Below are 57671 nucleotides of genomic sequence, written 5' to 3'. Positions count from 1 at the left end.
TAACTCACAGGCGCTGAGCACCTCCTCGAGTTTTTGCGCTGCCGGCTTCATTAATTCAGAATGGAACGGTCCGCTTACTTCTAATGGGATTGCCCGTTTTGCTCCGTTGTTTTTCGCTTCCTCTGAAGCCAGCTCCACGCCTTTTGCCGTTCCGGAAATTACGATCTGGCCGGGGCAGTTCAGGTTGGCAAGCTGTACGAGATGACCGTTTTCCGTCACTTGATCCGTCACCTTTTTCAAGGACTCCGCATCCATTCCGAGAATAGCTGCCATGGCGCCTTCTCCGGCCGGCACGGCTTCATTCATGAATTCTCCCCGTTTTCTTACCGTGTGAACGGCATCTTTAAATGTCATCGCTCCCGCCGCAACAAGCGCCGAATATTCTCCGAGGCTGTGTCCGGCGGTGAAATCAGGGGTGATGCCGAATTCTTTAAACTTTTCCAATACGGCAATGCTCGTTGTCAACAGCGCAGGCTGCGCATTGTATGTAAGGGTTAATTCTTCAGCGTCGCCTTCAAAAATGAGCGAGCTCAGCTTTGTTTCAAGCGTTTCGTCCGCTTCATCAAAAATACGTTTTGACACTTCTTCGCGTTCGTACAGGTCTTTTCCCATACCGATATATTGTGATCCCTGTCCGGGAAATAAAAATGCAATCTTACTCATGATGCGGTAACCTCCAGACTACTCATCTGTTTTTTCTTCTTTTACTTCTTCTTCTATAAATGCGGCCACGTTTTGGCTGACCATTTCTCTCGCCTGGCGCAGCGCATGGTAAACAGCGCGTGCGTCAGAAGAGCCGTGCGCTTTAACGACGGGCGCTTTCAAACCGAAAAGACTCGCCCCGCCGTACTCAGAATAGTCCATTTTCAGTTTCATTTCCATCAGCTTCGGCTTCAGCACTCCCGCTGCGAGCTTAGAAACAAAACTTGAAGTCAGTGTATCTTTCAGCATTTTGAAAATCGATAACGCTGAACCTTCCAATGTTTTCAACGTGACGTTGCCCGTAAAGCCGTCTGTGACGATGACGTCAGCAGCGCCTTCGAGCAAGTCTCTCGCCTCAACGTTTCCGACAAAATTCACGTTTGTTTCTTTTAATAGTTCAAACGTCTTTTTTGTCAGGTCGTTTCCTTTCTTTTCTTCCGTGCCGACATTTAACAATCCGACGCGGGGCGAGCTGATTCCGAGAACCTGCCGGGCATATACAGATCCCATAATTCCGTACTGGACGAGATGCTCCGGTTTGGCATCGACATTGGCTCCCACGTCCAAAAGAAGGAAACCGTCGCCTGAAACGGTCGGAAGCGTCGGCGCAAGCGCAGGCCGGTCGATTCCTTTAATTCTGCCGACGATAAACAGTCCCGCTGTCATGAGTGCACCCGTATTCCCCGCTGAGATGCAGGCGTCCGCTCTGTTTTCAGCCACTTCCTGCGCCATCAGCACCATAGAAGAGTTTTTCTTTCTGCGTACGGCGCGGACCGGTTCATCCGTCGGTTCAATCACTTCATCGGCGTGCAACACAGTGATGCGGTCTGATGTTGTTGGCAAGTGTGATTCTATCGTTGTCTTGTCACCGACCAGCGTAATATGAAGATCGTCAAATGCCTCAATACTCTTCATTACTCCGTCAATAACAGCTTTGGGTGCGTTGTCGCCCCCCATTGCATCTACAGCTATTCTCATGCATGCTCCACCTTTATGATTGTTTTGAACGGTACATGTCAAAGCTGCCGGAGAACACGACTTCTTCTCCCACATAGCTGTTGACTTCAACTACCGTTCTGCCTTTTTCTTTTTCGACTGCCGTCACTTTGGCTTTCGCAACGACGCGCTCGCCTTCTTTCACCTGTCTTGTAAAGCGGATATTTGCGCTTGCGGTCAGCGCCAGCTCATCATCAATGACGGCTACGGCGAGTGAGTTCGCCTGCGCAAACAAATGATGCCCCCGCGCAATTTGATTGCGGCTGAAGACATGCTCGCGTCTTACTTCTAATATGGAAATGGCCTGGCCGTCAAGCTCCAGATCAATAATTTCACCGATCACTTCGTCTAAAGACAGTGATTTCACTTCATCATCAAGCGTTTGTTCTGCCACGTTTTTAATTCTTTCCCTCAGCTCCGGTATTGAGAGCTCTAAGCGGTCTAAACGGATCGTCTGAATGCTGACGCCGAATTTCCCCGCTAATTCTTCATCTGTGATGAAGGGTGTCGATTTGATCGTCTGCTGCAATAATTTTTGGCGTTCTTTCTTGCTTCTTCTCATCTGTAAACACCATCCGGACAATTAAGACTAGGTACTAATAGTAGTATATAATCTCATAGTTTGGAATGCAATGATTGTTTTTTGAAAGCCGCCGAATTTTGCAGAATCAGCTTAATTTCTCCCCTTCCAGGACGCCGCTTGAAAGTAATTGACCGCGCAGCATGCGGTATTCGTCATCTTTCCAAAAAGCCTCTGAAGACACCAGATTGGCCGCATCCTGGCGGGCCGTTTCCAAAGCTCTGTAGTCATGAACCATATCCGCCACCTTGAACTCGGGCATACCGCTCTGTTTTTTTCCGAAGAAATCACCGGGGCCGCGCAGTTCAAGGTCCTTTTCAGACAGTTCGAAGCCGTCGTTTGTCTCCGACATGATTCTCATCCGTTCCTTCCCGGTTTCGGATTTCGGATCTGCCATCAAGATGCAGAAAGATTGGTGATCTCCCCGCCCGACCCGGCCGCGGAGCTGATGGAGCTGAGATAACCCGAAACGGTCGGCGTCATAGATGACCATAATCGTCGCATTCGGCACGTTCACGCCGACTTCTACGACGGTTGTTGACACAAGTACCTGACATTGATTGGCGCTGAATTCTCTCATCACCTGATCTTTTTCATCAGAATGGAGCTTCCCGTGCATCAGGCCGACATTCCATTTACCGCGGTAAACGTCAGACAGCATGTTATATACGTCAATCGCATTCTGTACATCCAGTTTATCCGACTCTTCAATGAGCGGGCAGATAATATAGGCTTGCCTTCCCTGCTTCAGCTCTTTTTCTATAAAAGCCAAAATCCGCTCCAGCATGTCGTGTTTCACCCAATACGTTTCGATTTGTTTTCGCCCCGCGGGCATTTCATCTATCACGGAAACATCCATTTCTCCGAAGACGGTAATGGCCAGCGTTCTCGGAATCGGAGTAGCTGTCATAAACAGCACATCCGGATCCTGACCTTTATTCTTGAGTTTTTTGCGCTGTTCGACCCCGAACCGGTGCTGCTCGTCCGTAATAACAAGGCTCAGCGCTTTGAATTCCACTTCATCCTGGATTAAAGCATGGGTCCCTACTAAAATATCAATCTCTCCGAGAGCAAGCCGCTCCAAAAGCTCCCTGCGCCGCTTTCCTTTGACAGAACTCGTCAAAAGCGCGATATTTACATCTTCATTTGCAAACAACGATACGAGAGAATCCGCATGCTGTTCGGCCAGAATTTCAGTCGGCACCATTAATGCCCCCTGATACCCCGACAAAATCGCAGCGTACAAAGCGATGGCGGCGACGGCCGTTTTCCCTGATCCGACATCACCTTGCAGCAGACGGTTCATTCGGTAAGGGGATGTCATATCAGCGGTAATTTCCCGAAGCACACGCGTCTGTGCGGTCGTGAGCGAAAACGGCAGGCTGTCTGTGAAAGCGGCGAGCTTTTCAGCAGGAAACACATGGCTGATGCCTTTTGACTGTTCCCTTTCCGCTTTACGGAACGCCTGCATTTTCAGCTGAAATAATAAGAATTCCTCGTAAACAAACCGGCGTCTTGCCTGCTGTAACGATTCCCTCGTTTCAGGCTGATGCATCGTCTGCAGGGCATGTTTGTAATCAGGCAGCTTGTAGCGGATTCTCAATTTTTCAGGAAGCGGATCGGCCGCACTGTCCAAATGATGCTGCAGCGCTTCCTTAATAAACCGTCTCATCATTTTTACGGTGACGTTTTCTTTAACGGAATAAACAGGCTCAATGCTTTTATCTTCTTGATGAGGACCGTTTTTTAATTCCTGCACGGAAACGGTCTGTCTGTGTTTATCCCATTTCCCTGATATCGTGACGACAGAACCTAACGTCAGTTTCTTTTTTAAGTAGGGACGGTTAAAGCAGACCGCGGTAATTAAATAATTGCCGACAAGCACTCTGAATGTCAGCCTGTTTCGTTTTTTGCCGTAATAGGTAAGAGAAGGTTCTGAATGAACCTTCCCTTCTACCGTCACTCTTTCTTCATGTTTTACTTCTTCTAAATCCCTCAGCTCATAGTCGTCATAACGGTAAGGGAAATAATTCAGAAGATCAGAAATGTCATAGATACCAAGTTCGTGCAATGTTTTTTCTGTTTCCGGCCCAATGCCCTTAATTTCCGCTATACTAGTTTGCTGATGGTGTGTCACTTGATTTCAGCGCTCCTCCGAAAATTTTTTTCTCTAATTCTCTTCCCGTCGGTGTCGCGGCTAAACCGCCTTGTCCGGTTTCACGCAGTGCTGTCGGCATTGTCTGGCCGATTTTGTACATCGCGTCAATCACCTCATCGCAAGGAATGCGGCTTGTAATCCCGGCCAGCGCCATATCCGCCGCGATCATTGCGTTGGATGCTCCCATTGCGTTTCGTTTGACACACGGCACTTCTACCAATCCGGCGACCGGGTCACATACGAGACCGAGCATATTTTTCAGTGTAATCGCCATTGCTTCCGCTGATTGCTGAGGCGTTCCGCCCGCCATTTCCACAATCGCAGCCGCTGCCATGCCTGATGCTGACCCGACTTCCGCCTGACAGCCTCCTGCCGCTCCTGAAATACTCGCATTATTTGCTACGACAAAACCGAACGCGCCGGCTGTAAACAGAAAACGGATCATTTGTTCTGTCGTAGGGTGCAGCTTATGCTTTACGGCGAATAACGTTCCCGGCACGACCCCGGCAGAGCCGGCGGTCGGTGTAGCGCAGATCGTTCCCATCGCCGCATTGACTTCATTTGTCGCCACAGCTTTAGAAACGGCGTCTAAAATCAGATTGCCCGACAGGCTTCTTCCCGATTGGATGTATGCCTGAAGTTTCACGGCATCTCCGCCTGTTAAACCGGTCTGACTCGTGACGCCCTTCAGCCCTTTTTCAACAGCTGCTTCCATGACGGAGAGATTGCGCTCCATTCCTTGAAAGATTTCTTCCCGCGTTTTTTGCGTCACTTCCATCTCTTGCGTGATCATCACTTCCGAAATCGGAATTTGTTTTTCTTGAGTGATTTCTATTAACTCTTTTACATTACGAAACATGTCATTTTCCTCCTGACTTTTTAGTCAGCTATCTTAGTAACCTGTATAATATTAGGAAGTGTTGAAAGCTCGTCAAGCACTTCTTCTTCAATATTCTGATCGACCTCAATCGTCATCAGCGCAAGCTGGCCGACGTCCTTACGCGCCACTTCCATATGTCCGACGTTGATGGAGAATTTCGCAAGCACATTGGCAACGCCTGCAATCGTGCCGAATTTATCATTGTGAACGACTAAAATAGCCGGATGGTTTCCGGACAGACGCAGCTCAAAGCCGTTGAGCTCCGTGATTTCTATTTTTCCGCCGCCGATGGAAATACCGGTAAGGGCAAGCTCTCCCTCCTCATCAGAAATGACGATACGCGCCGTATTCGGATGAACGGGCACGGCATCCTCTGTACGGAACTCTACATATATGCCCTTCTCTTCCGCAATTTGAATCGCTGTTTTAATCCGCTCATCAAATGTATCAAAATCAAGCAGGCCGCCGATAATCGCGACATCAGTGCCGTGACCCTTATACGTCTCCGCAAATGATCCGTAAAAAGACACAACGATCCGGCGGGGCTCCCGCCTGAATAAGCTTCTGGCCACTCTGCCGATCCGGGCGGCGCCTGCGGTATGTGAACTGGACGGACCGATCATTACCGGGCCGATAATATCAAAAACGCTTCTATACTTCATGCTGGTTTGCTCCTCCTTAACATCACTTCATTCAGCGCTTTTCTTTAGACTAATTGAACATTTCTCAATTGGCAAGCAGGCACACTGCCGCACTGCCGCAGGTAAATAAAGGCATAAGAATAGAAGGGCCTGATAAGCCCTTCTATTCTGCCGCAAATATATATGGATACAGAGGCTGTCTGCCGTTATGGATTTCAACCTCGATATCTTCACAGACGCTTGCAATATACTCAGCGAGTTTCTCAGCTTCTTCTTCGGGCGCGTCCTCTCCGTACAAAATGGTGACGATTTCATCTTCTTCCCCGATCATTTCATCCAGCAGCAGTTTCGCCGCACTTATCCGATCTTCGGCGCTGCCGATAATTGAACTGTTTAAAATGCCGATAAAATCACCTTTTTTAATATCTTTGCCGTCGATATGGGTGTCTCTGACTGAATATGTCACCTGTCCGCTTTTCACATTCCGGATGGCCTCAAGCATATTAGCTTCATTTACGTCAGCCGGCTGGTCAGGGTTAAACGCAAGCAGGGCAGTCATGCCTTGAGGGACCGTTTTTGCCGGAATGACAATGACATTTTCTTCCGCCACGCTCGCCGCCTGATTGGCAGCCATCACAATATTGGAATTGTTCGGAAGAATGAAAACCGTCTCCGCATTGACAGACTGAACGGCTTCAACAATATCTTCCGTGCTCGGATTCATTGTCTGGCCGCCTTCGATTACGTGTGAAGCGCCGATGCTCGTAAACAATTCAGAAATGCCCTCTCCCATTGCCACAGTCACGATGCCAAAAGGCTTGCGGGCTTCTTTCATAACGCCGGCCGGCTTTTTTTCATCATGTTCTTGGCTGATGATTGAAGTATGCTGTTCCCTCATGTTTTCAATTTTAATTTTAATCAAATCGCCGTAACGCTGTGCGAGATTGAGTACGTTCCCTGGTTCTTCGGCATGAATATGAACTTTCGCAAGAGTATCATCAGCCACGACCAGCAATGAATCGCCGAAACGGCTCAGTTCGTTTCTGAACGTCTCTTCCTTGAACGTCCGTTTATCTTGATCCAGCCTCACCATCACTTCCGTACAAAATCCGAATTCAATGTCTTCTGTACTCAGCATGCTCTGCGCGCTTTTATGATGCTCGGCATTCACCATATCATCGAGTGCCGGAAGAACCGCTTTTTTCGGTACGGCCTCTCCTTTTAAAGCAGCCAAAAAGCCTTCATATACACAAAGCAGACCTTTTCCGCCGCTGTCAACGACACCGACGTCCTTTAAAACAGGAAGCAGATCCGGCGTACGGTTCAGCGACGCTTCCGCTTCTTCAATAACGGCCTCCATGACCGAAATAATGTCGGTTTCTTCTTTGGCCGAGGCGACCGCTTTTTTAGCCGCATCCTTGGCCACGGTTAAAATCGTTCCTTCAACCGGTTTCATGACCGCCTTATATGCCATATCCACTCCCGCTTGGAGTGCTGCGGCAAATTCTTGGGCGTCTATTTGGTTTTTGTTTTCAATGCTCTTTGTGAAACCTCTGAACAATTGGGACAATATCACCCCTGAGTTTCCTCTCGCTCCCATAAGCAGGCCTTTTGACAGGGCGATGCCGACTTTGCCGATGTCGGGTGAGTCAATGTGCTCTACCTCTCTTGCACCGGATGACATCGATAAATTCATATTTGTTCCGGTATCGCCGTCAGGCACGGGAAACACGTTCAGCGCATCCACCGCGGACGCGTTTTGAGACAATGTCTCAGCCCCCGCCAGAATCATTGCCGCAAAAGCTCTCCCATCTAAGTTTCGTCTAGACAATACTCATCCTCCTCACTACGGGTTCGTTACTCGTACGCCTTGGACATAAATATTTACAGAATCAACTGCAAGTCCGATTGTTTGATTTACTGTGTATTTTACCTTCGTCTGAACATTGTGGGCTACTTCGGATACTTTAGTGCCGTAGCTGACAATAATGTACATGTCGATATGTATTTGTTCGGCTTCCTGACGGACATGTACGCCTTTTGCGAAGTTCTCTCTCCGGAGGATTTCAGACAAACCGTCTTTAATCTGGTTTTTTGAGGCCATCCCCACTATTCCGTAACAGTCAATGGCAGCGCCTCCGGCAACCATTGCGATGACTTCGTTGGATATATCAATCTGTCCGTATTTTGTCTTCATTTCAATGGACACACAGGTTCCTCCTTCAGATGCATAGAGTTATCATTATTCTACTATATGTATCCCATTATGAAAAGAAAAGATACAGACAGCGGCCTTCAGCGCGGAAATGTGATTGGTTTTACATGTCAAGTGATTTTTCTTGAAAGTAAGGGAAACAATAGTTGCAAACGGTTTTTAGCTGTGGTAAATTATTTAAAGTATTGTATAACGAAAGCATCTGAGACACTATGTTTGAAAAGATGTTTCGCGCAGTTAGGAGGGAAACAAATGGCACGTAAATGTTTTATTACAGGTAAAAAAACAAAAGCCGGAAACAACCGTTCTCACGCAATGAACGCTTCTAAGCGTACTTGGGGCGCCAACCTTCAAAAGGTCCGCATCCTTGTTGACGGCAAACCTAAAAAAGTGTATGTATCTGCCCGGGCTTTAAAATCCGGTAAAGTTGAGCGTGTATAAGCAAAAATGAACGCCTGCCCTTTTATGCGGCAGGCGTTTTTTATGCGTTCAAAGAGGGCAATTTCAGCTTCTTGGGCTTACTCTTTTCTAAATGAGCCCAGCATCGCCCGGACAATTCCTCCTAAAAACTTCGGCAATTTAATGGTATAAAATTTCATTTTGTCCCCTCCTATAAGTCCCGTATCCGCTGCGTTCATCACTTTAGGATTCATGGTTTTTTCCGCATATGGCAGAAGCCGCTTTTCTAATCCGCGCTCCTTACCATTATTAATATGCCTTTTGCAAACGAAAAAGTACCTCGTGAATGAATGAGTTCGTTACTAATACATAGTGTGGAACCCAGAGGAATATGACAATTATCAAGGGGATATTTAAAACCGTCGAGTGTCAGGCCGTCTGCCGCTTCCGTAAACGGAATGAAAGAAATATAGCGTCTGCTCGCTTTTTCTTCAATTGTATAACGGCCGGGCCCGAACATCTGAATGTCATTCTGCCGGTCGATCAGCTTGAGATCGGTATTCTTATGTAAGGCTTTATAAAGCAGCTGGATGTTCCCTAAAAAGTGATCGGCTCTTCCGCCCGTCACACCGAATATCCGAATGGTTTCCGGTTCTTTTTGTAAAGCCCAGTCAAGGGCGAGTTCAAGATCGGTATAATCTTTTTCCGCCTGATACACATGGAGGGCCGGCGCCGCTTTTTGAATCTGCATGAGCTCCTCTTCCGTAATGCTGTCAAAATCACCGAAAGCTTCCTGCGGAATGATTCCGGCTTCCAAAAGAGCAACCGTCCCTTTATCGACTCCGACCCACGTCGTATCTCCGTCAGTGTATTCGGATAGATCGGGAATAAGCTCCCGCGGGCCGCCCGCAACGATATTGATTGTCTTCATATGTTTTCCTCTCTCTTAGACGCGAAAAGAGCCGGCGGCTTTCACCGGGCTCTTTTTCAGCATGTTTATTACGCGTTTCGGATGTCAGCGATGGCTTTTTTCCGATCCGGCTGATTATATACGGCAGACCCGGCAACAAGCAGATTGGCGCCCGCTTCAGTGCATAAAGGGGCTGTTTCTTTATTAACGCCTCCGTCCACTTCGATTAAAAGCTCAGACAGGCCTTTCTCCTCAGCCAGCTGTTTGACCTGACGGATTTTCGGCAGAACCGAATGAATGAAGCGCTGTCCGCCAAAACCGGGGTTAACCGTCATTAACAGCACAAGGTCAAGCTCCTCGATCACATGTTCAATCATTTGGACGGGCGTATGCGGATTGAGCACAACTCCCGCTTTTACCCCCTGCTCTTTTATCAATTGAATGGTCCGGTGAAGATGCGGACACGCCTCAGCATGAACAGAAAGGATGTCCGCACCGGCTTTTGCGAATGCCGGGATGTAGCGGTCCGGGTTTTCAATCATAAGATGGACATCCAGCGGCAGATCAGTCACCGGACGGACGGCTTCAACGATAAGCGGCCCGATTGTAATGTTAGGGACGAAATGGCCATCCATGACATCAATATGGATATAGTCCGCCCCTCCTTTTTCCACGTCTTTAATTTCCTCGCCCAGTGAAGCAAAATCGGCGGAAAGAATTGATGGCGCAACCTTAATCATATTAATACCTCGGCTTTCTCTCTTTTATTTCCTGCATAAATTCTTTGTAATGCTCATAGCGGTACGGCTGAATCTCTCCTTCTTCCACCGCTTGCTTTACCGCGCATTTCGGCTCTTTAAGATGCAGACAGCCTCTGAATTTGCAAGAGGCGCTTATTTCTCTGATCTCAGGGAACGTGCTGCCCAGTTCTTCTTCCTCAATGCCGGTAAATTCAAGCGAACTGAACCCCGGAGTATCCGCAACCAGACCGCCTGATGTATGAATGAGCTCCACATGGCGCGTCGTATGTTTTCCGCGTCCCAAATGCGTGGAAATCTCGTTTGTTTTCAGCTCAAGCTCCGGGCTGATCGCATTTAAAAGCGAAGATTTTCCGACTCCGGACTGACCGGCAAACACCGTTGTTTTGTTCTCGAAGTGTTTCACAATGCCTGTTAAACCGCTGTTTTCTTTTGATGACGTCACATATACGTCATAACCGATCGCCTGATAGTCTTTCACGTAAGAAAGTATCGCCTCTTTCGATTCCCCTTCTGCAGCTAAGTCCATTTTGGTTATGCAGATGATCGGGTGAATACCGTTGGCTTCCACAAGGACGAGAAAACGGTCCAATAAAGACGTGCTGAACGCCGGCTGAACGGCAGAAAAGACAAGAACGGCCTGATCGACATTTGAAATCGGCGGCCTGATCAGCTCGTTTGTTCGTTCTTTGATTTCCAGCAGGTAGCCTTCTTTATCATTTTCAGCCTGATAAACGGCATAATCGCCGACCAGGGGCGTTATTTTATTTTTTCTGAAAATGCCCCGGCCCCTGCATTGAATGATCTTGTCCTGTGATTCATCCAAGACATAATAGAATCCGCTTAACGCTTTTATAATTTTGCCCTCAGGCATAGGGTCCCTCCTTGTCAGTCATTATCTTTCGGGTATTCAATCGTTTTGTAGCTGACGACTTTATGATCCACCATCACTTGATAATACCCCTTCTGTCCCTGATCAATCTTCAGTTCAATTGTTTTTTCAGTCGGCTCTTTTATTTTAAATGAGTCATACGTATCAGAGATGCTGTGGTCCTTATCATCGATGGCGATTTGCACTTCAAGCTCGTCCCCTTCATGTTCGGGTTCGTAAGGAATGCTGATTTTTTCTTTTACCGTTTTCGCCGGTTTTTCTTCAGGTCCGAGCGAGAACGTCACTTCAACATTACTTCCCGGCTTAACCGCAGTGCCGGCTGCCGGCTCTTGCTTCATAACTTGTCCTTCCGGCACGTCATCTGAATGGGCTTGTTTTTCAACAAGCTGCAGGCCGTTATCTTCAAGATACCCTGAAGCCGCTTCTTTGCTGTAAGTCTTTAAGTCCCTCAGCGTAACGTCCGCCGGGCCGAGGCTGACCGTTAGATTGACTTCATCGTCGCTTGCGACCATGTCGGTGCCGGCTGACGGGTTCTGATCAATTACGGTGCCGGCCTCGCTGTCATCGTTCTCTTCTTTGACATTGACATGTTTGAAGCCTTTTTCCTTCAGCGCTTTTTTTGCGTCGCCGATCTGCCGCCCTTTCACGTCGATCAGCTGGGTTTTCGGTTTTCCGATGCTTTTGTACAGTTTTACAGAAGAGCCTTCTTTAACGGTAGACCCCGCTTTTGGGTCCGTTTTGACCATTAATTCCTCTTCTATTTTTTCATCTTCAATGTCCGTTATATCAGGATCCGCCCGGAGCCCGTTCTTTTCAAGCAGGGCTTCCGCTTTTTCGTACTTCATGCCCCGTACGTCGGGGACGCTTACATCTTTAGGCATAAATAAAGACGGAAACACGGTGACCGCAAGAATAGCCGCCATAATGAAAATGAAACAGACGGCCAGCAAAACCCACGGCCATTTCCGTTTTTTCTTTTTGGCGGGCTGCTGTTCCTTATCATCCGTCTCCCCCGGCGTTTCCGCCTGAGGCGCGGCTTTTGCGCCGTCAGTAATAACGGGAATGGCTTTTGTCATTTCCTCATCATCCTGCACGGAAAATTTTTGTTCATTCAGCCTGCCGGCGTCAAAAGCCGTTCTGATGTCCGCTTCCATGTCCTCGGCGCTTTCATAGCGGTGAAACGGGTCTTTAGCGGTTGCCTTTAAAATAATGTTTTCGACGCTCTGCGGAATGGAAGGGTTCCACTTTCTGGCGGAAGGCGTTTCTGTTTGCAGATGCTTTAGCGCTATACTGACGGCTGATTCTCCGTCAAAAGGGATTTCACCTGTTAAAAGCTCAAACAGCACGATGCCGAGCGCGTAAATATCTGATTTTTTCGTTGCCAGACCGCCTCTCGCCTGCTCCGGAGACAAATAATGAACCGAGCCCAGCACAGAATTCGTATGTGTGATTGTCGTAGACGTAAGCGCTGTGGCGATGCCGAAATCCGTCACCTTGATATGCCCTAAATGATCTATCAATATATTGTGCGGTTTAATATCCCGGTGCACGATATGGTTTTGATGGGCATGGGCGATGGCCGAGACGATCTGCTCCATAACGGACAGCGCTTCTTTCGGATGGAACGGTCCGTGTGCGTTTATGTATTCCTTTAATGTCATGCCTTCCACATATTCCATGACAATGTAATAAATATCGCCTTCCTCCCCGATATCGTAAATACTGACGATATTCGGATGATCGAGGCTTGATGCCGACTGTGCTTCTCTTCTGAAACGCCTGATAAAATCAATGTCATTCACAAAGTCAAACCGCAGAATTTTAATTGCGACTTCACGTTCGAGAATGATGTCCTCAGCTAAAAAAACGTTTGCCATTCCGCCGCCGCCAATGGGCCGGAGGATATGATAACGCCCGCTGATCCGCTTGCCGGTTAGCACTTGTCTTCACCCTCTTTTGCATCTGCGGAAAACTCAATCAACACAGCCGTGATGTTATCTTCGCCGCCGTTTTGATTCGCTTTGCTGATGAGAAGGTCTACTTTTTCCTGAGGATCAGATTCGGCTTGAAGCATTTGTTTGATCTCGTGATCTTCTATTTTATTTGACAGTCCGTCAGAGCATAAAAGCAGCTGATCGCCGTCAGACAGTTCAAAAGAACGGGCGTCGGGACTGATGGTTTCATCTGTCCCCAGCGCTCTCGTCAATACATTTTTCCGCGGATGGTGCTCGGCGTCCTCTTTTGAAATTTCTCCTGTCTTGACCAGCTCATTCACAAGCGAATGGTCCTCAGTCAGCTGAGTGAATTCCCCCTCTTGAAGCAGGTAGCACCGGCTGTCACCGATATGAGCCACAGTGACAAACTTCCCGGTGAATAAGGCGCAAACAACAGTGGTGCCCATTCCCCGGCATTCTTCATTCGATTTAGCGTGGTCATGTACTTTGACATTCGCCTCATGAATCCGGTCTTTCAGCCAATCCTCGCAAGCAGACGGCAGAGAAGGAACCGTTTCGGTCCGGTTCCACTGCTCTTCCATCGCCGCAACCGCCATCCTGCTCGCTACATCTCCGGCAAGATGACCGCCCATGCCGTCGGCGACAACCGCAAGCACCGCGTCTTCTTTTGTGAAAATGCCCGCCGCATCTTCATTATGCCGGCGGACTTTACCTGTATCTGTTTTCAAGGCTGTAATCAACCTCTTCACCTCGTCTCGTCTTGACGCTCCTTCGCGCGAAGCTGACCGCAGGCCGCGTCAATGTCATGGCCTTGCTCTCTTCTGATCGTGACATTTACACCGCGGGATTTTAACGTTTTTTCGAATGCGAAAATCTGATCTCTCGGTGTGCGGACGTAATCCCGTTCAGGCACATAGTTTACCGGAATTAAATTGACATGGCATTTCACGTCTTTTAACAGTTCTGCAAGCTCTTCTGCATGTTCGACCTGATCATTTACGCCACCGAACAGCCCGTATTCAAAGCTGATCCGTCTGCCTGTTTTCTCGATGTAATATTTGACGGCCTCCATAAGGTCAGGAAGCTTATAGGCTTTGTTAATCGGCATCAGACGGCTTCTAATTTCCGTATTCGGAGCATGCAGAGAAATCGCGAAATTGATCTGCATTTTTTGATCGGCGAAATCGTAAATCTTCGGAATGATTCCGCTGGTGGAAACTGTGATATGACGCGCTCCGATGTTCAGCCCTTTATCGTGGTTAATGATTTTTAAGAAAGCGAGCATTTCATTGAAATTATCAAACGGCTCTCCGATTCCCATGATGACGACTGAGCTGACGCGTTCATCCGTTTCATCAAGCGCCTTTTGCACTTTCACGACTTGAGCGACGATTTCTCCCGCTTCAAGATTCCGTTTCAGTCCGCCGAGCGTTGACGCGCAAAATGTGCAGCCGATCCGGCAGCCGACCTGTGTCGTTACACATACAGAATTACCATACTCGTGTCTCATTAAAACCGTTTCGATCGTATAACCGTCATGAAGCTCAAATAAAAATTTCATCGTGCCGTCTTGAGATGTCTGTTTTACAGCCGTTTTCAGCGTTGTCAGCACAAAATTGCTCTCGAGTTTTTCACGCAGGCTTTTTGAGAGGTTTGTCATTTCATCAAATGAAGAAACCCGCTTCTCATAAAGCCATTCAAAAATCTGTGCTGCGCGGAACGGCTTTTCGCCATTCTCGGTCAGCCATTGTTTGATTTCATCTAATTCAAAAGAGTAAATGGACGGCTGCTCAGTCCGCAGCTCTTTCCGTACGCTTGTCTTTTTTAATTGTGTCATTTTTTATCCCTTCTTTCTCATGCTGCTAATAAAGAAACCGTCTGTTCCGAAATAATGCGGAAGAATTTGAAGGCTTCCATCCTGAACAAAGGGTCTCGCCTTTTCAGGCAGCCGCTTTTCAAGAGACAAATCGGGTTCAAACTCAGGGTGTTCTTGTATAAACGCATGCATAACTTCTTCATTTTCTGTCCGGTCCATTGTACACGTACTGTATACGAGTGTGCCACCTTTTTTTACTAATGGGGCGATTTCCCTTAAAATGCCGAGCTGGATTTCTGACAGCCGTCTGCTGTCCTCCGGCGTCTTCGTATATTTCATATCGGGTTTTCTTCTGATGACGCCGAAACCTGAGCAAGGGGCATCAACGAGAACACGGTCAAACCGTTCTGCGCCAAAGGCCTCTCCCGCTTTTCGCGCATCCATCGTTTGCGCGTCGATGATCGTAAGCCCGAGCCGTTCTGCGCCCTCTTTAATCAGCTTCACTTTATGGCGGTGAAGATCAAGCGATGTGAGGCTCCCCTCGTTCTCCATCAGTTCCGCAATGTGAGCCGACTTTCCGCCCGGTGCGGCGCATGCGTCTAAAACGGTTTCGCCCGGCTTCGGGTCCAGCGCCCGCGCGACAAGCATTGAGCTTTCATCCTGTATGGATACCCGGCCGTTTTGGAAAAATGCCGTGTTCGCGATGCTTCCTTTTAAAAGCTTAATCGCATCAGGAGAAAGGTCTCCGGCTTCAGCTTCAAGACCGGCATTCTCCATCTCATTCAGCACCGTTTCCCTGTCGCTCTTTATGTGATTGACACGGAGCGTCTGCTTCGGCGGAATGAGATGAATCCGGCAGATCTTTTCAGCTGCCTCAAAGCCGTACGCCTCGACCCACTCTTTTACGAGCCACTCGGGATGGCTTGTCTCTGTGGAAAGACGGAGAACCGGGTCTTCAATTTCAGCGAATGACGGCGCCCCTTCACGCTGCAGGGAGCGGAGGATGCCGTTGACAAAGGACGCAATGCCCTTATGCCCGCGTTTTTTGGCGATCTCAACCGCTTCATGAATGGCGGCGCGATCCGGTATTTTTTCTAAATACTCCATTTGATACGCGGACAGACGAAGCAGCTGAATCACCCATGGCTTCACTTTATTCGGCTTGCGGATAAAAGGCTTCAGCATGTAGTCTAAGGCGATTTTATTTTGCAGTGTTCCGTAGACAAGCTCTGTCAGCAGTCCTCTGTCCTGATCGCTGAGCGTGTTCGTTTTGATAACCGATGTAAGAAGCAGGTTGCTGTATGCCTGATTTTGCTCAAGCTTCTCAAGCGCTTCAAGGGCGAGCTCCCGGACATTAATTTTCTTCATTTGCTTCTCCTAACACGTCACCGGGCTGCACATTTTTGCCTCTTACAAAATCTTCGCCCTTCATCCGTTTTTTTCCCGCCGGCTGCAGCTCTGTGATTAAAAGGGCGGTGCTGTTTCCTGATGCGACGACAATGCCGTTTTGCTCCGTGCGGATGACTGTTCCGGGCGCAGCTTCAGTTTTTGCCGCAACTTTTTCAGAAGCCCATACTTTCATATTTTGACCGTTCAAAGTTGTATAGGCGACAGGCCAAGGGTTTAAACCTCTGATCTGGTTGTAGATCTCTTCTCCGGGCTTTGCCCAATCAATCCGCTCCTGCTCACGCTTAATGTTAGGCGCGTAAGTCGCTTTTGATTCGTCCTGTTTGATCGGTTTAATATTTCCGGAAATGACGTTCGGGACGGTCTCTGACAAAAGCTTTGCCCCCGCTATGCTTAATTTGTCGTGAAGCGTGCCGACGTTATCCGTTTCATCAATTTCCACTTCGATTTTCGAAATCATATCGCCCGCATCAAGCTTTTCAACCATATACATGATTGTCACGCCCGTTTTCTTCTTGCCTTGGAGAATCGAATAATGTATCGGCGCTCCGCCTCTTAATTCAGGCAATAGTGACGCGTGTACGTTGATACAGCCGTATTTCGGGCCGTCCAGCAGCTGCTTGGGCAGGATCTGTCCGAATGCCGCCGTAACAATCAGGTCCGGCTTCAGGCTGAGCACTTTTTCTATTTCTTCTTCGAGCCTTACTTTTTCGGGCTGAAGCACGGGAATGCCGTGACGTTCAGCTTCAGCCTTAACAGGAGGGGGCGTCATGATTTTTTTTCTGCCTTTCGGGCGGTCAGGCTGCGTAACGACACCAACCACTTCATACCCGTCTTCAATAAGCGTGCGCAGGACGGGAACTGAAAAATCGGGCGTTCCCATAAAAACGATCCTTGTCATCCAATCATCCTTCCATTTCTGCCAGTTCTTCTTCAGTGTAGTAAGCCGTAATTTTTGATGTGAATAAAATGCCGTCTAAATGATCCATTTCATGCTGAACGGCTCTGGCCAAAAAACCCTCCGCTTCTAAAATAAACGGTTTTCCTTTACGGTCATAGGCTTTTACCTTTACGTAATCCGGGCGGGTGACATCCCCGTAAACCCCGGGAAAGCTTAAGCAGCCCTCGACTCCGGTCTGTTCACCGCTCTTTTCAAGAATAACCGGATTTACAAGGTCGATCCGGCCGCTTTCTTCACCGATGTCCACGACGGCCGCTCTTTTTAAAATGCCGATTTGCGGCGCGGCGAGGCCGACGCCATCCATTTCGAGCATCGTATCGTACATATCGTCAAGCAATTTTTTTAATTTTTTATCAAACACTGTCACTTCATCAGCGGGTGTTTCCAGAACCTCCGCCGGGTGTGTGACGATTTTTTTCACAGCCAAAATTTTGCCCTCCAAAAACTAATGTTACATTAGCATGTACGGATTCATATCGATTGAAATCATGACATGCTTTTGCGCAATGTCGCGTTTATAGTGCTCCAGTATCTTTTTCAACTGAATCTGCAACTCGTTTTCCTGTCTGTATTTTATCACGCATTGATAGCGATATCTATCTTTGATCCTGGCGATCGGGGAAGCCGCCGGCCCGAGAATTTTCGTATCAGGCCCGCATCCCGCTCTTAAATAGTTTGTAATCTTTTCTGCGGTGACCGCGGCTTTTGCCGCTTCTTCATGAGAAACGGTCACCAGCGCCACGTAATAATAAGGCGGGTATGACTGGGCCCGTCTGTGCGCCATTTCCTGCTGAAAAAAAGTTTCATAGTCGTGCGTTTTCGTCAGCTGAATGCTGTAATGAGACGGTGTATACGTTTGAATGACCACCGTTCCCGGCTTTTCATGCCGCCCGGCCCGGCCGCTTACCTGCGTCAGCAGCTGGAATGTCTTCTCCGCGGCCCTGAAATCAGGGATGTGAAGCGTCGTATCTGCGCTTAATACTCCGACGAGCGTCACGTTCGGAAAATCAAGCCCTTTTGCGATCATTTGCGTACCGAGCAGGATATCCGCCTTCCCTTCACCGAACGCTGACAACAGTTTTTCATGGGCGCCTTTTCTTGAAGTGGTGTCCACATCCATCCTGATCACGCGCGCCTGAGGCAGCACTTTGGTAAGCTCCTCCTCCACACGCTGCGTTCCCGTGCCGAAAAAGCGGATATGTTCGCTGCCGCATTCCGGGCATGTTCCCGGGACAGGTTCCTCATGGCCGCAGTAATGGCATTTCAGCCTTTGTCCGTAGCGGTGATAAGTCATCGAAATGTCGCAATGCGGACATTGCGGCACATAACCGCAGTCCCGGCACATCACAAACGAGGAATACCCCCGTTTATTCAGAAAAAGGACGGCCTGCTCTTTTTTTGCAAGCTTCTCTTCCAGCTGTTCCATCAGTTCTCTTGAAAACATTGATCTGTTGCCGTTTCTCAGTTCTTCTCTCATATCAACGAGAGAAACGTCAGGCATGAGCTGGCGATTCACGCGATGTTTTAACGGAAGCAGCTCATAAACGCCTTTTTTCGCCCGCGCAAATGACTCCAATGTCGGCGTGGCGCTCCCGAGGACGACCGGACAGCTGTGATGCTCGGCCCGGCGGATGGCTACGTCCTTTGCATGATACCGCGGCATTTCCTCCTGCTTATAGGAAGATTCGTGCTCTTCATCAATAATGATCATGCCGAGATTTTCAAACGGGGCAAAGATGGCCGATCTGGCTCCGACGACAAGCCGGACTTCCTTGCGCTGAATCTTCCGCCATTCATCGTATTTTTCACCTGTGGATAATCCGCTGTGCATGACCGCAACCTGTGAGCCGAAGCGGCCTTTAAAACGGTTGACCATTTGCGGTGTCAACGAGATTTCCGGAACGAGCACGATGGCTTCTTGTCCTTTTGCCAGCACTTTCTCAATGGATTGCAGGTAAATTTCCGTTTTGCCGCTTCCCGTGACGCCGTGAAGCAGAAAGACGTGATGGACATGATCGGCTACAGCTTGTTTAATCGGCTCAAAAGCGGCCTGCTGCTCTTCTGTAAGAGAGAGCGGCTCTGTTTTTTTGAACATTCTATCCTGATAAGGATCGCGGTAAACCTCCTCAAAGCTTTCCGTAAGAAGCCCCTTTTTAAGAAGTGTTTTCAGCGTCGCGGAACTGGAATCGGTCTTTTTGCAAAGCTCGGCCGCGGAAATCTTTGCTCCCCCGCCGATAAAATAAGTAAGCACGGCGAGCTGTTTAGAAGCCTGCTTTGTCAATGAATCTGCGTGCCGGGCGAGTTCTTCTTTGTCCGCCCCCGCTTCGATCATGCGGATCATTTTTTTATTCGTTTTTTGGGCGACTTTATATGTGACATCAATGCTTCCTTTGCGCACGAATTTTTGAAGTGACGAAAGAATGCTTTCATCGGTAATATCCGAGTACAGAAGACTTTTTTGATTCCTGAAAAGCTGTTTGATGTCCGGTGTCAGCGCTTCTTCGTCAACGACTTTCAGCTCTTTCTCGTACTTCGCCTTCAGTGCGGCGGGCAGCATTGCCTGAAGCGCCGTGATTTTAAACGACAGCGTTTTGTCAGAAAGCCATGAAGACAGCTGCATCAGTTCCTCAGTCAGAACGGGCGTCAAATCAAGAAGCTTCTCGACTTCCTTCATTGAGCCGCCGTTTAATTCAGACGAATCTTTCAAACCGGTCACAAATCCTTGAAGCTTGCGCGGGCCAAACGGGACAATCACCCGCATGCCGACTTCGATCATCCCTTTTAAATGATCAGGAATTTTGTAATCAAAGGGTCTGTCAATGTTTTTAGAGCTGACATCGACAATGACTTCTGCTACATTCATACGGGTTTTCGGTCCTCGGCTTTCAAAGCGGTCATTTCCTTCAGCATTTCAAAGGAAACGTCAAGTTTAGACATAAGCGCAAGCTCCCGTTTTCTTCCGTCCCGGAAATAGAAGGTGACGACATTCGTATCCGTGCCAAATCCGGCCCCTTCTGCTTTCACATCATTCGCAACGATCATATCAAGGTTTTTCTGTTCGAGTTTTCTGCGCGCATAGCGTTCGACGTCTTGCGTTTCAGCCGCAAATCCGACCAGCAGCTGGTGTGTTTTCCGTTCGCCGAGTTCTTTCAGTATGTCTGCCGTACGGTTGAATTCGATCACGAGCGAACCGTCTTTCTTCTTCATTTTGTGATCAGAAACAACCGCCGGCGTAAAATCGGCCACGGCCGCCGTCTTAATCACCATGTCGCATGAATCAAACACAGAAAGCACGGCTTCTCTCATATCGGCTGCCGATTGCACAGGAAGAAACTGATACAGCCCGACTGGCGGCTCTATTGACACCGGGCCTGAAATCAGCGTCACCCGCGCCCCGAGACGGACGGCGGCTTCAGCAGCGGCGTAGCCCATTTTGCCGGTGGATTTATTTGTGAAGAAGCGGACAGGGTCCACGGCTTCGCGCGTCGGACCGGCCGTAATGACAATATGTTTTCCTTTCAGCGGCGCATCGTCTTCAGGCTCCTTAAAATGCTCTCTGACACGCTCAACAATAAGCTCCGGCTCCTCCAGCCTTCCTTTGCCGACATATCCGCATGCCAAATAGCCTTCACTCGGTTCGATAAAGCGGACCCCGTCCTGATAAAGCACAGAGATGTTCCGTTTCACCGCCGGATGATCATACATATGGACATTCATCGCAGGCGCCACCCAGACCGGGGCCTCAGCCGCCAGCACCGTCGTTGTGAGCATATCGTCAGCAATTCCGTTGGCAAGCTTTCCGATGATATTTGCCGTAGCGGGCGCGACAATAATTAAATCCGCCCAGTCAGCGGCATCAATATGAGAAATCACCTTCGGATTTTGTTCATTAAATGTATCTGTATATACTTCATTCCGGCTCAGCGCCTGAAATGTCAGCGGAGAAACAAACTCACGCGCGGACTCAGTCATAATCACTTTGACGTTTGCGCCGGCCTGAACCAGCTTGCTCGTGAGTGCGGAAGCTTTATAAACGGCAATTCCTCCGCTTACGCATAGCAAAATGTTTCGGTTTTTCATGAAGTCTTCTCCCCTTTATGAAAGCATTGGACAAATCCCAAACGGAAAAAAATAACAACCTATGTAGAGATAGGTTGCTACGTGTGCTTGTTATTCGCTGTCTTCTCTTTCAAACGAAAGCAGGCCCGCGTCAATTTCTTCTAAAGCTTTGCCTACATATTTGTGAGAAATGGTATGTTCAATCTGCTGGTCTTTTTTGATCTGCATTTCACGCGCGCGTCTTGCAGACACGGTCACCAGCGTATATTTAGAATCTAATTTATTCATTAAAGAGTCAATTGACGGATCTAACATAAGTTATTCTACCTCCAGCATTTTCTTATATCTCGGAGCGACGCGTTCACGTTTTAAGTGCTCGGCGAGAACGATTGCGTTAATCTTATCACAAGCCGTTTGGATATCGTCGTTTTCAACGACATAATCATACGCGTCCATCATTTCGATTTCAGCTTTTGCGGCATTCATTCTGTTTTCGATTAAATCGTCGGTTTCAGTTCCTCTTGTCACGATTCTGTTTTTCAGCTCAGAAAGACTCGGCGGCGCTAAGAAGATAAACAGGCCTTCCGGAAATGCATTCCGCACTTGGAGCGCGCCCTGCACTTCAATCTCTAAGAAGACGTCTTTTCCTTCTTGAAGCGTCTGTTCGACATAATCAACGGGCGTTCCGTAATAGTTGCCGACATATTCTGCCCACTCAAGCAGTTTGTTGTTTTCAATCATGCGTTCGAATTCATCTCTAGATTTAAAGAAATAATCGACGCCATCGACTTCGCCCTCTCTCGGGTTTCTCGTCGTGACTGAAATTGAGTATTCAAATTTCGTGTCCTGTTGTGAAAATATTGCTTGCCGAACCGTTCCTTTTCCAACTCCGGAGGGACCTGAGAGAACGATTAATAACCCTCTTTCTTTCATGCGGCAATTACCCCTGCCCTTCATCCATAATTTCTTCTTTCACAGAAAGTCTGTGTGCAACTGTCTCAGGCTGGACGGCAGATAAGATAATGTGATCACTATCCATGACGACAACTGCACGGGTTCTTCGTCCGTATGTAGCGTCTATTAGCATTCCGCGGTCTCTTGCATCCTGGATCATTCGCTTTATTGGCGCAGACTCCGGGCTGACAATCGAAATCATCCGATTGGCGGAGATGATATTGCCAAATCCGATATTAATCAGTTTAATCGTCATCTTCTACGTTCCCCCTGTAAAATAGACGTCTCTAGTGTAACCTGAAGAGGCCGTCTGTAAACAATACGCACAGTCGCTATTCTATATTTTGCACTTGTTCCTTCAATTTTTCAATAGAACTTTTCATTTCAACGACAAGCTTTGTGATTTGATGATCATTGGCTTTTGAGCCGATCGTGTTCGCTTCCCGGTTAAGCTCCTGAACAAGGAAATCAAGTTTGCGGCCGACTGCCCCGCCTTCTTTTAATATATCACGGAATTGAACAAAATGGCTCTTCAATCTGGTAATTTCTTCCGTTATATCAGAACGATCGGCGAAAATGGCGCATTCCGTGATCAGCCTGCTTTCGTCGAGCGCATCCTCCGTCCATTCCTTCATTCGGGCGTAAAGACGCTCGCGGTATTGAATAACAACGGCAGAAGCGCGCTCTTTCACCTGTTCGGACAGCGTCTCAAGCCGCTCGATGTGCAGAAAGCAGTCTTCCGCCAAAAGCCGTCCTTCTTTTTCCCTCATGTCACAAAGTTCCTTTACAGCCAGCTCAGCGGCTTCCCTGATGACTTCTTCAAGCTTGTCATCACGCATCTGTTCTTCGTGTATCTGCGCAATATGTTCAAATTTAAAGAACTCCATTGCATCGGGTTCTGCGGCCAGGCTGTAGCGCTCTTTCATGACGCGTGCGGCGCTCACATATTCATCAAGGAGCTCCCAATCGATGTTCAGGCTTCTTTTTATGAGCGCGTCACTGTTTACAGTGAGAAACAGCTCTACTCTTCCGCGCTGTATATGCTGCAATATCGTTTGTTTCAGCTTATCCTCTACATATAGCAAAGACCGTGGCAGGCGGGCGTTCACTTCTTTGAACCTGTAATTGACGGATTTCAATTCAACGGTTGCCGAGAGATCGCCTTTTGTGCTGCTTGCGCTGCCGAAGCCTGTCATACTCCGTATCATATGAAACACCCAATTCTTTCCCGTTATCAAAATAAAAGGGCAATAGACATGCTATTACCCCTAAGATTATATCATATGGAATTATTTTTTTCTTGTCAAAAGTGAACCCGCCAGCAAAAAAGTAGGTATGCCCGACATACCGATAATCAGCATCCAATCGCCCGGCGTAATCGGCACTGTTTTGAAAATCGGCTGCAGCGGCGGATAATAGATGACGATGACCATCAGGAAGATAGAAGAAATGATGGCCCCGAGCAGATAGATATTTTCAAACGGATTCCGGGAGAAAACAGACGTTTCGCTCCGGCAGTCAAACACGTGTATAAGCTGAGCCAGGACAAGAGTCGCGAATGCAACGGTCTGTGCGTAGGGCAGATTTTCAGGATTGCGGTGATAGACGATGATAAACGCTAAAATGGTTGCAGCTCCGATTAAAAACCCTCTTGATACGACTTTCCAGCCCAGTTTTCTCGCAAACACTCCTTCTTTCGGGTGCCGCGGCTTCCGCCTCATCAGGTCTCCTTCCGGCTGATCCATACCGAGGGCCATCGCCGGCAGCCCGTCAGTGACTAAGTTCACCCACAATATCTGAATCGGAACGAGCGGCAGCGGCAGAGCGAGAAGCATCGCAAACAGCATCACTAAAATTTCACCGACGTTGGAGGCGAGCAAATAACGGACGAATTTTCTTATATTTTCATAGATATTCCGTCCCTCTTTTATGGCTGATTTAATCGTAGCAAAGTTATCATCTACCAGAATGAGAGAAGAGGCTTCCTTTGCCACATCCGTTCCCGTCACGCCCATGGCAACGCCGATATCTGCCTGCTTTATGGCCGGCGCGTCATTAACCCCGTCTCCCGTCATGGCGACGACGTGTCCGTTTTCCTGGAACGCTTTGACGATTTTCAATTTATGTTCAGGCGACACGCGTGCGAAGACGTAGACATCATCGACCGTTTCGATAAGTTCTTTCTCCGTAAGCTCATTCAGCGTCTTGCCGTCCATCACACGCCCCTTTTTCGGAAGAAGACGCAAATCTTTTGCAATGGCCTTTGCCGTTTCGACGTGATCCCCTGTGATCATAACCGTTTTAATGCCGGCTTCACGGCATTCTTTAATCGCCTGTCTGACCTCCGGACGGGGCGGATCAATCATGCCTGACAAGCCGAGTATCGTCAGATTTTTTTCCGCCTGCTCCATTGTCGGCTTTTCTCCGGGCTTAAGCGGTTTATAAGCAATCGCGATCGTACGCAAAGCTTGCGACGCCAGCTCTTTCAGAACCGCTTCCGTTTCTGCTTTCTTTTCTCCTGAAAATGGCGCGCTTCTTGCGTCGTACATCAGATGTGACGAGCGGTCAATCAGCACATCGGGCGCTCCTTTAGTGATGACGAACTGCTTTTTTTCCTGATCCTCTACAATGACGGTCATCATTTTGCGGACGGAGTCAAACGGAAACTCGGCAACCACGCGGTAGTGCCCGCTGAGCCAATCGTTTGAATAGCCGCCCTTTCTTGCAGCCGTCAGCAGCGCTCCTTCTGTCGGATCGCCGTCGAGTACATAATGGCCGTCTTTCAGTGCGATTTCGGATGTGTTGCACAACGCGCCGAAAACCAGCATCTGTTCAAGAATCTTCTCATCTTTCGGCTTGATTTCCCGCTCATCTCGGGTGAAAACGCCCTCCGGCTCATAGCCGATGCCTGACACTTTAAATGTTTTTCCCCCTGACCACATATGGGTGACGGTCATTTTGTTTTGTGTCAGCGTGCCGGTTTTATCAGAACAAATGACAGAGGCGCAGCCCAATGTTTCAACCGCCGGGAGCTTTCTGACAATTGATTTTTGTTTGATCATGCGCTGGACGCCGATTGATAATGCCACCGTAACAATGGCGGGAAGCCCTTCCGGAATCGCGGCGACGGCCAATGACACCCCGGCCAAAAACATGCTGTAAAGCTCATGTCCCTGTAAGACGCCGACTGCAACGACCAATACCGTTAAAAGGAGCGCGACGATAATTAAAATTTTGCCGAGCTCTTCAAGTCTTCGCTGCAGCGGTGTTGAAAGGCTGCCGGCGGATTCCAGCATATCGGCGATTTTCCCCATTGCCGTATTCATTCCTGTACCGACGACGACGCCGACACCGCTGCCGCGCGTTACGATCGTACCCATAAACGCCATATTGCTGATGTCGCCTAACGAAACATCCGGCTTTCTCAGTTTATCAGCTTGTTTAACCACCGGAATTGATTCCCCGGTCAGCGCCGATTCCTCAATTTCAAGGCTTTTCGCTTCAACGATCCGCACATCCGCGCCAATCCGGTCGCCGCTTGAAAATTTCATGATATCGCCGGGAACGAGCTCCTTGGACTGAATTTTCTTCCAGCTCCCGTCCCGCAACGCTGACACATACGGAGTTGACAGCTCTTTTAATGCGTGTAAAGACTTTTCCGCCCGCCGCTCTTGAAAAAAACCGAGAACCCCATTGACAAATACAATCGCCATAATCGCTACGGCATCTACATATTCGCCTAAAAACCCGGATATTAAGGTTGCCGCCAGCAGCACGAGCACCATAAAATCTTTAAATTGGGCGAAAAACACGGCGATCGCCGGTGTCCTCTTGCCCTCCTGAAGCTCGTTCGGTCCGTGCTTTTCAAGGCGTTTTTTCACCTCTTTTTCGGTCAACCCCTGTTTAATGGACGTATTTGTTGCTTTCAGCAAATCGGTTTGTCCCATTTCATGAAACTTCATTCTTCTCGTCCACTCCCCTGCCTCGCTTTAGAGATGTCACTCTGTAAACAAGCTTATTCTGACTCGTCCCTTTTCATGCTATAATTATCGAATGCAGGAAGAAGGAAAGGGTGTTTTATATGTCTTTTGATGGCATGTTTACATACGGAATGACACATGAATTAAACAGCCGGATCGCCGGAGGCCGGATTACGAGAGTCCATCAGCCTTTTAAGCACGATGTGATATTTCATATCCGCGCTAACGGAAAAAACCATAAATTATTATTATCGGCGCATCCGAGCTATTCACGGGTGCACATGACAAACCAGGCCTATGAAAATCCGAGCGAACCGCCGATGTTTTGTATGCTGCTCAGAAAGCATATAGAAGGCGGATTTATTGAGAAAATAGAACAGGCCGGATTAGACCGGATTATGATATTCCGCATAAAAAGCAGAAATGAAATCGGCGACGAAACCGTCAGAACGCTGTATGTTGAAATTATGGGACGGCACAGCAATATTATTCTGACTGACGGAGAAGGAGCCATCATCGACGGACTGAAGCATTTATCTCCGTCGATGAACAGCTACCGGACCGTTCTGCCGGGCTATGATTACAAGCTTCCTCCCGCTCAGGAAAAAATTTCGCCGCTTGCCGCGGATGAAGAGGACGTTTTGCGTTATCTCAGTTTTCAGGAAGGACGGCTTGACCAGCAGATCGTCAGACACTTCTCCGGTGTTTCTCCGCTGTTTGCAAAAGAAGCCGTGCACAGAGCGGGCCTCGCTAACAAAATAACGCTGCCGAAGACGCTGATTGAAATGTTCCATGCCGTGAAAGATTGCAGGTTTACACCGAACATTACGACAGCCGGCGGAAAGGAATACTTTTATCTCCTGTCTCTCACACATGTAAACGGTGAGGAGCGCACCTTTCACTCGCTGAGTGAACTGTTGGACCGGTTTTATTTCGGCAAGGCGGAACGCGACCGCGTCAAACAGCAGGCTCAGGATCTCGAGCGGTTTGTCGCAAATGAACGGAAAAAGAACGCCAATAAGATAAAAAAGCTGGAAAAGACGCTCGACTACTCAGAAAATGCGAAGGAATTCCAGCTATACGGCGAACTGCTGACGGCGAATTTGTACATGCTGAAAAAAGGTGACAAAGAAGCGGAAGTCATCAATTATTATGATGAAGAAAGTAAGACAGTGACCATCCCTTTAAATCCGAACAAAACACCTTCAGAAAACGCGCAGATGTATTTTACAAAGTATCAAAAGGCGAAGAATTCCGTCGAGGTAGTAAAAGAACAGATCCGTCTGGCCGAGGAGGAAATTGCTTATTTCGATCAGCTGATCCAGCAGCTCTCCTCCGCCTCCACAAAGGATATTCACGAAATAAGGGAAGAGCTTGTGGAAGGCAAATATCTGCGACCGAAACAGCAGCGAGGACAGAAAAAACAGAAGCAGCACGTTCCTGTTTTGGAGCAATATGAATCTTCACGGGGATTGACGATTCTTGTCGGCAAAAACAATAAACAAAATGAGTACTTAACGACAAAAGCTGCCGCAAGGGATGATTTATGGTTCCACACGAAAGACATTCCCGGTTCCCACGTTGTGATTAAAAGCAACGATCCGGATGAACAATCCATACTGGAGGCGGCTGCGATCGCCGCTTATTTTTCCAAGGCGAAAGATTCCGGCTCCGTTCCCGTTGATTATACAAAAATCAGACACGTGAAAAAGCCAAACGGCGCAAAGCCCGGATTTGTCACCTATGACAGCCAGCATACCGTATTTGTCACACCTGATGCCGACCTTGTCATACGGCTGAAAAAATAAACGCACCTCCAAGCTGAAACCCGCACTCAGCTTGGAGGTGTTTTTTATTACGTATAAACGGAGACGACACTCTCCCAGCCGTCAGAACCGATCTTTACAATATCTGATCAGTTTCCCGTCATGTCTGCCTGATCCGCCGGGGCCGTCTCGGATTAAAGCAGTCACACCTGATTTGGCGGCGGATACTGTCACCTTCCCTCGCCGCACCTGAGCACATCCGGGCAGTCAATATAATCATGCCGGGTCTCTGACCGTTCCTTTGTATGCGGGCAGAGTCCGGCGGCATTGGGATCAGATACATATTCCGCATCACTTCGCAATCCTGACCGCTTGTCGGCATATACCGTTCAAACTGCCCGCTTTCGTTTTGAATTGTTCACATTCGGGGACTGTGAGGACAGTATAAAAACACCCTGCCTGCTGACAGACAAGGTGTTTTTTATGGTCTTCTTCTTTTCTCAAATAATCGATCCACTTCTTCAGCCAAATCAGCAGTAATGAGAGGCTCTATGTCCTCAGCCAGTCTTTTCGTATGTGCCGGGCTTGCGCCGCTTGTTGATACGGATACTTGAATGCGCCCTTTGCGGATGATCTTCGGCATATACACGCTGCCCTGTTCAGCATCGCTTACACAATTGACCAGCTGCGTTTCAGAAGCGCTCGCGGCTATCTCCTGATTCACGCTGCGGTCATTTGTCGCGGCAATGATGAAAAAAGCGGGCGCGAGATCCTTCATTTCAATTTTACGGGAAACCCAGCGGATGCGCCCTTCATCCGCCAGCTGTTTAATTTCGGGCAGGGCATCGGGACTGATTACAGTAATATCTGCGCCTTCCGGAAGCACCGTTTTGAGCCTTCTTAAGGCAACATTGCCTCCGCCCGCGATGATAATTCTTTTTCCGCTTAAATTAATGTGCAGAGGCAGCATACTGTCCCCCCTTAAAATCAAACTGACCGCCGGGGTTTCGAACAGCTTCTGACACACGGTTCAAAAACGCCTGCTTAATATGCGGGTGAAAACCTAAGTATGAAGCGAGATGAACATTTTGATTGACCGTTTGAAGCTTTTGAACTTCCCGTTCAATCTCAGTCATTAAAAGCCCGGTAAACAGAAGATATGGAACGATAAAAACGGGTGCTCCGTCATCCTCTTCAAGGCCGGCAAACACTTCTTTATAGTGCGGATCACATGCTGTTAAAAAACAAGGGATGACTTCTTTAACAGGTGTAATCGCCTCAAGTTTTCCGGCAATCTCACTGACTGCGTTCTTAACTGCCGGATCTGTGCTTCCTCTTCCGATCAGCACCACTTTCGCCTGCTCAATGGGCACTCCGGTATCTTCAATGCGATGATGCACCGCTTTTACGACTTCATCGTCCACTCCGATCGGAACACCATATGTCACTTTTATATCGGGATGCAGGGCCGCCGCACGGGCGATTTCAGCCGGAATGTCATGTTTTGCGTGGGCAGCGGTCAACAGCAGCAAAGGCACGGCCGCAATATGAGTGGCGCCTTGTCTGACACATGCTTCAAATCCCGCTTCAATAGACGGTTCCTGCAGTTCTAAAAAACAAATTTCCTGAATGGGAGCGTCAGCGTGCGGCATGCACCCTTTTAAAAACGCCGCCGACTCTGTCTGCGCTTTTTTCATCCTGCTTCCGTGCCCGATGTATAAAATCGCCTGCTTCATTTACAACGCCTCGCTCAAATCCAGATTTTTCTGTTCAGATGCATACCAGTCCAGTTTGCAGTGATAATTGACGACATCGCCGATAACAATTAAGCTCGGGTTTTTGATTTCTTCTTTTATCACTGTGTCTGAAAGCGTGCCGACGGTGCAGACGACTGTTTTTTGCCTGTCCGTCGTTCCCCAATGAATAAAGGCTGCCGGGGTGCCGGCGTCTCTGCCGTTTTCCAGCAGCATTCTTTCAATCTGCCGGATATTTTTAATTCCCATATAAATCACCAGCGTATCAATGCCCGTCGCCAGCGCTTTCCATTTTTCTTCAAAGTCGTCTTCTTGTTTATAATGTCCCGTAACGAATGCGACATTGGAGCTCGCCTCTCTGTGCGTCACGGGAATGCCGGCATAAGCAGCAGCCGCGATTCCTGATGTAATGCCGGGAACGATCTCAAACGGAATGGCGTTTTGTGCGAGAGCCTCCGCTTCTTCGCCTCCGCGGCCGAAAACAAACGGGTCGCCTCCCTTGAGCCTTACAACGGTTTTCCCCTTTTTCGCATACTTCACAAGGAAACGGTTGATCGTATCCTGTTTCATAATGTGAAAATCCGGGAGCTTTCCGCAGTAAATCAGATCCGCCTCTTCTCCGGCATACTGTAAAATCTCTTTGCTTACCAATCTGTCATATAATATAACGTCCGCTTTCTGTATGGCTTTCATTGCCTTCACCGTTAATAAGTCCGGATCTCCCGGACCGGCTCCAACGATAAATACTTTCCCCATAGCATGTCTCCCCGATCCGTTTTGAAATCTTCCCAGAACAGCCGCGAGGCCGCACTTCAGCTATTTTACCATATCCCGCCATTGCGGGGGATATCCGGCTGATTGCGCGGCCTTTTTGGACCTATTATGCTAAGCTGTTTTTCACAAAGTCAACCAGTCTTCCGGTGCATTCTTCGCGTTCACATTTGCCTGAATCAAGTACGAGCTCAGGCGCTTTCGGCTCTTCATACGGTGAGTCGATCCCCGTAAAGAACGGAATTTCACCATTTCTTGCTTTTTTATATAAACCTTTCGGATCGCGCTTTTCACATATATCGAGGTCGCATTTCACATAGATTTCATTAAATTCGCCCTCCGCCACAAGCTCTCTCACCTGATCTCTGTCCTCACGGAACGGAGAAATAAAAGCCGTGATGACGATGGTTCCCTGCTGAACGAAAAGCTTCGCCACTTCCCCGATGCGGCGTATATTTTCCTTGCGGTCATCATCGGAAAAACCTAAGTCCTTGTTTAAGCCGTGGCGGATGTTATCACCATCAAGCACGATGACTTGATAGCCTTGTTCAAACAGCTCGCGCGCTGCGGCGTTTGCAATCGTGGATTTTCCTGAACCGCTTAAGCCCGTCAGCCAGAGGATAGAGCTTTTATGCTTGTTTTTCTGCTGGTATTCTTCTTTCGTTATTGAGGCTTCATGCCACACGATATCACGATTTGTCACTCTATTTTCCTCCTTAAGAAACGCCTGCTTCTTCTTTCGTTTTCAGCCCTTTAATCAACACCTCGACAACTTCAGGACGGCTGAATTCCGCCGGCGGCATGACGCCGCTTCGCAGCATTTCTCTGACCTTTGTTCCTGACAGAATGACGTGGTCTTCTCTGTCATGCGGGCATGTTTTGGCCGTTCCCATGTTGCCGCATTTCTGGCAGAAGAAGCTGTGCTCGAATTTCATCGGTGTAATCCCGAGTTCATCCGCTGTAAATTGATCAAACAGCTCTTGCGCTTCATATGTGCCGTAGTAATCACCGACGCCGGCATGATCGCGGCCGACGATAAAATGCGTGCAGCCGTAGTTTTTGCGGACAAGCGCGTGGAAAATGGCTTCTCTCGGCCCCGCATACCGCATAGCCGCCAAAAATACGCCGAGGAACACGCGGTCTTTCGGATAATAATGATCGAGCAGCACCTGGTAGCTTTCCATTCTGACATCCGCCGGAATGTCATCTGATTTTGTTTCACCGACGAGCGGGTTCAAAAACAGGCCGTCAACCGTCTCAAGCGCGGTTTTTTGGATATATTCGTGGGCGCGGTGAACCGGATTTCTCGTTTGGAAACCGACGATGGTTTTCCAGCCCTTTTCTTCGAAGCTTCGTCTTGTATCGGCAGGTTCAAATGTAAACTCGGGAAACTGCTTTGACGCTTTTTTAACTAATGTGATCGGCCCGCCGATATACGTATCGCCGCGTGAAAATAATTTTTTCACGCCCGGATGCGCGGCATCATCGGTTTTATATACGTGAACGGCTTCTTTTTGTTTATCCGGCGTATAAATATCTTCGATGTCGACTACGCCGTATGTTTCTCCGCCGTAAGTCAGTTTCACCGTGTCGCCGACGGCAAGCTCAGCCGCTTTTTCTGAATCGACCGGAAGCGTGATCGGCAGGGACCAGACAACCCCGGATGCCAGACGCATATTTTCAACGACTGACACGTAATCTTTTTCTGTGAAAAATCCTTCAATCGGGCTGTACCCCCCGATCCCGATCAGCTCTAAATCAGCGAACGAAATCAAATCAAGCTCAATTTCTTTTTGGACGGATGTAAGATCATACTGCTCATTTACCCGATTAATTAATGTTCCTCCGTGCGGTGCTAAACTCATAATACATGATTCCTCCCAGTTAACAGATAAATAAACTCAGATTAATAGTTAAATGCCTCCGCCTTGTTCATGGACAGAGCGTTTCTCTTTTCGGATGGCTTTCATCAGACTGGCGGCTCCGCCAGCTGCCAAAAGCACGCTGGCCATCATAAAGATGGAATAGTAATCTCCTTTTAACAGCAGGGAGACAAGCAAATACGAAATCGACAGTGACAAAAACGGCGAAACGACCCATACTTTGAGCATCGTTTTCACGACTTCTTTATGAAAAACGTTCGGCCCGTTTTTGGCCATTCCGATACCGATAATTGATGATGATGTGACTTGCGCCAATGGGACCGGCAGACCGAAGACGGAACTGATAATGACAAGCCCCGCGCCGGTTCCTGAAAGCAGTATGCCTTCTCCGGCTGAAAATCTCGTAATCTTTTTCCCGTTGGTTTCAAGCACTTTGCGTCCTAAAAGCAGAGCGCCGAGAGCGACAAAGATGCCTCCGTACAGCATTCCTTTGGACACGCTGAGCACGCCCGCAGCAACCAAAGGGCCCACCGCATTTGCGACATTGTTCATTCCGGCTGAAAAAGCTTCCCAAAACCCCGCAATCAGCAGCACAATCCCTAAAATCTTCTGTTTCCGACTCGAAATGACTCGAATATTCAGAGAACTGAATACCTTCGAGACGAGAAACGTGAAACAGAACGCGACGAACGGTACGAGCACCCAAAAAATCACGATGACCAAAAGATGCTGTAAAAACAATACTTTGTACGCGACACCGACACCGACAATCGCCCCGACAGTGACCTCACTCGTCGACAGCGGAATGCCGAGCACATTCGCCGTGAATAATGATAGCGCCGCCGATCCGATAATAATGCAGACAATGGTGAGCGTAATGGTTTGTTCGGGAATGATTCCGCCGCTGATCGTCTTAACGACTTCTCCGCCGCCGATAACCGCCCCTGACAGGACTCCGGCCGCGCAGATGATCAGCGCATACGTTTTCTTTTTAACGGCGCCGGACCCATAAGCGACTCCCATTGAAGCCGCGGCTCCGCTTGCTCCGATATTCATGGCAAAAAACAGGCAGAATAAAATAGCGGCTAATTCCATCGTGCAGCTCCTTTATTCATGCAGTCCGCATTCTGTTTTCGCCATGCCGTTCCATCTGCCGCTCCGCAAATCTTCCGCGGTAAACGCAGGTGAAGTGCACGGTTCACAGCCGATGCTCGGATACCCCTGATCATGGAGGATATTGTAATCCAGCTCATGCTTGGAAGTATATCTCCAGATGTCTTTCCATGTCCAATGGATCAGCGGGCATACTTTAATCGATTGAAACTTGTCGTCTTTATTCAGGAAATTCGTATTCGCCCGGCTCGGCCCTTGATCCCGGCGAAGGCCGGACAGCCATGCCGGATGCCCTGCGAGCGCTTCTCTTAACGGCAGAATTTTTCTGATGTAGCAGCACTGGTTCGGTTCTCTTTCCCACAGTTTATCTCCGTGAGCCTCGGCCTGTTCTTCAAGAGTAAGGCTGGGCTTTTTCAGGATAATGTTCAGTCCCGGGTAACGCTCTTTCACTTTTTCGATCGTTTCATATGTTTCTTTAAAGTGAAGACCCGTATCGAGAAACACGATTTCCGCGTCTTTCTTTACTTTAGAAATTAAATCGATCAGGACGATGCCTTCAATCCCGAAGCTGCACGCGTAAACAAGCTGGTCTCCGTAGTGGCCGTATGCCCATTTTAAAACGGACAGCGCGCCTTTATAGGAATCGTCTTCCGGAAATGTAATCGCCGGCTCTTCCCATGTGTCATACGTTAGCATTTTTTCTTTCCTCCTCCCGGAGACAATCAAACAGCTGTTGTTTTCTGCCGGTTGTCTTATCCCTCAATCTTTTTTTCATATAAAAAACTTTCAATCCAGCGGAATGAAAGACAGTGACCCGGTATAGCCCTTATCTTCAAAATGCTGTGCATTTTTCTGGATGCGGCACCTTGCATGACACGCAGGTTGCCGGGCGTCATCGGTCCAGTCCCTCAGCCGCTCTTGATAAGCTTTTTAGATTTGTACTAAATTTTAGCACAATTCTAACAGAAGTCAACCCGAGTTTTTTGATAGGAATAATAAAACAGGCCCTGAGGCCTGTTTTTATTGTCATTATTTTTTAAACCAATCTTCTGACTCGGGATTCTGTTTCCATGATTTCAGTTTCTCAATGTCATCTGAATGAATCGTTCCGTTTTCAAGCGCGACTTCAATCAGCGTGTCATAATCCGTTAACGAGTAATAAGGAAGACCCGCTTTTTTAAAGGCTTCTTTTGCTTTCGGCAGTCCGTATGTAAAAATGGAAATGACGCCGAGGACTTCCGCGCCCTCTCTTTGAAGGGCCGCCGCAGCTTCAAGCACGCTGCCCCCGGTAGAAATCAAGTCTTCAATCACGACTGTTTTTTGCCCTTTTTTAATGGCGCCTTCTATTTGATTTCCTTTGCCGTGCGCTTTCGGTTTGCTTCTGACGTAGCACATCGGCGCGCCTGTACGATCTGCGAGAAGCGCAGCATGCGGAATGCCCGCCGTTGCAGTGCCCGCGATCATCTCCGCCTCGGGGAAATGCTCTTTCAGCAGTTTGCCGAGCCCGTCGGCCACATCATTTCTCACTTTTGGATACGACAATGTCAGACGGTTGTCACAATAGATCGGTGATAAAATGCCGCTCGCCCACGTAAACGGCTCATTCGGGCGTAAAAAGACAGCTTCAATGTGTAATAGATGTTTTGCGATAGCCTGTTTCATCGGCGAACGCCCTCCCATTCCAGTTTAATTGCTTCATATGCTTCAACGGGGTTTTCCGCTTTTGTAATTGAGCGGCCCACGACGATGGCTGACGAACCGTTTTCTTTCGCAAATGACGGAGTCGCCGTCCGGACTTGATCGTCAGCTGCGTCACTGGCCGTACGGATGCCCGGTGTGACTGTCAGAAATGAAGGCCGGACCGCTTCATAAATGGCTTTTGTTTCATGTACCGAACATACCACTCCGTCCAGCCCGCACTCTTCCGCCATTTTGCCGTAATGCACGACCGTTTCTAACAGCGGCTTTTGCAGCAGAAGCTCTTCCTTCGCCACCTGCTCTGAAGTGCTGGTCAGCTGAGTCACCGCGATTAAAGACGGGCGTTTTCTGCCTGCCGGCGTGCCTTCTTCAAGTCCCTCAAGGGCCGCACGCATCATGCGTGCGCCCCCTGCCGCATGCACATTGACGAGATCAACGCCGAGGCCGGCCAGCCGCTTCATCGCTTTATTGACCGTAGTCGGGATATCATGAAGCTTTAAATCTAAAAATATATCACAGTTCCGTTCTTTTAATTGGTGAATGATGGCGGGGCCTTCCTGATAAAAAAGTTCCATCCCCGTTTTGACAAAAAGCCTTTCCTTTTCAAACAAGTCTAAAAACGTTAAAGTCTCTTCCCCTGATGCAAAATCAAGCGCGATGATGGGCAGGTTGTTTTTCATGTTTCCAGCTCCTTCCGATGCATTCACTTACAGATTGAAAGCCGTGTTGGCGCAGTACACGGGGGAGCTGTTCTATGATTTCCGGGCAGACGAACGGATTGACGAAGTTTGCTGTGCCGACGGCAACCGCACTCGCTCCCGCAAGAAGAAATTCTAATGCATCCTCTGCGGTCTGAACGCCGCCCATCCCGATAATCGGGATTTGAACGGCCTGGCTGACTTCGTATACCATCCGGATGGCGACCGGTTTGATCGCCGGGCCTGACAGTCCGCCCGTTTTATTTGCTAAGATCGGCCGTCCCGTCTTGAGATCGAGCCTCATCCCGATGAGTGTATTAATCATCGTCAGACCGTCAGCACCGGCCGCTTCAATCGCTTTAGCAATTTCGGTTATGTTTGCGACATTAGGCGAAAGCTTCACATACACAGGCACTGCGGAAACTTCTTTCACCGCTTTTGTCAGTTCGGCCGCCATGACGGGATCAGTACCAAAAGCAATCCCCCCCGTTTTGACATTCGGACATGAAATGTTAAGCTCAAGCGCATGCACATTCGGCGCTTGGCTGATGTGCTCGGCCACTTCTTTATAGTCGTCCACCTGAGAACCGGCGACATTTGCGATAATCGGCGTGTCAAATTGTTCGAGCCAAGGCAGCTCATGATTGAGCACATGCTCAAGGCCGGGGTTTTGCAGTCCGATGGCATTCAGCATTCCCGCGCTTGTCTCCGCCACTCTCGGCGTCGGATTTCCGAAGCGGGCTTCGTTCGTCGTGGCTTTAATCATAATGCCTCCGAGGCATGATAAATCGTAAAATCCGGCATATTCTTTCCCGAAACCGAAACATCCGGAAGCGGGGATGATCGGATTTTTCAATTGGAGACCCGGCAGATTCACCTCTAACATTACAGCGCCACCTCCTCAGCTTTAAATACCGGCCCGTCAAGGCAGACCTTTACATAGGATGTATCGCTTTCACCCGTGCGGCACACGCAGGCGAAGCAGGCTCCGATGCCGCAGCCCATCCGCTCTTCCATCGAAAGATAAACCTCTTTATGGCCGTACTGCTGCTTCAGAGCTTTCAGCATCGGTGTCGGTCCGCAGCTTAGCAGGACATCGAATTCGAGCTGCTTTTCACGGATGACATCGGTGACAAACCCTTTCTCTCCATATGTTCCGTCAGCCGTCGCCACATAGGTGTCTCCGTACGCACGACATTCCTGTTCGTAAAAAACATCCTTTGCTGATTGAAATCCAAGCACATGAATGACGTTTACGCCTTTTTCCGTCAGGCGCTTTGACAGTTCCTGCAAAGGCGGAACCCCCACTCCGCCTCCGACTAACAGCGCGGTTTTGCCGGGTTCAATCCGCCGGACGGGAAATCCGTTGCCGAGAGGGCCGAGAACGTCTATCCTGCCGCCCTCTTTTTTCTCGGACAAAAGACGCGTTCCCTCACCGTCAGCTCTGTAGATAACGGATACTTCATCCGCGGCGAAATTGACGTCCGCAATGCTGAGCGGTCTTCTTAATAGCGGCGTGACCGCGTCACTCACCTTCAGATGTAGAAATTGACCCGGCTCGGTAAGGTGCCGGACAAGCTCTCCTTTCAGCACCATCTTATAAATCCGGTCGGCAATTTCTGAGTTGGATTGAACAGTCAAGTGCGCTTTCTTCATACCGTAACGGCCGCCTTTGGATTGGTTTTGGATGCAGGCATATGATCCGCCCGGAATGTCATGCTTTCCAGTACCCGCAAAATGGCTTCGGCCGTATCTAAAGATGTCAGGCAGGCGACTCCGTTCTCAACGGATTCGCGGCGGATTCTGAAGCCGTCTCTGGCCGGCTGTTTGCCTTTTGTCAGCGTATTGATGACAAATTGCGCTTCGCCGTTTCTGATGACATCGAGCAGATTTTTCCCTTCTTCGCCGATTTTTCCGACGACCTGAGCCGGAATCTGAGCGTCTTTCAAATAAGCCGCTGTTCCTTCCGTCGCCAAGATTTTATAGCCGATGGCGTGGAACCGCTTCGCGATCAGCAGTCCTTCTTCTTTATCTTTATCGGCAACAGTCAACAGCACTGAGCCGTAGTTCGGGATTTGAATGCCAGAAGCAATCAGCGCTTTATAGAGCGCTTTTTCCAGGGTTGAATCTTTGCCCATGACCTCTCCCGTCGACTTCATTTCAGGGCCTAACGTAATATCTACTCTTCTCAGCTTCGCGAATGAGAAGACAGGCGCTTTCACGAATACCCCCTGCTGTTCAGGCTGCAGCCCCTCTTGATAGCCGAAATCAGCAAGCTTTTGGCCGAGAATGACCTTTGTCGCCAGGTTCGCCATTGGGATTTTTGTGATTTTGCTTAAGAACGGCACGGTTCTGCTTGACCGCGGATTTACCTCAAGCACATACACTTCACCTTGCGACAGTACGAACTGGATGTTCAGCAACCCGATGATGTTAAGGCCTTTTGCCAAGGCTACAGTGTATTGTTCGATTTTTTTCTTAATGTCTTCGCTTAAAGACTGAGACGGATAGACGGCGATTGAATCCCCTGAATGGACGCCGGCCCGCTCGATATGCTCCATAATTCCCGGAATAACGACTGTTTCGCCGTCAGATACGGCATCGACTTCGATTTCTTTCCCCGTCAGATAACGGTCGATTAACACCGGATGCTGCGGGTTGATTTTGACCGCGTTTTTCATATAGTGAAGCAGCTCTTCTTCGTGATAGACGATTTCCATCGCCCGGCCGCCGAGCACATACGAAGGGCGGACAAGTACCGGATAGCCGATGGATGCGGCAATTTTGACCGCTTCGTTCACCGATACGGCGGTTTTTCCGAGCGGCTGCGGCACATTCAGCGCCTCAAGCGCCTGCTCGAACTTATCCCGGTCTTCCGCACGGTCTAAATCTTCAAGTGATGTGCCGAGGATTTTGACGCCGCGGGCGCTCAATTCTTCCGCAAGATTGATCGCCGTCTGGCCGCCGAATTGGACGACAACGCCTTCCGGCTGTTCCAAATCGATGATGTGCATGACATCTTCTACCGTCAGCGGTTCAAAATACAGTTTGTCTGAAATGCTGAAATCAGTGGACACCGTCTCAGGATTGTTGTTGATAATAATCGCTTCATAGCCTGCCTGCTTGATCGCCCAGACAGAATGAACGGTCGCATAGTCAAATTCGACGCCCTGTCCGATACGGATCGGCCCGGAACCGAGGACGACGACGCTTTTTCTTGATGTAACCTCAGACTCATTTTCTTCCTCATATGTGCTGTAGAAGTACGGGGTTTCTGATTCGAATTCCGCCGCGCATGTATCCACCATTTTATATACAGGCTTGATGGCTGCTTCTTTTCGCATTTGATACAGCTCTTGTTCCGGCATATTCCATTCCCGGCTGATATATTTGTCGGAGAAACCGAGTTCCTTCGCTGTCTGCAGGACGGTAAGGCTGCCTTTTTCCGCTTTCAGCTCTGTTTCAAAAGCGACCAGCTTAAAGAGCTTGTGCAAAAAGAATACGTCAATTGCTGAAAACTCATGAAGCTGCTCCACTGTATAGCCTCTTCTGAACGCTTCAGCAAGATAAAACAGCCGTTCATCCCCGGCTTTTCTGATCCGTTTTTCCAAAAGTCCGTCAGAAATCTCTTCCGCGTCCTTCAGCTCCAGGTGATAGACATCGGCTTCCAGTGAGCGGACCGCCTTTAACAGCGATTCTTCAAGGGTGCGTCCGATGGCCATGACCTCTCCGGTGGCTTTCATTTGCGTCCCGAGCCTGCGGTTTGCCGACTCAAATTTGTCGAACGGCCAGCGCGGGATTTTAGAAACGACATAGTCAAGCGCGGGCTCAAAAGCCGCATATGTTTTTCCTGTTACGGGATTCATCATTTCATCAAGAGAAAGCCCGACTGCGATTTTCGCCGCAAGCTTTGCGATCGGGTAACCCGTCGCTTTTGAGGCGAGGGCAGATGAGCGGCTCACCCGCGGATTCACTTCGATAATGTAATATTGGAAGCTGTCGGGATCGAGCGCGAGCTGAACATTACAGCCGCCTTCAATGCCGAGCGCGCGGATCAGCTTTAATGAAACATTGCGCAAAAGCTGATATTCCCGGTCGCTCAAAGTCTGGCTCGGGGCAACGACGATGCTGTCGCCCGTATGGATGCCGACCGGATCGATATTTTCCATGTTGCAGACGACGATCGCGTGATCTCTGCTGTCTCTCATGACTTCATATTCGATCTCTTTGTAACCGGCAATGCTTTTTTCCAGAAGACACTGATGGACGGGGCTGAGTTTTAATCCGTTTTCGACGATCTCTTTCAGTTCTGCTTCATCCGAGCAGATGCCGCCGCCCGTTCCGCCTAATGTGTAAGCGGGGCGCACGATAACCGGAAACCCGATCCGGCCGACAAATTCCTCGGCTTCCTGTAAAGTGCGGATGATCTCACTTTCCGGCACCGGTTCATTCAGCTCATTCATCAGCGTACGGAATAAGTCGCGGTCTTCCGCCTGCTGGATGGCGGACAGCTTTGTGCCGAGCACTTCCACCCCGCATTCCTCAAGAACCCCGAGTTCAGACAGCTCGACGGCAAGATTCAGTCCGGTCTGTCCTCCCAGAGTCGGCAGGATGGCGTCCGGCCGTTCTTTTCTGATAATACGCGTGAGAAACTCCGGCGTCAGCGGCTCTATGTATACCCGATCAGCCATTTCCGTATCCGTCATAATCGTTGCCGGATTCGAGTTGACGAGAATGACTTCATAGCCTTCTTCCTTTAAAGCGAGACACGCCTGTGTGCCCGCATAATCAAATTCCGCCGCCTGTCCGATAATAATCGGGCCTGATCCGATCACTAAAATCTTTTTAATATCTACGCGTTTTGGCATACCGCTTCCCCTTCTTTCTCAGTTGTTTCGATCAAGTCAATGAATCTGTCAAATAAATGATTGGCGTCTTCCGGTCCCGGTGAAGCTTCAGGGTGGTACTGAACCGTAAATGCCGGCAATGTTTTATGCTTGAGTCCTTCGATCGTTTGATCATTGATCGCAATGTGCGTCACTTCAAGCTCTGTCTCATCTATTGAAGAAACTGTATATCCGTGGTTTTGAGCGGTTAAAGCGACTTTCCCTGTCGCAAGCTCTTTAACCGGATGATTGGAACCCCTGTGTCCGAATTTCATTTTTTCCGTTTCCGCTCCGGATGCCAGCGCAAATAATTGGTGGCCGAGGCAGATTCCGAATAACGGCACCTTCCCGAGTATGCCTTTTATCATTTCAATGGCTTCCGGCACATCTTTCGGATCTCCGGGTCCGTTAGAAAGCATGATGCCGTCCGGCTTGAGCTGAAGCACTTCTTCCGCCGTTACATTGTACGGCACAACGATAACATCGCATTTTCTTTTGTTTAACTCTCTTAAAATGCCGTGCTTCATACCGAAATCGACGAGTACGATGCGTTTGCCGCGGCCCGGACTCGGATATGCCGTTTTCGCAGATACTTGAGCGACTTGATTTCTCGGCAGTTCCGTTTCTTTCAGCCTTGCAAGAACCTCTCCGACATTCTCCTCACTTGAAGCAAACGTTCCTTTTAATGCGCCGGCCGTGCGGATCATTCTTGTGAGCTTTCTCGTGTCAATCCCTTGTAAGCCGGGGATATTTTTCATTTTCAAATACTCGTCAAGCGTGTAAGCCGAACGCCAGTTGGAAGGCAGCTCGCACAGTTCTTTTACGATCAGCCCTTTTACAAAAGGAGTGATGGATTCAAAGTCATCTCTGTTAATTCCGTAGTTGCCGATCAGAGGATACGTCAGCGTCACGATCTGCCCGCAGTAAGAAGGGTCTGATAAAATTTCCTGATAACCGGTCATTCCCGTGTTGAATACGACTTCACCCGCGGTATGCTCCAGGCTCCCGAATGCTTCACCCTCAAATACCGCTCCATTTTCCAGCACTAGTCTTCTTTTCATTTGACGAGTCTCCCTTCTTCGTATGCAAGCTTACCGGCAGCCATCGTTGCAACAGGCCAGCCGAAGCACTTCATCTTGTTGAATGGCGTATTTTTTCCTTTAGATAAAAATGTATCTTTGTCAATGGCTGCTTCTTTTTTCAGATCAATCAGGGTGATGTCAGCCGGCGCCCCCGGTGCAAGCGTTCCGTACGGAAGATCAAATGCCTCGCAAGGTTTTACCGTCATGAAATCAACCAGCTGCTTCAGCGTCCACGCCCCGTTTTTCACAAAATGTGTGTACAGAAGCGGAAAGGCTGTTTCTAAACCGACGATCCCGAAAGGCGCAAGCTTCATATCCGTGTTTTTCTCTTCTTCTGTATGCGGCGCATGGTCAGTGGCGATGAAATCAATCGTACCGTCTAAAAGCCCTTCAATCAGCGCCTCTCTGTCCTCTTTGCTGCGAAGCGGCGGATTCATTTTAAAATTGGTATCAAGTCCCGGGATATCTTCGTCACAAAGAAGCAGGTGGTGCGGCGACACTTCCGCCGTCACGCGGATTCCGGCTTTTTTTGCGTCTCTTACGGCTCTGACGGATTCTTTCGTACTGATATGACACACGTGGTAATGGCAGCCCGCCGCTTCCGCCAGCAGGACGTCACGGGCGATATGTACCGCTTCACAAATGGAAGGTATGCCGTTCAGGCCGTTCGCTTTTGAAAAAGAACCTTCATGCACGCTCCCTCCGTAAATAAGTGAGTTATCCTCACAATGAGCGACAATCGCTTTATTCATTGAAGCCGCCCGTTTCATGGCTTCATACATCATTCCGGCCGTCTGAACGCCGACGCCGTCATCGGTGAAGGCGAATGCTCCGGCTTCATGAAGCGCCTTAAAATCTGTCATTTCTTCGCCGGTTTGTCTGATCGTAATGGATGCGTAAGGAAGAACCCTGACAGATGAGGTTTCTTTGATCCGGTTTTGCAGCCATTCCATCTGCTCTTTCGTATCCGGCACCGGCCTTGTATTCGGCATGGCTGCGACTGTGGTAAAGCCGCCCCGCGCCGCAGCTTTAGAGCCCGTCTCAATGGTTTCTTTTTTCTCGCCGCCCGGTTCTCTGAAGTGGACATGAAGGTCTACGAGTCCCGGTGAAACGAACAGTCCCCCAGCGTCGATCACCGTTTCTCCGTCTTTCGCTGTCAGAAGCCCGGTTTCCGAAATGAATTCACCCGTTACCCGGATATCCTGTGCCACTTTTTCTCCTTGTTCATTTAACATCCAGCCGTTTTTAATGAGATAAGACATAAGCCGCTTCTCCCCTTTTCACATTGGTTTGCAGTGCTCTTTTTAAGACTGCCATTCTGATATACACACCATTTTCCATTTGTTTAAAGATTCTTGATCTTCCGCATTCCACTAATGTTGTGTCAATTTCGACTCCTCTGTTCACCGGTGCGGGATGCATGATGATGGCATGCCGCTTCATGCTCTCCGCCCGCTTTGCGGTCAGCCCGTATGCTTCCAGGTAGCCTTTTTGGTCGGCTTCTGTCTGATGCCTTTCATTTTGGATGCGGAGCAGCATGACGACATCTGAAGCTTGTATGGCTTCATCCGTCTGTACACAGGTGCCGAAGGCGTTTTTCTCATCCTGCCATTGCGGCGGACCAGAAAACAGCACGCGTGCGCCGAGCCTTGTCAGCACCTCGGCATTTGACCTTGCCACCCTGCTGTGTTTGATATCGCCATGAATGGAAACCGTCAGGCCCTGAAAGGTCTCAAATTCCTCTTGAATCGTCATTAAATCGAGCAATGACTGAGTCGGGTGCTGGCCGCAGCCGTCGCCGGCGTTTAAGATCGGAATATTGACTCTGCCGGTCAGATCTTTGTAATATTCATCCGTGCTGTGCCTGATGACGCAGGCGTCCGCTCCGATTGATTCCAGTGTTCTGACCGTGTCGTATAAGGACTCGCCTTTTTGAACGCTTGTGCTCGTGCCGTCTAAGCTGAGCACGTTCATTCCGAGTTTCTTTTCCGCCACTTCAAAGCTGAACCGCGTCCTCGTGCTCGGTTCAAAAAACAGATTCGCAACGAATTTTCCCGCGAGATCGGGGCGGACTGTTCCCTCTTTTATCGCTTTTGCCTCACGCAGCAGTTCTGTAATTTCAGCCGTGCTCAGTTCAGACATCGCCGTTAAATGATTCATGTTTTTCTCCTCCGTTTCCGCTTGAAGGCCGTAAAAAACACCCCGGTCTATAGACTCGGGGTGCGGTTAAAGAGAGAAGCAGCGTACAGCTTCTTCCTGTTATAACCCTTCCAAGCCTCTCTGGACTTTCTTTAAAAGGTTTTACATATGATTTTGTTTTTCTGATGCCATCGCGTCTTCTTCATTTGCATGCGGCAGGATGAGGTTCAGGATGACTCCGACGATTGCCGCAAGCGCCATGCCGGATATTTGGAACCCGCCTTTTGATACTTGAATAAAAGCCCCTCCGACGCCGATCACGAGGATGACGGATGTGATAATTAAATTTCTCTTGTTCTCATAATCAATGTTGTTGTCAATCAGCATTCTTAAGCCGCTGGAGGCGATAATTCCAAAGAGCAGGAAGGAAACGCCTCCCATAACCGCGGACGGAACAGAGCTGATCAGCGCTGATACTTTTCCGATAAATCCGAAGCACAGCGCAATCACACCCGCGCCGCCGATGACAAAGACGCTGAAAACTCTCGTAATTGCCAGTACTCCGATGTTCTCGCCGTATGTCGTCGTTGGCGGGCCGCCGATTAACGAAGCGATGATCGTCGCAACACTGTCCCCCATTATGGAGCGGTGCAGTCCCGGCTTTTTAATGAAATCCTGTCCGACGACTTTACTCAGCACCATTTGGTGGCCGATATGTTCTGACATCGTCACGAAAGCGACCGGCACCATCGCAGCCGCAATGCCCAATGTCACTGACGGCGTATAGTCTTTGAAAGGGATGATAAATTCAGGAACGGCGAACCACTTTGCATCAATGACCGGCTGGAAATTGACGATGCCCTGTGTCAGCGCAAACAGATAGCCGCCTATAATGCCGATCAATACCGGAATCAGGCTTAAAAATCCCCGTAAAAAGATGGCACAGATAATGGTTATGGCCAAAGTGACGCCGGCTACACTGAAATGTTTCAGGCTGTAAACGAGTTCCTTCGCATTCGGATCGGCATACATTGCCATATTGACGGCTGTGCTTGCCAGTCCGAGGCCGATGACGATGATGACCGGCCCGACGACCACCGGGGGCAGCAGCTTCATCAGCCACCCCGTTCCAAGCTGCCTGATGAGAAGCGCGATCAGGCCGTACACAATTCCCGCCAGGAAAGCGCCGACCATGGCAGCCCCCGGCCCTCCCGTCGCCTTCACCAAGATAATCGGTGATATAAAGGCGAATGATGAGCCGAGATAAGCGGGAATCTGGCCTTTTGTCACCAAGAGATAGGCGAGTGTCCCGATTCCGCTCGTGACAAGCGCCACTGCCGGGCTCATTCCGACCAGTTTCGGCACGAGTATGGTTGAACCGAACATGGCGAATAAATGCTGCAGGCTGAATGACAGCCAAGACAATGGATTGGGGACGTCCCTGACTCCCAGGTTTACTTTTTTCTTACTCATGGCGTTTTCCTCCCGGTTGACTTTCAAATGGTATAAAAAAACCTCTTTGCTTTTTGCGCAAAGAGGCATACAAAACCCGGCCGCGTCGATCCGCCCGGCTTTGTGTTTTAAAATCCTCTTTGCAAACTCTCTGGAATGCATTTAAAAAGGTGATTATTCATTTTCGTAAATGGCTACCATATCAGTCTGATCAACTTCGCTCAGCTGAACCATCACTTTTTCAGCTTTTGAGGTCGGAATGTTTTTTCCGATATAGTCCGCTCTGATCGGCAGCTCCCGGTGCCCTCTGTCGACAAGCACGGCAAGCTGTATCGATGACGGCCGTCCGACATCAACGAGGGCATCCATCGCAGCTCTCACCGTCCGGCCGGTATAAAGCACATCATCAACCACAATGACCTTTTGGTCTGTAATATCGGCCGGAATGTCCGCGCCTTTTACAAGCGGCTCTTCATTGCTCGTTTTTTTCGTCAGGTCGTCACGGTAAAGGGTGATATCGATTTCCCCGACGGTGACCGGATTCCCTTCAATCTGTTCGATCCGCTCGGCCAGCCGCTTCGCTAAATAAATGCCTCTTGTTTTAATCCCTACAAGAATGCAGTCATTCATTCCTTTATTCCGTTCGATCATTTCATGGGCTATCCTTGTCAGCGCCCGCCTGATTGCCTGTTCGTCGAGAATAACAGCTTTTTGATTCACTCGTGACACCTCTCCATTCGTATATAAGAAGAAAAAACCCCTCCTGCCAGAGCATAGAGGGGTTCCTTTCCAGGACGAAGACACACGTGTATCTCTTCTGTCCTATCCGTTATCCTTCTCAGCCTCTCTGGACTGTGTTAAAGAATCTATTCAGCTTGTTTTTATTATTTCAGAAAAGAAAGTCGCTGTCAATGGCTATTTCTTAAATCTTCAATGAGTTTTTTCATATCTTCAGGAAGGGGCGCTTCAAACTCCATGTATTCTCCCGTCCGCGGATGATCAAAACCTAATATTCCGGCATGAAGCGCCTGACCATTGAAATCAATGGTTTTTCTCGGTCCGTACTTCGGGTCGCCTGCCAAAGGAAACCCGATATATTTCATATGAACACGGATCTGATGCGTTCTTCCCGTCTCAAGACGGCACTCTACGAGCGTGAAATCTTGAAAACGCTCAAGCACGTGGAAATGCGTGACGGCGTTTTTGCTGCTTTCTCTTGTTACGGTCATGCTTTGACGGTCTTTTTTATCTCTCCCGATCGGAGCGTCAATCGTTCCGTCATCATGTGAAATCACCCCGTGGACAACCGCTGTGTACTTTCTGGTCACGGTTTTATTGACGAGCTGATTAACGAGTGATTCATGCGCCATATCGTTTTTAGCGACCATTAACAGACCGGAAGTATCTTTATCAATCCGGTGGACGATTCCCGGGCGCATGACGCCGTTAATGCCGGAAAGGTCGTTGCAGTGAGCCATCAGTCCGTTTACAAGCGTCCCTGTCACATGGCCGGGCGCCGGGTGTACAACCATGCCCCGCGGTTTGTTCACAACCAAGACGTCCTGATCCTCATAGTAAATGTCCAAATCCATCGGCTCTGCAAGCACGTCCAATTCTTCCGGTTCAGGAATGGTGACGTTTACCTGATCGCCTGGCTGCATTTTGTAGTTCGCTTTTACGGATTTGCCGTTAACGGATACCAATCCCTCTTTTACCCATTGCTGCACTTGAGTGCGTGACCAGTTTTCTCCCGTTGAAGCCAAAAATTTATCAATCCGTTCGCTCTTTTGTTCAGGCTGAACGGTTATCTCAAATTGATTCATGTTATTGCTCCTTCTTTTTCCCGCTGTCAAACAGCATATGAATAAATAAAAGTATTACACCGACGCACAGTGAGGAGTCCGCGATATTAAAAATCGGATAGTGATAATCCACGATGATGACATGAATAAAATCCACCACTTCCTGGCGCGCCGCCCGGTCAATAAAGTTTCCGGCCGCACCGCCCAGCATTAAGCCGAGAGAAATTCCGAGTAACATCTGCCCTTTTGCATAACGCTGTATGTAATAAACGATTCCGATAATCACGGCGATGGTAATGACGTAAAAAAACCACATTTGGCCGGCTAAAATCCCCCACGCCGCTCCCGTGTTGCGATGAGATGTGATATAAAGCACCTGATCGATGACAGGTATGCTTTGTCCCAATTCCATATGGCTGACGACAAGCCATTTGGTCAATTGGTCGGCAATAATAATAAAAAGAGCGATAAGATAATAAAGCACACACGTTCCTCCAGTATACAGTTACTTTTATCCTTTATGAATTTTATCAGTAAAAGATGCCAGAGTAAAGGCAGATCATAAGCGCATGCAAACAGACGCTGTCACTCATACAGCGCCTGATCATATGCATAATCTCCGGGTTCCCAATATGGAAGGGTTTTCTTTTCAAATTGAGCGGGATAATAAAAATCATCAGCGGTTCTGGCCGTCGGCAGCACCGCAAGTTTTTCAATCGGAATGGGGTCGCCTGTTTTTTCACAATAACCGTACGTATTGTTTTCAAACTTAGACAGGGCAAGAAGAACGTCCTGAAGTTCTTCTTTTATATGATAGATCAGAGTTGCTTCTTGGTCGTTCATTGAAGGTTCAACAGATGCTGACATTTGAAAGCAAGAATATTCGAATAATCTTGATTGAAGTTCTTCTTTCATCATGAGAAGCTCCGTGTGGATTGCGGTCAGTTGATCATTCATTCATCACAACTCCTGCTCTTGATGTTATGGCTTTATTGTTGCCCCCAGAGCGCCATTTGAAGCCCATAAGATTTTTCCTGTCGTTCTAATCGATGACATTAGTGGCATGTAAAAAAGCGCCCGGCTGTCACCGGGCGCTTTCTCATTTATTATTTTTGATAATATTTTTCAACGATTTCCGCATTGCGCAGTGATAATGTCGGATATTTCGGATTGGCTCCGACATCTTTAGAAATTACGCGGGAACGTTCACACATCTGGCCTTCCGCTTTTTCTACGGTCATTTTTCCTGTTGTGAAGCTTTGCGCGTTTTCCGGCGCTTCACTTTCGTCTTTTACTGTCAGTTCTGAGACGATAAACAGCTGCGCGATGTTTTCTTTAATGGATGACAAGAGGTCGCGGTTTTCTTTGTTCGGATACAAAGTCAGGCTCGCTTCCAATGATCTTCCGATAATTTTTTCGTTACGGGCTGTTTCCAAAGCTTTCAGCACGTCGTTTCGAAGCTCCATGAAGCGGTCGAACTTTTCTTCTGTCGCTTGACTGTCCGGAACAGCAATGGTTTCCGGCATATCTGTCAGCTGCACGCTCGCTTCTTCAACAAATGATAAGTGAGACCACATTTCATCCGCCGTGTGCGGGAGAATCGGCGCCGTCAGCTTCACTAACGCCAGCAGCGTTTCATAGAAGACCGTCTGCATGCTGCGGCGGTCCGGATGATCCGCATGCTCGATGTACACAACATCTTTTGCAAAATCAAGATAGAAGGAGCTGAGCTCGATCGTACAGAAATTGTGAATGCTGTGATAAACAACCGCAAATTCATATTCATCGTACGCTTTTTTCACCTTATCGATCAGCTTATTCAGCTTGATCAGCATATATTGATCCACTTCGCGGAGATCTTTTACATCCACGGCATTGACGCTTGGATTGAAATCGAACAGGTTGCCGTGAAGGAAGCGGAACGTGTTGCGGACTTTCCGGTATACTTCCGCGACTTGCTTCAGAATGGCGTCAGACACGCGAACGTCCGCCTGATAATCCACTGACGATACCCATAATCTTAAGATGTCGGCACCAAGCTGTTTCATGACTTTAGCCGGAACAACAACGTTACCGATTGATTTACTCATCTTGCGTCCTTCTCCATCCAGTGCGAACCCATGGCTGAGCACACCTTTATACGGCGCTTTTCCTGTTACGGCTACTGCTGTAGAAAGAGAAGAGTTAAACCAGCCGCGATATTGGTCAGATCCCTCTAGGTATAAATCAGCCGGGCGAACGAGGTCATCACGTTCTTCAAGCACTGCTTGATGTGAAGAGCCTGAATCAAACCAAACATCCATGATATCCTGTTCTTTTGTAAATGTGCCGTTCGGGCTGCCAGGATGCGTAAAGCCTTCCGGAAGAAGATCCTTTGCTTCTTTTTCAAACCAAATGTTTGATCCGTGCTGTCTGAACAATTCAGAAACATGTTCAATGGTTTCATCTGTAATAATCGGTTCTCCGTTTTCAGCGTAAAATACCGGAATCGGCACACCCCACGCACGCTGTCTGGAAATACACCAGTCTCCGCGGTCCCGAACCATGTTGTGCAAACGCTGCTCACCCCATTCAGGAACCCATTTGGTTTCTTTAATGGCATCCAGCAGGTCTGATCTGAAATCTTTAATAGACGCAAACCATTGCGCTGTCGCTCTGAAAATGGTTGGTTTTTTTGTTCTCCAATCATGCGGATAAGAGTGAGTAATGAATTCAAGCTTCACAAGTGCGCCTTTTTCATCGAGCTGCTGTGTGATCGCTTTGTTTGCATCATCATAGAACATGCCTTCAAACCCAGGAGCTTCGCTTGTCATTACACCTTTTTCATCGACCGGGCAAAGCACATCTAAACCGTATTTTTGGCCAATGATAAAGTCATCTTCCCCATGTCCTGGCGCTGTATGAACACAGCCTGTTCCGGCATCAGTTGTTACGTGTTCACCAAGCATAACGAGAGAGTCTCTGCCATATAGCGGGTGTTCAGCGATAATGTTCTCAAGGTCTTTTCCTTTGACCGTTCTTGTCACTTCATACTGATCAAATCCGCATGCTGATGCAACACTTTCGACTAAGGCACTTGCTACGACAAAGCGGTCTTCACCTACTGCAATCACGCTGTACTCAAGATCAGGGTGCACTGAGATTCCGAGGTTCGCCGGAATTGTCCAAGGCGTTGTTGTCCAAATGATGATGCGCTCGCCGTTTTCAAGAACGCCTTTTCCGTCTTTTACACCAAAAGCGACGTAAATAGATGCTGAACGTTTGTCTTGATATTCGATCTCGGCTTCAGCCAGAGCAGACTCACTTGAAGGTGACCAGTTAACCGGTTTAAGGCCTTTGTAAATGTAGCCTCGTTTTGCCATTTCACCAAATACGCGGATTTGCTGCGCTTCGTATTCCGGTTTTAATGTCACGTATGGGTTTTCCCAGTCACCGCGGACACCAAGACGTTTGAATTGCTCACGCTGTCCCTCGATTTGCTTCCAAGCGTACTCTTCACATAGTTTGCGGAATTCTGCTACTGACATTTCTTTCCGGTTTACTTTTTTGTTTTTCGTCAGCGCCGTTTCAATCGGCAGTCCGTGCGTATCCCAGCCCGGCACGTACGGTGCGTTGTAGCCGCTCATTGATTTATAGCGGACGATGAAGTCTTTCAGGATTTTGTTCAGGGCATGGCCCATGTGGATGTCTCCGTTTGCATAAGGAGGTCCGTCATGCAGCACGAATTTCGGGCGGTCTTTCGTCCGTTCTTGAACAAGACGGTAAATGTCCTGCTCCTCCCAGTCTTTTTGCATGTCCGGCTCACGATTCGGCAGATTTCCGCGCATCGGAAAATCTGTTTTCGGCATTAACAGCGTATCTTTGTAATCCATTTTCATTCCTCCACAACATTTTTCAGAAAATAAAAAAAGCCCTCTCATCCCATAAGGGACGAGAAAGCTTATCTCGCGGTACCACCCTTTTAGAAAAAACGGATCATCCGTCTTTTCCTCTCGAACATCGTAACGTGATGGAACGTCCTATCCTACTCTCGGTTCAGAAAGGAAACTAAAGGGCTGATCTGCATGATTCCGGCCATCCCGGGCTTTCACCTTCCCCGGGTCGCTTTATAGCCTGTTTTGAGTCATGCCGGTCCCTTTCAATCGTCTTTTCATCTGAATTTATGAACGTATTATATTCGAACGGGCCGGAGAATGTCAAGAAAATCAGAAAATTATTCTTTTTCCTCAAAAACCGCGTCGACTTCGTATTCCAGCAGATGATCCCAATCATCGTTCTTCAGCAGGTCGAGCTGCGCTTCAATCAGCATTTGGAAACGTGTTCTGAAGACTTTAGACTGTTTTTTCAGCTCTTCAATTTCCATTGCGATTTTTCTTGATTTGGAAAGCGACTCATTGATGATGCGATCAGCATTTTTTTCTGCTTCACGGACGATCAGCTTCGCTTCTTTCTGCGAGTTGCGCTTTACGTCTTCTGCGGCTTCCTGGGCTACGAGAATTGATTTATTCAGCGTTTCTTCGATATTGGCAAAGTGGCCGATTTTTTCGTCCAGCTCGTTCACTTTCGCCTCAAGCTCCGTTTTTTTACGGAGTGCGATTTCATAATCTTTTCTGACCTGCATTAAAAATTCATTTACTTCATCTTCATCATATCCGCGAAAACCTTTTGTAAACGTTTTGTTATGGATATCATTCGGCGTTAATGGCATATTGCCACCTCCATTTTTACATTTCAGTACGGTTATCTAGTTCACATTATAAAACAAATACGGCACAGATGGAGAAAAAAACTGAAAAAACGACTCATTTTTGCCGTTCAAATGTAACTTTCCATTTGTCTTTTTTCGTTTTTCCGTCAACTTTTGCCAAACTGCATCGTCCGAAGCCGCGAATCGAGAGCATGTCCCCTTCAGCAACCTGATAAGACGGATCTTCAATGGCTTTCCAATTCACCTTAACGAGCCCGTTTTTCACAAGCGCCTGCGCTTTCTGCCTGGATTGCCTGCTCATTGAAGCGCAGACGGCGTCGAGACGCAATGAAGAAACCGTGTCATCCCTTATTTCGACATCTGAAGCGGGAATGTGAAGAGCGGAAAGCTCGATTTTCTCAAGCTTTACCGGCGCTTTGCCCGCCTTGGTCAGCTGAGTGCTGACAAAATCGGCGATTTCACCGGAGACGATCAGCTGCACGGCTTCCTCAGAGAAAATCAGATCGCCGTATTTCTGCCGCTTTAAGCCGATCCCCATTAATGATCCGAGAAGAGAGCGGTGGTCAATGCTGACGAATTTTTCAGCGTATTGAACGTCAAAAGCCCGAAGCTCAAAATCATCCTGTTCAGGTTCCATATATTCAGGGTATAAAATCGCGCGCTTGCGCTCAGCTCTGTCATATCCTCCGAAAAACGCAAGACCGCAGGCGTCGCCGATAACGGCTTTTACAATGACCTGTTCTCTGGGATCTAAGAAATCAGTCAGCTTCATCCGATACTGGTCCAGGACAATCTGTTTCCATTCAAGCGCCTGATCAATAAAAGGCCGCTCGTCTTGTCTGAAGTGCTGGTAAATATCGCTCATGTTCTTTCCTTTCTATGTAAAGAGGCTTGGCTGGTGCCAAGCCCGTATCAAACTGTCGCATTCAAGTATACATTGCGATCATGCGGTATAGTCCCCAAAGTCCCGTCGTGGCAAACCGAAGCACGATAATCGCTACAATCGGGGATATATCCAGCATGGCAATGGGCGGAATGATCCTTCTGAACGGCTCTAAATACGGTTCGCAAATCGCTGCGAGAAACCGTCCGACCGCCGTTTCTCTCGTACTCGGCACCCATGACATAAAGATATAGATGATCAGGGCAAACGAGTAGATGTAAATTAAATAACTCAGAACGGAAAAAATTTGATAAAGAATCATCCTGCTTTACCACCTCTGATGTTCGTCTTCATTTATAAGCTCCGAAATCGTACCGGAAACGTCGACATTATCAGGCGTGCACAGAAAAATATCTGAACCGATTCTCTGAATGTCGCCGCCGATGGCGTAGACAGTACCGCTTAAAAAGTCGACGATTCTTTTCGCCTGATCATGCTGGATGCGCTGCAGATTGACGACAACCGCCCGCCTGTTCTTTAAATGATCGGCGATTTCCTGCGCTTCCGCATATACACGCGGTTCACTCAACACCACTTTAGAGGATTTCTGAACACTTTGCAAGCTTACTACGTTCTGCTTGCCCTGCGGCTTCTGAGCGTAAGCAGGCTGTTTATCTTTCTGCTGTTCATGCTCTTCCGGATGATCCTGCTCCGTTTCAATGTATTCGTACTCGTACTCCTCCTCATCCATTGAGAAAAAGTTTTTCAGTTTATTTTTCATGCTCATTTGTTTACACCCCCCGGTTCATTTCCGACTAATGAAGAGCCGATTCTGATAAAAGTTGCGCCCTCTTCAACAGCGATTTCATAATCATTTGACATGCCCATTGACAGTTCCCGGCACGGTGCGTTTGTCTGATGCAGTTTTTGCACCTGATCCCTCAGATCACGCAATTGCCGGAAGCAGGCTCTGATCGTTTCTGTATCGTCTGTCAGGGGAGCCATCGTCATCAGGCCCTCTACAGAAATGTTTCTAAACTCAGAAAGCTCTCTGATAAAGGGGATGACCTCCTCTGTTTTCAAACCGTGCTTAGACGGCTCAAGCGAAGTATTCACCTGCACAAAGCAGCGAACCGCATTCTGCGCCCGTTTTTCAATCTCTTTTGCCAATGACCGTCTGTCTAAGGAATGAATATAAGATACACGGTCAACGACGGCCTTCACCTTTCTGGACTGAAGACTGCCGATAAAGTGCCACTCCGGGCTGCCTTTGATGACTTCCTGCTTATGGATAAGCTCGGCATCCCGGTTTTCTCCCAGACTTGTAATACCGGCATCAACGGCCTCTTGAGCCCTTTCAGCTGATACGTATTTTGTAACCGCGATGACGGTAACATCTTCGGGGCTTCGGCCCGATCTGTTACATGCTTCGTTTATTCTTTCGTTTATATGTCGTAATTGATCAGCAACACGCAAGATCTTACGCCTCCTTCATTCCGATAAAGGACATCATGCGTCCCGTTTTCCCTTTGTCGCGGCGGTGTGAAAAGAATAGTTCACGCTCTCGTTCGGTGCATATACCGCTGACTGAAATGTTTTCTTCCGGAATGCCGCAATGTATCAGAAGAAGACGGTTGACCTCTTTTAAATCAAGCTGATACTGGCCTTTTTCCGTTTCGCATATGGCGGATTCAGCCGTAAAAGGCAGCGCCCGCACTTCATTGATGACGCGGTCGTCGACTGTATAGCTTCCCGCGCTGATGGACGGACCGATGACAGCCTGAATATCTGTTAAACGGGAGCCTTCTTCGTTTACCCAGCGTTCCGTCATGATGCGTCCGATTTGTTTGACCGTCCCCTTCCATCCGGCATGGGCAGCGCCGATAATGGATTTCACCGGGTCATAAAAATACAAGGGCACACAGTCCGCAAAACAAAGAGCCAAAAAAAGATTCGCATCTTTCGTGTAGAGCCCGTCCGTCCCGCGGAATGCGGAAGAATAGTCTCTCGCTCCTTTTCCTTTATCCCCGGCTGTCACGCGCCGGACGCGGTTTTCATGTGTCTGGTCGGCGAACACCCAGGAATCCAGATCAGTACCGCATAAGGACGCTATGACTTCACGGTTTGTCACAACATCATGAGCTTCGTCCCGGACGTGCAATCCGGTATTTAATGACTCATACGGAGGATTGCTGACCCCGCCGTTTTTCGTTGTGAATCCGGCGATGACCTTTGTGTTAAGCTGATTCACACAGTTCCAGTCTTCTATCATGAGTGCCGAGGGGGTGGTAAGACTAAACGGGTGATATGTATTCATGGAGATCCAACCTTTCGACAAACATTAAAAAAGCGTAATTTCCCACTCATTTTAACACAATTTTAAGCATACGTTTAGCGGCTGATTGAAAAATGAGATAAATAAATGTGCCGGAAACATTGAGATTTCCGGCTTTTTACAAGTAAAGGGAGGATTACTCTCCCCCCTTTGGTTCGTTTACACGCACTAAGATGACATCTTCCCCAATTTTAACTATATTTCGCCAAGGAATGATCATTTCCTCTTCTTTTCCGAAAAAACCGAGAACTTTTCCGCTGCCGCCTAAAATAATCGCCTGAATTTTTCCCGTTGTCACGTTAATATCAATATCACCGATGCTTCCGAGTTTTTTTCCGTTCGACACGTTTACCACATCTTTTATTTGAAATTCAGATATGCTGATCATCCGTATCACGCCCTTTGCCCGTTCTTTTTCCTATTATATGAACGGCCTGGCTGAACCTTGTCACCTCGGGCAATCTTTTTTGCGGCTGCACCAGCCGAGGATAAATCTCAGCATAATTTTCGTATAGTCCATAAGCTCATCAACGGACACTTCCTCGTTTACGGAGTGGGCGTTTCTTAAATCGCCGGGACCGTATATGACGCTCGGAATCCCGGCATGATAAAGCCACCCTCCGTCAGTTACGGTTTGGGAAACATCAATGACGGGCTCCTGTTTTTTGACGGCTGAGTGTGATGCAGCCAAGACAGAAACTGCCGGATGGTCCGGGTCGATTTCCAGCGCCGGGAACACCTCTCCTCTGTCTTCAATCATCGAAGATCCTCCCCATTTGAACACCGGCCTGTTTTCTTTGAGCCACAGATCACTGTCAGCGACACGATTAATATAGTCTTCGATTTCTGCGGCTGCTTGTTCGTGCGTTTCGTTCGGATAAAAGTGGACGGTGATCCATAACCGGCATTCATCGGCGACAAACGCTGCGTGTCTTCCGCCTTCAATGACGGCGGGGTTGATCGTATTAGTGCCGGGCGCAAAGCCGGGATAGCTTTTCGTTACCGCCCAGTGGCGCTCCAGCTCTCCCAAGGCAGTGATGATTTTTGCCATTTTTTCGATGGCGCTCGCTCCGAATGTGCCTCCGCCTGCATGAATCATATTGCGCCTCATGCCGTCATGAAATGTTTGTTTGCTTTTCAATTCTATCCAGCCGGTGATGACTCCGCCCTGCCCTTGAATATGCAGGCTGCTCGTATCCGCGACAACGGCAAAATCCGCGTGATAGCCGCGTTTGCAGCATTCCAGCGTCCCCGCCTCACCGACTTCTTCTCCGATTACAGACTGTACAATGAGGTCGCCCGGAAGCTTAATGCCGGCATCATGGATCAGCTTCAGAGAGAAAAGAACACACGCCACCCCCCCTTTCATATCAGCGGCGCCCCTTCCGATCAGCATGCCGTCTTTTACGTGCGGCTGAAACGGGTCAGAGTGCCAGTCTTCGCCCCCGGCTTCTGCCACATCAATGTGTCCGTTTAAAATCAGGCTTTGATGCCTGCTTGAATCTGTCCCTTTTAAAACACCGACTACATTCGGATCTTCCGGATACACATCCCACATATCGACCGAGCAGCCCGTTTCTTTTAAAAATCCGGCCACCCACTTTTGGGCTTCTGCCGTATTTCTTGCTGGCGGGGCCGGAGTCGGAAAGGCTATCAGTCTTTCAGCAATACGTATGAAGTCGTGCCGCCGTTTCTCCGCCTGGTGTAACAGCATATCAATCTGATGCATTGGAAATCTCCCCTTTGGCTGTATCAAAAAACCCGTTTCATTCATGAAATGAAACGGGTAAAAAACGGATCTTCCTCCGCTTTTTTCACCGCTTCCCTCCGCCGGCATGATCCGGATCAGGTCCGTTAAGGGTTGAGACAAACGTCTCTCTCAGCCGCATGGCAGCACCCCCAGGGTGAATTTATGTTATTTTACGGATGATGCCTCTTTTGCACGTGTTAAAAGCGGGCGGCCATTGTTCCATAAGACATTGACAGGCATATCGAAAAACGCTGTAAGCCGCTCGTCAGAAAGCATGTCCCTGATTTTCCCGGAGGCGAACACCTCGCCCTGTTTTAAAAGCAGCGCCTGATCAAACACCGGCAGAATTTCTTCAGCGTGATGGGTGACATAAAGGATGGACGGCGCATTTTCTTTTTCGGCGATCGACGTAATCGTGTCCAGCAGCTGCTCCCTTGCCATAAAATCAAGACCCGTCACGGGTTCGTCCAGAATCAGCAGTTCCGGATCAGCCATAAGCGCCCGCGCAATCAGCGCTCTTTGTCTTTCCCCTTGTGATAATGTTTCATACCGTCTGTCGGCGTAACCGATGGCGCCCAAATCCTTCAGAAGTCCGATCGCTTTTTCCCTTACCTGCTCACTCGGAGTTGCGTACAGCCCGATTGAGGCGTACGCGCCGCTGAGGGCGATTTCAAAAGCGGAGTCCGCG

Annotated in this window: 57 protein-coding genes and 2 riboswitches (2 of these 59 only partly in view); of the genes, 2 read left to right on the top strand and 55 right to left on the bottom strand. The window is 48.7% G+C overall.

Going from position 1 to position 57671, the window contains the following annotated elements:
- The 8 genes from fabD to NQS30_RS07510 form a co-directional block, all read right to left on the bottom strand.
- On the bottom strand, window positions 1–663 hold the 5' portion of the coding sequence (fabD, locus tag NQS30_RS07545; RefSeq protein ID WP_218791627.1) for an ACP S-malonyltransferase. The gene continues 291 nt to the left of window position 1, outside the view; the window shows 663 of its 954 coding nt (coding positions 1–663); it begins with the start codon at window positions 661–663; the stop codon falls past the left edge of the window.
- 18 nt (window positions 664–681) lie between these two features.
- A complete protein-coding gene (gene plsX / locus NQS30_RS07540) occupies window positions 682–1680 on the bottom strand; it encodes a phosphate acyltransferase PlsX (protein WP_007409758.1) in 999 nt (332 codons plus the stop codon).
- Between the two features lie 13 nt (window positions 1681–1693).
- Window positions 1694–2260 (bottom strand): transcription factor FapR, encoded by a 567-nt coding sequence (gene fapR / locus NQS30_RS07535; protein WP_003154320.1) that lies wholly within the window; start codon window positions 2258–2260, stop codon window positions 1694–1696.
- A gap of 106 nt (window positions 2261–2366) precedes the next feature.
- On the bottom strand, window positions 2367–4415 hold the full coding sequence (gene recG / locus NQS30_RS07530) for an ATP-dependent DNA helicase RecG (protein ID WP_014417753.1): 2049 nt from the start codon (window positions 4413–4415) through the stop codon (window positions 2367–2369).
- Window positions 4393–5295, bottom strand: a complete 903-nt coding sequence (gene sdaAA, locus NQS30_RS07525; RefSeq protein ID WP_012117539.1) for an L-serine ammonia-lyase, iron-sulfur-dependent, subunit alpha — start codon at window positions 5293–5295, stop codon at window positions 4393–4395. Before sdaAA ends, recG begins: the two co-directional genes overlap by 23 nt.
- 20 nt (window positions 5296–5315) lie before the next feature.
- Complete coding sequence (sdaAB, locus tag NQS30_RS07520; protein WP_032871450.1) at window positions 5316–5978, bottom strand: L-serine ammonia-lyase, iron-sulfur-dependent subunit beta; 663 nt, start codon at window positions 5976–5978, stop codon at window positions 5316–5318.
- A 142-nt stretch (window positions 5979–6120) separates the two neighbouring features.
- Window positions 6121–7788, bottom strand: coding sequence for a DAK2 domain-containing protein (locus NQS30_RS07515; protein ID WP_022553356.1), 1668 nt, complete (start codon window positions 7786–7788; stop codon window positions 6121–6123).
- 15 nt (window positions 7789–7803) lie between these two features.
- On the bottom strand, window positions 7804–8166 hold the full coding sequence (locus tag NQS30_RS07510; RefSeq protein WP_025284717.1) for an Asp23/Gls24 family envelope stress response protein: 363 nt from the start codon (window positions 8164–8166) through the stop codon (window positions 7804–7806).
- A 258-nt stretch (window positions 8167–8424) separates the two neighbouring features.
- Between NQS30_RS07510 and rpmB the strand changes: the two genes are divergently transcribed.
- The gene (gene rpmB / locus NQS30_RS07505) at window positions 8425–8613 is read left to right on the top strand and encodes a 50S ribosomal protein L28 (protein WP_003154328.1); all 189 of its coding nucleotides are present in this window, start codon (window positions 8425–8427) and stop codon (window positions 8611–8613) included.
- Window positions 8614–8690: 77 nt separating this feature from the next.
- Here rpmB and spoVM read toward each other — a convergent pair whose 3' ends face one another.
- The 17 genes from spoVM to NQS30_RS07420 all read right to left on the bottom strand — a co-directional run bounded on the left by spoVM (window position 8691) and on the right by NQS30_RS07420 (window position 26245).
- Window positions 8691–8771: a stage V sporulation protein SpoVM gene (spoVM, locus tag NQS30_RS07500; RefSeq protein WP_003154329.1), complete on the bottom strand. Its 81-nt coding sequence runs from the start codon at window positions 8769–8771 to the stop codon at window positions 8691–8693.
- 86 nt (window positions 8772–8857) lie between these two features.
- The gene (locus NQS30_RS07495; RefSeq protein ID WP_025284716.1) at window positions 8858–9502 is read right to left on the bottom strand and encodes a thiamine diphosphokinase; all 645 of its coding nucleotides are present in this window, start codon (window positions 9500–9502) and stop codon (window positions 8858–8860) included.
- Window positions 9503–9570: 68 nt separating this feature from the next.
- The gene (rpe, locus tag NQS30_RS07490) at window positions 9571–10221 is read right to left on the bottom strand and encodes a ribulose-phosphate 3-epimerase (RefSeq protein WP_025284715.1); all 651 of its coding nucleotides are present in this window, start codon (window positions 10219–10221) and stop codon (window positions 9571–9573) included.
- Window position 10222: 1 nt separating this feature from the next.
- Complete coding sequence (gene rsgA / locus NQS30_RS07485; RefSeq protein ID WP_025284714.1) at window positions 10223–11113, bottom strand: ribosome small subunit-dependent GTPase A; 891 nt, start codon at window positions 11111–11113, stop codon at window positions 10223–10225.
- 14 nt (window positions 11114–11127) lie between these two features.
- Window positions 11128–13071 carry a Stk1 family PASTA domain-containing Ser/Thr kinase gene (gene pknB, locus NQS30_RS07480; RefSeq protein ID WP_122503903.1) on the bottom strand — a complete coding sequence of 648 codons (1944 nt, stop codon included), beginning with the start codon at window positions 13069–13071 and terminating at the stop codon, window positions 11128–11130.
- Window positions 13065–13826 carry a Stp1/IreP family PP2C-type Ser/Thr phosphatase gene (locus tag NQS30_RS07475; RefSeq protein ID WP_124693043.1) on the bottom strand — a complete coding sequence of 254 codons (762 nt, stop codon included), beginning with the start codon at window positions 13824–13826 and terminating at the stop codon, window positions 13065–13067. The genes pknB and NQS30_RS07475 overlap by 7 nt, the downstream gene beginning before the upstream one ends.
- Window positions 13827–13831: 5 nt before the next feature.
- Window positions 13832–14923, bottom strand: coding sequence for a dual-specificity RNA methyltransferase RlmN (rlmN, locus tag NQS30_RS07470; protein ID WP_003154339.1), 1092 nt, complete (start codon window positions 14921–14923; stop codon window positions 13832–13834).
- Window positions 14924–14926: 3 nt separating this feature from the next.
- Window positions 14927–16270, bottom strand: coding sequence for a 16S rRNA (cytosine(967)-C(5))-methyltransferase RsmB (rsmB, locus tag NQS30_RS07465; protein WP_043021074.1), 1344 nt, complete (start codon window positions 16268–16270; stop codon window positions 14927–14929).
- The gene (fmt, locus tag NQS30_RS07460) at window positions 16257–17210 is read right to left on the bottom strand and encodes a methionyl-tRNA formyltransferase (protein WP_012117531.1); all 954 of its coding nucleotides are present in this window, start codon (window positions 17208–17210) and stop codon (window positions 16257–16259) included. The genes rsmB and fmt overlap by 14 nt, the downstream gene beginning before the upstream one ends.
- Before the next feature lie 4 nt (window positions 17211–17214).
- Window positions 17215–17697 carry a peptide deformylase gene (gene def, locus NQS30_RS07455; protein WP_012117530.1) on the bottom strand — a complete coding sequence of 161 codons (483 nt, stop codon included), beginning with the start codon at window positions 17695–17697 and terminating at the stop codon, window positions 17215–17217.
- Between the two features lie 24 nt (window positions 17698–17721).
- Complete coding sequence (gene priA, locus NQS30_RS07450) at window positions 17722–20133, bottom strand: primosomal protein N' (RefSeq protein ID WP_039063083.1); 2412 nt, start codon at window positions 20131–20133, stop codon at window positions 17722–17724.
- Complete coding sequence (gene coaBC / locus NQS30_RS07445) at window positions 20130–21350, bottom strand: bifunctional phosphopantothenoylcysteine decarboxylase/phosphopantothenate--cysteine ligase CoaBC (protein ID WP_043021073.1); 1221 nt, start codon at window positions 21348–21350, stop codon at window positions 20130–20132. The genes priA and coaBC overlap by 4 nt, the downstream gene beginning before the upstream one ends.
- A gap of 90 nt (window positions 21351–21440) precedes the next feature.
- Entirely contained in the window at window positions 21441–21644 is a 204-nt protein-coding gene (gene rpoZ / locus NQS30_RS07440; protein ID WP_003154346.1) for a DNA-directed RNA polymerase subunit omega, read from the bottom strand.
- A 3-nt stretch (window positions 21645–21647) separates the two neighbouring features.
- A complete protein-coding gene (gmk, locus tag NQS30_RS07435; RefSeq protein WP_003154347.1) occupies window positions 21648–22262 on the bottom strand; it encodes a guanylate kinase in 615 nt (204 codons plus the stop codon).
- A gap of 7 nt (window positions 22263–22269) precedes the next feature.
- Window positions 22270–22539 (bottom strand): extracellular matrix/biofilm regulator RemA, encoded by a 270-nt coding sequence (remA, locus tag NQS30_RS07430; protein WP_003154355.1) that lies wholly within the window; start codon window positions 22537–22539, stop codon window positions 22270–22272.
- A 76-nt stretch (window positions 22540–22615) separates the two neighbouring features.
- Complete coding sequence (locus tag NQS30_RS07425) at window positions 22616–23491, bottom strand: YicC/YloC family endoribonuclease (RefSeq protein ID WP_043021142.1); 876 nt, start codon at window positions 23489–23491, stop codon at window positions 22616–22618.
- An 81-nt stretch (window positions 23492–23572) separates the two neighbouring features.
- On the bottom strand, window positions 23573–26245 hold the full coding sequence (locus NQS30_RS07420; RefSeq protein WP_025284709.1) for a calcium-translocating P-type ATPase, SERCA-type: 2673 nt from the start codon (window positions 26243–26245) through the stop codon (window positions 23573–23575).
- Between the two features lie 119 nt (window positions 26246–26364).
- On the opposite strand from NQS30_RS07420, the gene NQS30_RS07415 reads away from it, so the two are divergent.
- The gene (locus tag NQS30_RS07415) at window positions 26365–28071 is read left to right on the top strand and encodes an Rqc2 family fibronectin-binding protein (protein WP_043021141.1); all 1707 of its coding nucleotides are present in this window, start codon (window positions 26365–26367) and stop codon (window positions 28069–28071) included.
- A 439-nt stretch (window positions 28072–28510) separates the two neighbouring features.
- Here the strand turns inward: NQS30_RS07415 and NQS30_RS07410 are convergent, their stop codons facing one another.
- From NQS30_RS07410 to NQS30_RS07265, 30 genes are all read right to left on the bottom strand, one after another.
- Window positions 28511–28999 (bottom strand): precorrin-2 dehydrogenase/sirohydrochlorin ferrochelatase family protein, encoded by a 489-nt coding sequence (locus NQS30_RS07410; RefSeq protein WP_015239834.1) that lies wholly within the window; start codon window positions 28997–28999, stop codon window positions 28511–28513.
- Entirely contained in the window at window positions 28980–29765 is a 786-nt protein-coding gene (locus NQS30_RS07405; protein ID WP_012117524.1) for a sirohydrochlorin chelatase, read from the bottom strand. Before NQS30_RS07405 ends, NQS30_RS07410 begins: the two co-directional genes overlap by 20 nt.
- Window positions 29766–30539 (bottom strand): uroporphyrinogen-III C-methyltransferase, encoded by a 774-nt coding sequence (gene cobA / locus NQS30_RS07400; RefSeq protein ID WP_007409740.1) that lies wholly within the window; start codon window positions 30537–30539, stop codon window positions 29766–29768.
- Window positions 30540–30663: 124 nt separating this feature from the next.
- Complete coding sequence (gene cysC / locus NQS30_RS07395; protein ID WP_007611313.1) at window positions 30664–31257, bottom strand: adenylyl-sulfate kinase; 594 nt, start codon at window positions 31255–31257, stop codon at window positions 30664–30666.
- A gap of 13 nt (window positions 31258–31270) precedes the next feature.
- Complete coding sequence (gene sat / locus NQS30_RS07390) at window positions 31271–32419, bottom strand: sulfate adenylyltransferase (RefSeq protein ID WP_043021069.1); 1149 nt, start codon at window positions 32417–32419, stop codon at window positions 31271–31273.
- A 48-nt stretch (window positions 32420–32467) separates the two neighbouring features.
- Window positions 32468–33532, bottom strand: coding sequence for a sulfate permease (locus tag NQS30_RS07385; protein WP_218791626.1), 1065 nt, complete (start codon window positions 33530–33532; stop codon window positions 32468–32470).
- A 12-nt stretch (window positions 33533–33544) separates the two neighbouring features.
- Window positions 33545–34246: a phosphoadenylyl-sulfate reductase gene (locus NQS30_RS07380; RefSeq protein ID WP_003154369.1), complete on the bottom strand. Its 702-nt coding sequence runs from the start codon at window positions 34244–34246 to the stop codon at window positions 33545–33547.
- Window positions 34247–34373: 127 nt separating this feature from the next.
- A riboswitch (SAM riboswitch) is annotated at window positions 34374–34478 on the bottom strand.
- A 101-nt stretch (window positions 34479–34579) separates the two neighbouring features.
- Complete coding sequence (pyrE, locus tag NQS30_RS07375; protein WP_061861443.1) at window positions 34580–35212, bottom strand: orotate phosphoribosyltransferase; 633 nt, start codon at window positions 35210–35212, stop codon at window positions 34580–34582.
- Window positions 35209–35928 (bottom strand): orotidine-5'-phosphate decarboxylase, encoded by a 720-nt coding sequence (gene pyrF / locus NQS30_RS07370; RefSeq protein ID WP_076424114.1) that lies wholly within the window; start codon window positions 35926–35928, stop codon window positions 35209–35211. Before pyrF ends, pyrE begins: the two co-directional genes overlap by 4 nt.
- Window positions 35897–36832, bottom strand: a complete 936-nt coding sequence (locus NQS30_RS07365) for a dihydroorotate dehydrogenase (RefSeq protein ID WP_003154377.1) — start codon at window positions 36830–36832, stop codon at window positions 35897–35899. The genes pyrF and NQS30_RS07365 overlap by 32 nt, the downstream gene beginning before the upstream one ends.
- Window positions 36832–37602, bottom strand: a complete 771-nt coding sequence (locus NQS30_RS07360) for a dihydroorotate dehydrogenase electron transfer subunit (protein WP_025284706.1) — start codon at window positions 37600–37602, stop codon at window positions 36832–36834. The genes NQS30_RS07365 and NQS30_RS07360 overlap by 1 nt, the downstream gene beginning before the upstream one ends.
- Window positions 37599–40814, bottom strand: a complete 3216-nt coding sequence (carB, locus tag NQS30_RS07355) for a carbamoyl-phosphate synthase (glutamine-hydrolyzing) large subunit (RefSeq protein WP_085341985.1) — start codon at window positions 40812–40814, stop codon at window positions 37599–37601. Before carB ends, NQS30_RS07360 begins: the two co-directional genes overlap by 4 nt.
- Entirely contained in the window at window positions 40799–41893 is a 1095-nt protein-coding gene (locus tag NQS30_RS07350; protein ID WP_007409730.1) for a carbamoyl phosphate synthase small subunit, read from the bottom strand. The genes carB and NQS30_RS07350 overlap by 16 nt, the downstream gene beginning before the upstream one ends.
- Window positions 41890–43176: a dihydroorotase gene (locus NQS30_RS07345; RefSeq protein WP_124693046.1), complete on the bottom strand. Its 1287-nt coding sequence runs from the start codon at window positions 43174–43176 to the stop codon at window positions 41890–41892. Before NQS30_RS07345 ends, NQS30_RS07350 begins: the two co-directional genes overlap by 4 nt.
- Entirely contained in the window at window positions 43160–44074 is a 915-nt protein-coding gene (locus NQS30_RS07340) for an aspartate carbamoyltransferase catalytic subunit (protein WP_015239826.1), read from the bottom strand. The genes NQS30_RS07345 and NQS30_RS07340 overlap by 17 nt, the downstream gene beginning before the upstream one ends.
- A gap of 141 nt (window positions 44075–44215) precedes the next feature.
- Entirely contained in the window at window positions 44216–45526 is a 1311-nt protein-coding gene (gene pyrP, locus NQS30_RS07335) for a uracil permease PyrP (protein ID WP_025284702.1), read from the bottom strand.
- A 153-nt stretch (window positions 45527–45679) separates the two neighbouring features.
- Window positions 45680–46225: a bifunctional pyrimidine operon transcriptional regulator/uracil phosphoribosyltransferase gene (pyrR, locus tag NQS30_RS07330; RefSeq protein ID WP_003154392.1), complete on the bottom strand. Its 546-nt coding sequence runs from the start codon at window positions 46223–46225 to the stop codon at window positions 45680–45682.
- A gap of 188 nt (window positions 46226–46413) precedes the next feature.
- Entirely contained in the window at window positions 46414–47328 is a 915-nt protein-coding gene (locus tag NQS30_RS07325; protein ID WP_007409726.1) for an RluA family pseudouridine synthase, read from the bottom strand.
- A 1-nt stretch (window position 47329) separates the two neighbouring features.
- Window positions 47330–47791, bottom strand: a complete 462-nt coding sequence (gene lspA, locus NQS30_RS07320) for a signal peptidase II (protein WP_003154398.1) — start codon at window positions 47789–47791, stop codon at window positions 47330–47332.
- Window positions 47792–47892: 101 nt separating this feature from the next.
- Entirely contained in the window at window positions 47893–48264 is a 372-nt protein-coding gene (locus NQS30_RS07315; protein ID WP_007409725.1) for a TraR/DksA family transcriptional regulator, read from the bottom strand.
- 149 nt (window positions 48265–48413) lie between these two features.
- Complete coding sequence (gene ileS / locus NQS30_RS07310) at window positions 48414–51179, bottom strand: isoleucine--tRNA ligase (RefSeq protein ID WP_012117512.1); 2766 nt, start codon at window positions 51177–51179, stop codon at window positions 48414–48416.
- 341 nt (window positions 51180–51520) lie between these two features.
- Window positions 51521–52015 carry a septum site-determining protein DivIVA gene (gene divIVA, locus NQS30_RS07305; protein WP_003154406.1) on the bottom strand — a complete coding sequence of 165 codons (495 nt, stop codon included), beginning with the start codon at window positions 52013–52015 and terminating at the stop codon, window positions 51521–51523.
- A 94-nt stretch (window positions 52016–52109) separates the two neighbouring features.
- Window positions 52110–52880 carry a YlmH family RNA-binding protein gene (locus NQS30_RS07300; RefSeq protein WP_007409722.1) on the bottom strand — a complete coding sequence of 257 codons (771 nt, stop codon included), beginning with the start codon at window positions 52878–52880 and terminating at the stop codon, window positions 52110–52112.
- Window positions 52881–52941: 61 nt separating this feature from the next.
- The gene (locus tag NQS30_RS07295; RefSeq protein WP_003154408.1) at window positions 52942–53220 is read right to left on the bottom strand and encodes a YggT family protein; all 279 of its coding nucleotides are present in this window, start codon (window positions 53218–53220) and stop codon (window positions 52942–52944) included.
- Between the two features lie 6 nt (window positions 53221–53226).
- Window positions 53227–53685: a cell division protein SepF gene (gene sepF / locus NQS30_RS07290; protein WP_007409719.1), complete on the bottom strand. Its 459-nt coding sequence runs from the start codon at window positions 53683–53685 to the stop codon at window positions 53227–53229.
- Window positions 53682–54374, bottom strand: a complete 693-nt coding sequence (locus NQS30_RS07285) for a YggS family pyridoxal phosphate-dependent enzyme (protein ID WP_218791625.1) — start codon at window positions 54372–54374, stop codon at window positions 53682–53684. The genes sepF and NQS30_RS07285 overlap by 4 nt, the downstream gene beginning before the upstream one ends.
- A gap of 4 nt (window positions 54375–54378) precedes the next feature.
- Complete coding sequence (gene pgeF, locus NQS30_RS07280) at window positions 54379–55215, bottom strand: peptidoglycan editing factor PgeF (protein WP_232321912.1); 837 nt, start codon at window positions 55213–55215, stop codon at window positions 54379–54381.
- 154 nt (window positions 55216–55369) lie between these two features.
- The gene (locus NQS30_RS07275) at window positions 55370–55621 is read right to left on the bottom strand and encodes a YlmC/YmxH family sporulation protein (protein ID WP_015417429.1); all 252 of its coding nucleotides are present in this window, start codon (window positions 55619–55621) and stop codon (window positions 55370–55372) included.
- A gap of 60 nt (window positions 55622–55681) precedes the next feature.
- The gene (locus tag NQS30_RS07270; protein WP_218791624.1) at window positions 55682–56962 is read right to left on the bottom strand and encodes an acetylornithine deacetylase; all 1281 of its coding nucleotides are present in this window, start codon (window positions 56960–56962) and stop codon (window positions 55682–55684) included.
- 76 nt (window positions 56963–57038) lie between these two features.
- Window positions 57039–57144, bottom strand: a riboswitch (TPP riboswitch).
- 4 nt (window positions 57145–57148) lie between these two features.
- Window positions 57149–57671: the 3' portion of an ABC transporter ATP-binding protein gene (locus tag NQS30_RS07265; RefSeq protein ID WP_015239823.1), read on the bottom strand. Its footprint extends 275 nt past the window's final position; the window shows 523 of its 798 coding nt (coding positions 276–798); its start codon lies off the right edge, out of view; its stop codon occupies window positions 57149–57151.

Source organism: Bacillus sp. B1(2022) (genome assembly GCF_040259625.1).
Taxonomy (GTDB): domain Bacteria; phylum Bacillota; class Bacilli; order Bacillales; family Bacillaceae; genus Bacillus; species Bacillus velezensis.
Note: the sequence above shows the minus strand (reverse complement) of the source record. Positions and strands in the feature narration are given on the sequence as shown.

Bases quoted from the DNA above. Each gene is read 5' to 3' on its own strand.
- plsX (WP_007409758.1), bottom strand. From the start codon at position 1,680: ATGAGAATAGCTGTAGATGCAATGGGGGGCGACAACGCACCCAAAGCT.
- fapR (WP_003154320.1), bottom strand. From the start codon at position 2,260: ATGAGAAGAAGCAAGAAAGAACGCCAAAAATTATTGCAGCAGACGATC.
- sdaAA (WP_012117539.1), bottom strand. From the start codon at position 5,295: ATGTTTCGTAATGTAAAAGAGTTAATAGAAATCACTCAAGAAAAACAA.
- sdaAB (WP_032871450.1), bottom strand. From the start codon at position 5,978: ATGAAGTATAGAAGCGTTTTTGATATTATCGGCCCGGTAATGATCGGT.
- rpmB (WP_003154328.1), top strand. From the start codon at position 8,425: ATGGCACGTAAATGTTTTATTACAGGTAAAAAAACAAAAGCCGGAAAC.
- spoVM (WP_003154329.1), bottom strand. From the start codon at position 8,771: ATGAAATTTTATACCATTAAATTGCCGAAGTTTTTAGGAGGAATTGTC.
- NQS30_RS07495 (WP_025284716.1), bottom strand. From the start codon at position 9,502: ATGAAGACAATCAATATCGTTGCGGGCGGCCCGCGGGAGCTTATTCCC.
- rpe (WP_025284715.1), bottom strand. From the start codon at position 10,221: ATGATTAAGGTTGCGCCATCAATTCTTTCCGCCGATTTTGCTTCACTG.
- rsgA (WP_025284714.1), bottom strand. From the start codon at position 11,113: ATGCCTGAGGGCAAAATTATAAAAGCGTTAAGCGGATTCTATTATGTC.
- rlmN (WP_003154339.1), bottom strand. From the start codon at position 14,923: ATGACACAATTAAAAAAGACAAGCGTACGGAAAGAGCTGCGGACTGAG.
- rsmB (WP_043021074.1), bottom strand. From the start codon at position 16,270: ATGAAGAAAATTAATGTCCGGGAGCTCGCCCTTGAAGCGCTTGAGAAG.
- fmt (WP_012117531.1), bottom strand. From the start codon at position 17,210: ATGACAAGGATCGTTTTTATGGGAACGCCCGATTTTTCAGTTCCCGTC.
- priA (WP_039063083.1), bottom strand. From the start codon at position 20,133: ATGAATGTAGCAGAAGTCATTGTCGATGTCAGCTCTAAAAACATTGAC.
- coaBC (WP_043021073.1), bottom strand. From the start codon at position 21,350: ATGAAAAACCGAAACATTTTGCTATGCGTAAGCGGAGGAATTGCCGTT.
- rpoZ (WP_003154346.1), bottom strand. From the start codon at position 21,644: ATGTTAGATCCGTCAATTGACTCTTTAATGAATAAATTAGATTCTAAA.
- gmk (WP_003154347.1), bottom strand. From the start codon at position 22,262: ATGAAAGAAAGAGGGTTATTAATCGTTCTCTCAGGTCCCTCCGGAGTT.
- remA (WP_003154355.1), bottom strand. From the start codon at position 22,539: ATGACGATTAAACTGATTAATATCGGATTTGGCAATATCATCTCCGCC.
- NQS30_RS07425 (WP_043021142.1), bottom strand. From the start codon at position 23,491: ATGATACGGAGTATGACAGGCTTCGGCAGCGCAAGCAGCACAAAAGGC.
- NQS30_RS07420 (WP_025284709.1), bottom strand. From the start codon at position 26,245: ATGAAGTTTCATGAAATGGGACAAACCGATTTGCTGAAAGCAACAAAT.
- NQS30_RS07415 (WP_043021141.1), top strand. From the start codon at position 26,365: ATGTCTTTTGATGGCATGTTTACATACGGAATGACACATGAATTAAAC.
- NQS30_RS07410 (WP_015239834.1), bottom strand. From the start codon at position 28,999: ATGCTGCCTCTGCACATTAATTTAAGCGGAAAAAGAATTATCATCGCG.
- NQS30_RS07405 (WP_012117524.1), bottom strand. From the start codon at position 29,765: ATGAAGCAGGCGATTTTATACATCGGGCACGGAAGCAGGATGAAAAAA.
- cobA (WP_007409740.1), bottom strand. From the start codon at position 30,539: ATGGGGAAAGTATTTATCGTTGGAGCCGGTCCGGGAGATCCGGACTTA.
- sat (WP_043021069.1), bottom strand. From the start codon at position 32,419: ATGAGTTTAGCACCGCACGGAGGAACATTAATTAATCGGGTAAATGAG.
- NQS30_RS07385 (WP_218791626.1), bottom strand. From the start codon at position 33,532: ATGGAATTAGCCGCTATTTTATTCTGCCTGTTTTTTGCCATGAATATC.
- NQS30_RS07380 (WP_003154369.1), bottom strand. From the start codon at position 34,246: ATGCTAACGTATGACACATGGGAAGAGCCGGCGATTACATTTCCGGAA.
- pyrE (WP_061861443.1), bottom strand. From the start codon at position 35,212: ATGAAACAGGCTATCGCAAAACATCTATTACACATTGAAGCTGTCTTT.
- pyrF (WP_076424114.1), bottom strand. From the start codon at position 35,928: ATGAAAAACAACCTGCCCATCATCGCGCTTGATTTTGCATCAGGGGAA.
- NQS30_RS07365 (WP_003154377.1), bottom strand. From the start codon at position 36,832: ATGTTAGAGGTGAATCTGCCGGGTCTCCAATTGAAAAATCCGATCATC.
- NQS30_RS07360 (WP_025284706.1), bottom strand. From the start codon at position 37,602: ATGAAGAAAGCGCACTTGACTGTTCAATCCAACTCAGAAATTGCCGAC.
- carB (WP_085341985.1), bottom strand. From the start codon at position 40,814: ATGCCAAAACGCGTAGATATTAAAAAGATTTTAGTGATCGGATCAGGC.
- NQS30_RS07350 (WP_007409730.1), bottom strand. From the start codon at position 41,893: ATGAAAAGAAGACTAGTGCTGGAAAATGGAGCGGTATTTGAGGGTGAA.
- NQS30_RS07345 (WP_124693046.1), bottom strand. From the start codon at position 43,176: ATGTCTTATCTCATTAAAAACGGCTGGATGTTAAATGAACAAGGAGAA.
- NQS30_RS07340 (WP_015239826.1), bottom strand. From the start codon at position 44,074: ATGAATCATTTAACGGCGATGTCTGAACTGAGCACGGCTGAAATTACA.
- pyrP (WP_025284702.1), bottom strand. From the start codon at position 45,526: ATGAGTAAGAAAAAAGTAAACCTGGGAGTCAGGGACGTCCCCAATCCA.
- NQS30_RS07325 (WP_007409726.1), bottom strand. From the start codon at position 47,328: ATGAATCAATTTGAGATAACCGTTCAGCCTGAACAAAAGAGCGAACGG.
- NQS30_RS07315 (WP_007409725.1), bottom strand. From the start codon at position 48,264: ATGAATGATCAACTGACCGCAATCCACACGGAGCTTCTCATGATGAAA.
- ileS (WP_012117512.1), bottom strand. From the start codon at position 51,179: ATGGATTACAAAGATACGCTGTTAATGCCGAAAACAGATTTTCCGATG.
- divIVA (WP_003154406.1), bottom strand. From the start codon at position 52,015: ATGCCATTAACGCCGAATGATATCCATAACAAAACGTTTACAAAAGGT.
- NQS30_RS07300 (WP_007409722.1), bottom strand. From the start codon at position 52,880: ATGAGCGATATTTACCAGCACTTCAGACAAGACGAGCGGCCTTTTATT.
- NQS30_RS07295 (WP_003154408.1), bottom strand. From the start codon at position 53,220: ATGATTCTTTATCAAATTTTTTCCGTTCTGAGTTATTTAATTTACATC.
- sepF (WP_007409719.1), bottom strand. From the start codon at position 53,685: ATGAGCATGAAAAATAAACTGAAAAACTTTTTCTCAATGGATGAGGAG.
- pgeF (WP_232321912.1), bottom strand. From the start codon at position 55,215: ATGAATACATATCACCCGTTTAGTCTTACCACCCCCTCGGCACTCATG.
- NQS30_RS07275 (WP_015417429.1), bottom strand. From the start codon at position 55,621: ATGATCAGCATATCTGAATTTCAAATAAAAGATGTGGTAAACGTGTCG.
- NQS30_RS07270 (WP_218791624.1), bottom strand. From the start codon at position 56,962: ATGCATCAGATTGATATGCTGTTACACCAGGCGGAGAAACGGCGGCAC.